This window comes from Pollutimonas subterranea, assembly GCF_002849655.1.
GTDB lineage: Bacteria > Pseudomonadota > Gammaproteobacteria > Burkholderiales > Burkholderiaceae_B > Pollutimonas > Pollutimonas subterranea.
This window is the reverse complement of record NZ_PDNW01000020.1, coordinates 1-57,671: the sequence shown is the minus strand read 5'-3', so window position 1 is coordinate 57,671 and position 57,671 is coordinate 1. Positions and strand designations below refer to the sequence as shown.

At 58.5% G+C, this 57,671-nt stretch carries 52 protein-coding genes and 2 tRNA genes (1 of these 54 running past the window's edge); 30 read left to right on the top strand and 24 right to left on the bottom strand.

The annotated features are described in order from the left end of the window. The 3 genes from clpX to tig form a co-directional block, all read right to left on the bottom strand. A protein-coding gene (clpX, locus tag CR159_RS18250) for an ATP-dependent Clp protease ATP-binding subunit ClpX (RefSeq protein ID WP_102075391.1) crosses the window boundary here: on the bottom strand, positions 1–635 show its 5' end (the start). 673 nt of this gene lie to the left of the window's left edge; only the first 635 of its 1,308 coding nucleotides appear in the window; its start codon is at positions 633–635; its stop codon lies beyond the left edge, outside the window. Positions 636–723: 88 nt separating this feature from the next. Then, positions 724–1,380 carry an ATP-dependent Clp endopeptidase proteolytic subunit ClpP gene (clpP, locus tag CR159_RS18245; protein ID WP_102075390.1) on the bottom strand — a complete coding sequence of 219 codons (657 nt, stop codon included), beginning with the start codon at positions 1,378–1,380 and terminating at the stop codon, positions 724–726. Next, the gene (gene tig, locus CR159_RS18240; RefSeq protein WP_102075389.1) at positions 1,380–2,690 is read right to left on the bottom strand and encodes a trigger factor; all 1,311 of its coding nucleotides are present in this window, start codon (positions 2,688–2,690) and stop codon (positions 1,380–1,382) included. The genes clpP and tig overlap by 1 nt, the downstream gene beginning before the upstream one ends. Positions 2,691–2,927: 237 nt before the next feature. Here tig and CR159_RS18235 point away from each other — a divergent pair, with 237 nt between their 5' ends. The 7 genes from CR159_RS18235 to CR159_RS18205 all read left to right on the top strand — a co-directional run bounded on the left by CR159_RS18235 (position 2,928) and on the right by CR159_RS18205 (position 10,157). Further along, on the top strand, positions 2,928–3,806 hold the full coding sequence (locus CR159_RS18235) for a lipid A biosynthesis lauroyl acyltransferase (protein ID WP_102075388.1): 879 nt from the start codon (positions 2,928–2,930) through the stop codon (positions 3,804–3,806). Positions 3,807–3,871: 65 nt separating this feature from the next. Then, positions 3,872–3,956: transfer RNA gene (locus CR159_RS18230), tRNA-Leu, on the top strand. A 145-nt stretch (positions 3,957–4,101) separates the two neighbouring features. After that, on the top strand, positions 4,102–5,304 hold the full coding sequence (dapC, locus tag CR159_RS18225) for a succinyldiaminopimelate transaminase (RefSeq protein ID WP_102075387.1): 1,203 nt from the start codon (positions 4,102–4,104) through the stop codon (positions 5,302–5,304). A gap of 50 nt (positions 5,305–5,354) precedes the next feature. Then, on the top strand, positions 5,355–6,176 hold the full coding sequence (gene dapD / locus CR159_RS18220; RefSeq protein WP_102075386.1) for a 2,3,4,5-tetrahydropyridine-2,6-dicarboxylate N-succinyltransferase: 822 nt from the start codon (positions 5,355–5,357) through the stop codon (positions 6,174–6,176). Further along, on the top strand, positions 6,176–7,318 hold the full coding sequence (gene dapE, locus CR159_RS18215) for a succinyl-diaminopimelate desuccinylase (protein WP_102075385.1): 1,143 nt from the start codon (positions 6,176–6,178) through the stop codon (positions 7,316–7,318). Before dapD ends, dapE begins: the two co-directional genes overlap by 1 nt. Before the next feature lie 11 nt (positions 7,319–7,329). Next, positions 7,330–8,226, top strand: a complete 897-nt coding sequence (gene prmB, locus CR159_RS18210) for a 50S ribosomal protein L3 N(5)-glutamine methyltransferase (RefSeq protein ID WP_102075384.1) — start codon at positions 7,330–7,332, stop codon at positions 8,224–8,226. After that, positions 8,223–10,157: an ABC-F family ATP-binding cassette domain-containing protein gene (locus tag CR159_RS18205; RefSeq protein ID WP_102075383.1), complete on the top strand. Its 1,935-nt coding sequence runs from the start codon at positions 8,223–8,225 to the stop codon at positions 10,155–10,157. The genes prmB and CR159_RS18205 overlap by 4 nt, the downstream gene beginning before the upstream one ends. Before the next feature lie 27 nt (positions 10,158–10,184). On the opposite strand, the gene CR159_RS18200 is transcribed toward CR159_RS18205, so the two are convergent. The 4 genes from CR159_RS18200 to purN form a co-directional block, all read right to left on the bottom strand. After that, entirely contained in the window at positions 10,185–12,455 is a 2,271-nt protein-coding gene (locus CR159_RS18200) for a UvrD-helicase domain-containing protein (protein WP_102075382.1), read from the bottom strand. Continuing rightward, positions 12,452–13,660: a DesA family fatty acid desaturase gene (locus CR159_RS18195; RefSeq protein WP_102075381.1), complete on the bottom strand. Its 1,209-nt coding sequence runs from the start codon at positions 13,658–13,660 to the stop codon at positions 12,452–12,454. Before CR159_RS18195 ends, CR159_RS18200 begins: the two co-directional genes overlap by 4 nt. Before the next feature lie 206 nt (positions 13,661–13,866). Continuing rightward, a complete protein-coding gene (locus tag CR159_RS18190) occupies positions 13,867–15,264 on the bottom strand; it encodes an RsmB/NOP family class I SAM-dependent RNA methyltransferase (RefSeq protein WP_102075411.1) in 1,398 nt (465 codons plus the stop codon). 197 nt (positions 15,265–15,461) lie between these two features. Next, positions 15,462–16,148 carry a phosphoribosylglycinamide formyltransferase gene (gene purN / locus CR159_RS18185; protein ID WP_255398951.1) on the bottom strand — a complete coding sequence of 229 codons (687 nt, stop codon included), beginning with the start codon at positions 16,146–16,148 and terminating at the stop codon, positions 15,462–15,464. A 44-nt stretch (positions 16,149–16,192) separates the two neighbouring features. Between purN and CR159_RS18180 the strand changes: the two genes are divergently transcribed. From CR159_RS18180 to dut, 6 genes are read left to right on the top strand one after another with little or no spacing between them, the layout of a single operon-like run. Then, positions 16,193–17,158: a bifunctional riboflavin kinase/FAD synthetase gene (locus CR159_RS18180; RefSeq protein WP_102075379.1), complete on the top strand. Its 966-nt coding sequence runs from the start codon at positions 16,193–16,195 to the stop codon at positions 17,156–17,158. Beyond that, positions 17,148–19,988: an isoleucine--tRNA ligase gene (gene ileS / locus CR159_RS18175; RefSeq protein ID WP_102075378.1), complete on the top strand. Its 2,841-nt coding sequence runs from the start codon at positions 17,148–17,150 to the stop codon at positions 19,986–19,988. Before CR159_RS18180 ends, ileS begins: the two co-directional genes overlap by 11 nt. Further along, positions 19,981–20,517 (top strand): signal peptidase II, encoded by a 537-nt coding sequence (lspA, locus tag CR159_RS18170; protein WP_102075377.1) that lies wholly within the window; start codon positions 19,981–19,983, stop codon positions 20,515–20,517. The genes ileS and lspA overlap by 8 nt, the downstream gene beginning before the upstream one ends. Before the next feature lie 29 nt (positions 20,518–20,546). Further along, positions 20,547–21,773, top strand: a complete 1,227-nt coding sequence (gene coaBC / locus CR159_RS18165) for a bifunctional phosphopantothenoylcysteine decarboxylase/phosphopantothenate--cysteine ligase CoaBC (protein WP_102075376.1) — start codon at positions 20,547–20,549, stop codon at positions 21,771–21,773. 5 nt (positions 21,774–21,778) lie between these two features. Continuing rightward, a complete protein-coding gene (locus tag CR159_RS18160) occupies positions 21,779–22,438 on the top strand; it encodes a DedA family protein (protein ID WP_102075375.1) in 660 nt (219 codons plus the stop codon). A 7-nt stretch (positions 22,439–22,445) separates the two neighbouring features. Next, on the top strand, positions 22,446–22,895 hold the full coding sequence (gene dut / locus CR159_RS18155; protein WP_102075374.1) for a dUTP diphosphatase: 450 nt from the start codon (positions 22,446–22,448) through the stop codon (positions 22,893–22,895). Positions 22,896–22,916: 21 nt separating this feature from the next. On the opposite strand, the gene CR159_RS18150 is transcribed toward dut, so the two are convergent. The 11 genes from CR159_RS18150 to clpS form a co-directional block, all read right to left on the bottom strand. Then, entirely contained in the window at positions 22,917–23,651 is a 735-nt protein-coding gene (locus CR159_RS18150) for an ABC transporter ATP-binding protein (protein WP_102075373.1), read from the bottom strand. Next, the gene (locus tag CR159_RS18145; RefSeq protein ID WP_199173365.1) at positions 23,648–24,502 is read right to left on the bottom strand and encodes an ABC transporter ATP-binding protein; all 855 of its coding nucleotides are present in this window, start codon (positions 24,500–24,502) and stop codon (positions 23,648–23,650) included. The genes CR159_RS18150 and CR159_RS18145 overlap by 4 nt, the downstream gene beginning before the upstream one ends. Next, positions 24,499–25,590, bottom strand: coding sequence for an ABC transporter permease subunit (locus CR159_RS18140; RefSeq protein WP_102075372.1), 1,092 nt, complete (start codon positions 25,588–25,590; stop codon positions 24,499–24,501). The genes CR159_RS18145 and CR159_RS18140 overlap by 4 nt, the downstream gene beginning before the upstream one ends. Then, positions 25,587–26,519, bottom strand: a complete 933-nt coding sequence (locus CR159_RS18135; protein WP_102075371.1) for a branched-chain amino acid ABC transporter permease — start codon at positions 26,517–26,519, stop codon at positions 25,587–25,589. Before CR159_RS18135 ends, CR159_RS18140 begins: the two co-directional genes overlap by 4 nt. Positions 26,520–26,587: 68 nt before the next feature. After that, a complete protein-coding gene (locus CR159_RS18130) occupies positions 26,588–27,748 on the bottom strand; it encodes a branched-chain amino acid ABC transporter substrate-binding protein (RefSeq protein WP_102075370.1) in 1,161 nt (386 codons plus the stop codon). A gap of 133 nt (positions 27,749–27,881) precedes the next feature. Continuing rightward, positions 27,882–31,694: a trifunctional transcriptional regulator/proline dehydrogenase/L-glutamate gamma-semialdehyde dehydrogenase gene (gene putA, locus CR159_RS18125; RefSeq protein ID WP_102075369.1), complete on the bottom strand. Its 3,813-nt coding sequence runs from the start codon at positions 31,692–31,694 to the stop codon at positions 27,882–27,884. Between the two features lie 149 nt (positions 31,695–31,843). Beyond that, on the bottom strand, positions 31,844–32,485 hold the full coding sequence (locus CR159_RS18120; RefSeq protein ID WP_102075368.1) for a PqiC family protein: 642 nt from the start codon (positions 32,483–32,485) through the stop codon (positions 31,844–31,846). Between the two features lie 7 nt (positions 32,486–32,492). Then, positions 32,493–34,205 (bottom strand): PqiB family protein, encoded by a 1,713-nt coding sequence (locus CR159_RS18115; protein WP_102075367.1) that lies wholly within the window; start codon positions 34,203–34,205, stop codon positions 32,493–32,495. A gap of 9 nt (positions 34,206–34,214) precedes the next feature. Then, on the bottom strand, positions 34,215–35,447 hold the full coding sequence (locus tag CR159_RS18110) for a paraquat-inducible protein A (RefSeq protein WP_233208394.1): 1,233 nt from the start codon (positions 35,445–35,447) through the stop codon (positions 34,215–34,217). Positions 35,448–35,521: 74 nt separating this feature from the next. Beyond that, positions 35,522–37,858 carry an ATP-dependent Clp protease ATP-binding subunit ClpA gene (clpA, locus tag CR159_RS18105; RefSeq protein ID WP_199173366.1) on the bottom strand — a complete coding sequence of 779 codons (2,337 nt, stop codon included), beginning with the start codon at positions 37,856–37,858 and terminating at the stop codon, positions 35,522–35,524. A gap of 185 nt (positions 37,859–38,043) precedes the next feature. Further along, positions 38,044–38,367: an ATP-dependent Clp protease adapter ClpS gene (gene clpS / locus CR159_RS18100; RefSeq protein WP_102075364.1), complete on the bottom strand. Its 324-nt coding sequence runs from the start codon at positions 38,365–38,367 to the stop codon at positions 38,044–38,046. Between the two features lie 163 nt (positions 38,368–38,530). Here clpS and CR159_RS18095 point away from each other — a divergent pair, with 163 nt between their 5' ends. Next, positions 38,531–38,776 carry a cold-shock protein gene (locus CR159_RS18095; protein ID WP_073104075.1) on the top strand — a complete coding sequence of 82 codons (246 nt, stop codon included), beginning with the start codon at positions 38,531–38,533 and terminating at the stop codon, positions 38,774–38,776. A 142-nt stretch (positions 38,777–38,918) separates the two neighbouring features. Beyond that, a complete protein-coding gene (locus CR159_RS18090; RefSeq protein WP_233208392.1) occupies positions 38,919–39,287 on the top strand; it encodes a DUF192 domain-containing protein in 369 nt (122 codons plus the stop codon). A gap of 55 nt (positions 39,288–39,342) precedes the next feature. On the opposite strand, the gene pcaF is transcribed toward CR159_RS18090, so the two are convergent. The 3 genes from pcaF to xseA all read right to left on the bottom strand — a co-directional run bounded on the left by pcaF (position 39,343) and on the right by xseA (position 42,873). Next, entirely contained in the window at positions 39,343–40,548 is a 1,206-nt protein-coding gene (pcaF, locus tag CR159_RS18085) for a 3-oxoadipyl-CoA thiolase (RefSeq protein WP_102075362.1), read from the bottom strand. Between the two features lie 333 nt (positions 40,549–40,881). Beyond that, entirely contained in the window at positions 40,882–41,460 is a 579-nt protein-coding gene (sodB, locus tag CR159_RS18075) for a superoxide dismutase [Fe] (RefSeq protein WP_102075360.1), read from the bottom strand. Between the two features lie 63 nt (positions 41,461–41,523). Beyond that, positions 41,524–42,873 carry an exodeoxyribonuclease VII large subunit gene (gene xseA, locus CR159_RS18070; protein ID WP_102075359.1) on the bottom strand — a complete coding sequence of 450 codons (1,350 nt, stop codon included), beginning with the start codon at positions 42,871–42,873 and terminating at the stop codon, positions 41,524–41,526. 426 nt (positions 42,874–43,299) lie between these two features. Between xseA and CR159_RS18065 the strand changes: the two genes are divergently transcribed. The 12 genes from CR159_RS18065 to CR159_RS18010 all read left to right on the top strand — a co-directional run bounded on the left by CR159_RS18065 (position 43,300) and on the right by CR159_RS18010 (position 52,983). After that, positions 43,300–43,908 carry a MotA/TolQ/ExbB proton channel family protein gene (locus CR159_RS18065; RefSeq protein ID WP_102075358.1) on the top strand — a complete coding sequence of 203 codons (609 nt, stop codon included), beginning with the start codon at positions 43,300–43,302 and terminating at the stop codon, positions 43,906–43,908. After that, positions 43,905–44,315, top strand: coding sequence for an ExbD/TolR family protein (locus CR159_RS18060; RefSeq protein WP_102075357.1), 411 nt, complete (start codon positions 43,905–43,907; stop codon positions 44,313–44,315). Before CR159_RS18065 ends, CR159_RS18060 begins: the two co-directional genes overlap by 4 nt. Next, positions 44,312–45,394 carry a tetraacyldisaccharide 4'-kinase gene (gene lpxK / locus CR159_RS18055; protein ID WP_102075356.1) on the top strand — a complete coding sequence of 361 codons (1,083 nt, stop codon included), beginning with the start codon at positions 44,312–44,314 and terminating at the stop codon, positions 45,392–45,394. The genes CR159_RS18060 and lpxK overlap by 4 nt, the downstream gene beginning before the upstream one ends. A gap of 35 nt (positions 45,395–45,429) precedes the next feature. Beyond that, on the top strand, positions 45,430–45,624 hold the full coding sequence (locus CR159_RS18050) for a Trm112 family protein (protein WP_102075355.1): 195 nt from the start codon (positions 45,430–45,432) through the stop codon (positions 45,622–45,624). Between the two features lie 5 nt (positions 45,625–45,629). Continuing rightward, the gene (gene kdsB / locus CR159_RS18045; protein ID WP_102075354.1) at positions 45,630–46,394 is read left to right on the top strand and encodes a 3-deoxy-manno-octulosonate cytidylyltransferase; all 765 of its coding nucleotides are present in this window, start codon (positions 45,630–45,632) and stop codon (positions 46,392–46,394) included. Positions 46,395–46,493: 99 nt separating this feature from the next. Continuing rightward, entirely contained in the window at positions 46,494–47,150 is a 657-nt protein-coding gene (gene adk, locus CR159_RS18040) for an adenylate kinase (protein WP_102075353.1), read from the top strand. A gap of 49 nt (positions 47,151–47,199) precedes the next feature. Then, on the top strand, positions 47,200–47,958 hold the full coding sequence (locus tag CR159_RS18035) for a 3-hydroxyacyl-CoA dehydrogenase (RefSeq protein WP_102075352.1): 759 nt from the start codon (positions 47,200–47,202) through the stop codon (positions 47,956–47,958). Positions 47,959–47,970: 12 nt separating this feature from the next. After that, on the top strand, positions 47,971–49,527 hold the full coding sequence (murJ, locus tag CR159_RS18030) for a murein biosynthesis integral membrane protein MurJ (protein ID WP_102075351.1): 1,557 nt from the start codon (positions 47,971–47,973) through the stop codon (positions 49,525–49,527). 71 nt (positions 49,528–49,598) lie between these two features. Further along, the gene (gene rpsT / locus CR159_RS18025) at positions 49,599–49,862 is read left to right on the top strand and encodes a 30S ribosomal protein S20 (RefSeq protein ID WP_102075350.1); all 264 of its coding nucleotides are present in this window, start codon (positions 49,599–49,601) and stop codon (positions 49,860–49,862) included. A gap of 145 nt (positions 49,863–50,007) precedes the next feature. Then, positions 50,008–50,967, top strand: a complete 960-nt coding sequence (locus CR159_RS18020; RefSeq protein WP_102075349.1) for a 2-hydroxyacid dehydrogenase — start codon at positions 50,008–50,010, stop codon at positions 50,965–50,967. Between the two features lie 22 nt (positions 50,968–50,989). Continuing rightward, positions 50,990–51,814, top strand: a complete 825-nt coding sequence (locus CR159_RS18015) for a motility protein A (RefSeq protein ID WP_102075348.1) — start codon at positions 50,990–50,992, stop codon at positions 51,812–51,814. Positions 51,815–51,825: 11 nt separating this feature from the next. Beyond that, on the top strand, positions 51,826–52,983 hold the full coding sequence (locus tag CR159_RS18010) for an OmpA family protein (protein WP_199173364.1): 1,158 nt from the start codon (positions 51,826–51,828) through the stop codon (positions 52,981–52,983). 12 nt (positions 52,984–52,995) lie between these two features. Here CR159_RS18010 and CR159_RS18005 read toward each other — a convergent pair whose 3' ends face one another. Further along, the gene (locus CR159_RS18005) at positions 52,996–53,295 is read right to left on the bottom strand and encodes a DUF3579 domain-containing protein (protein WP_102075408.1); all 300 of its coding nucleotides are present in this window, start codon (positions 53,293–53,295) and stop codon (positions 52,996–52,998) included. Positions 53,296–53,462: 167 nt separating this feature from the next. On the opposite strand from CR159_RS18005, the gene argF reads away from it, so the two are divergent. After that, on the top strand, positions 53,463–54,404 hold the full coding sequence (argF, locus tag CR159_RS18000) for an ornithine carbamoyltransferase (RefSeq protein WP_102075347.1): 942 nt from the start codon (positions 53,463–53,465) through the stop codon (positions 54,402–54,404). 61 nt (positions 54,405–54,465) lie between these two features. On the opposite strand, the gene argG is transcribed toward argF, so the two are convergent. After that, positions 54,466–55,803, bottom strand: a complete 1,338-nt coding sequence (gene argG, locus CR159_RS17995; protein WP_102075346.1) for an argininosuccinate synthase — start codon at positions 55,801–55,803, stop codon at positions 54,466–54,468. Between the two features lie 81 nt (positions 55,804–55,884). Then, positions 55,885–56,229 carry a hypothetical protein gene (locus tag CR159_RS17990; RefSeq protein ID WP_102075345.1) on the bottom strand — a complete coding sequence of 115 codons (345 nt, stop codon included), beginning with the start codon at positions 56,227–56,229 and terminating at the stop codon, positions 55,885–55,887. Between the two features lie 160 nt (positions 56,230–56,389). Here CR159_RS17990 and CR159_RS17985 point away from each other — a divergent pair. Then, positions 56,390–56,465: transfer RNA gene (locus CR159_RS17985), tRNA-Ala, on the top strand. A 379-nt stretch (positions 56,466–56,844) separates the two neighbouring features. Continuing rightward, positions 56,845–57,447: a hypothetical protein gene (locus CR159_RS17975; RefSeq protein WP_199173363.1), complete on the top strand. Its 603-nt coding sequence runs from the start codon at positions 56,845–56,847 to the stop codon at positions 57,445–57,447. Positions 57,448–57,671 lie beyond the last annotated feature (224 nt).

Here is a 57,671-nt window from a genome sequence, read left to right as displayed (position 1 = left end):
AGCGCCTGCTGCACACCTTCACCCGATACATCACGAGTAATGGATGGATTGTCGGCCTTGCGCGAAATTTTGTCGATTTCGTCAATATAGATGATGGCGCGCTGCGCTTTCTCAACATCGTAATTGCAATTTTGCAGCAGCTTCTGCACGATGTTTTCGACATCTTCGCCCACGTAGCCGGCTTCGGTCAGGGTAGTCGCATCGGCCATCACAAACGGAACGTCGAGCATGCGCGCCAGGGTCTGGGCCAGCAGCGTCTTGCCTGAACCGGTAGGCCCGATAAGCAGGATGTTACTTTTGGACAGCTCTACGTCGTCACCCTTGACATCGCCGTAGCGAATACGCTTGTAGTGGTTGTAGACCGCAACTGCCAGCGTGCGCTTGGGCGTATCTTGCCCAATGACGTAGCCGTCAAGAAACGTCTTGATTTCGTGAGGCGTGGGCAATTCATTACGAATAGCATCGCGGGCTGCTTCTTGTGTTTCTTCAAGAATGATATCGTTGCAGAGGTCGATACATTCATCGCAAATAAAAACCGAGGGTCCGGCGATAAGCTTGCGAACCTCGTGCTGGCTTTTATTGCAAAACGAACAATGCAATACTTTATCGTCCGCCGATCCTTTTTTTTCGGGCATAAAACTCTTCGTTCAGTTCAGTGGACAGAGCACGTGCCCTGTCGGTAATAACCGGTGGCGCGCAATGCGCCACCGACCGGCTGGCCCATTACACCTCGTCGGTGCGCGAGGCCAGTACTTTATCTACCAAACCATACGATACCGCATCTTCGGCCGACATGAAATTATCACGCTCGGTGTCTACTTCAATGCGCTCGACCGGTTGGCCAGTGCTTTCAGCCAGAATGGCGTTGAGGCGCGCACGCAGACTCAAGATCTCGCGAGCCTGAATCTGGATGTCGGAAGCCTGTCCTTGAGCACCACCGGACGGCTGGTGGATCATGATGCGCGAATTGGGCAATGTATACCGCTTGCCCTTCGCACCTGCAGCAAGCAGGAACGCGCCCATGCTGGCCGCAATACCCGTGCACAGCGTGGAGACATCGGGCTTGACGAACTGCATGGTGTCGTAGATGGCCAAGCCTGCATAGACCGAGCCGCCGGGCGAATTGATATACAGGGAAATATCTTTATCGGGGTTCTCAGATTCGAGGAATAGCAACTGCGCCACGACAAGATTGGCGGAATGATCATTGACCGGTCCGACGAAGAATATTACGCGTTCACGCAATAAACGGGAGTAGATGTCGTAGGAGCGCTCGCCGCGACCCGATTGTTCTATCACGATGGGCACGTAGCCCAACCCCGAAGGGGTCACCGAGTCACCACCATACATCGAGGCGTAAAAATCGGTAAATCGTGACATTAGTTAGTCCCCATGATTTCATCGAAAGCGACGTCTTCGTCGGAAACCTTTGCCTGGGACAATACGTGTTCGACTACGTTGTCTTCCAGGACTATGGCTTCGATTTCGGCGCGACGCTGACGATCGGAAAGGTAATAGGCTACCACTTGAGCGGGTTGCTCGTAGTTTTGCGCGAATTCCTCGATACGGGTACGGACCTGTTCCGGCTTGGCTTGCAGGTCGGCACTTTGCACGAGTTCTGATACGAGCAGCCCCAGACGCACGCGGCGTTCGGATTCGGCCGTGAAGGCTTCTGCCGGAATAGGCATGGAATCGGCGTTCGGCACACCGCGCTGCTTGAGTTCTTCGCGCGCTGCGGTTACCCGGCCTTCGGCATCGTTCTGGACCAGCGACTTGGGTACATCGAACGAGCATGCGCCGATCAGGGCATCCATAACGCTGGCTTTAGTGCGTGCCTGAGCACGCGACTTCACTTCGCGTTCAATATTGGCGCGCACATCGGCCACCAGCTTTTCGACGTCGCCCTCGGGTTGACCCAGCGACTTGGCGAATTCGGCGTTCATTTCGGGCAATACGGCTTCAGCGACTTCGGTGACCGTGATGTTGAACTCAGCGGTTTTACCGGCGACTTCCTTGCTGCCGTATTCTTCGGGGAAGGTAAGCGGGAAAGTGCTGGATTCACCTGCCTTCATGCCGCGCACAGCCGTTTCGAATTCAGGCAGCATGCGGCCCTGGCCCAGCACAAACGGAAATTTTTCGGCGGTACCGCCATCGAAGGCCACGCCGTCGATGGTGCCGACGAAGTCGAGCGTAACGCGGTCATCGTCTTGCGCGGCGCGGCCATCGCGGGCTTCGTAGGTGGCACGCTGCTTGCGCAGGATGTCGATAGTGCGTTGCACCTCGGCATCGCCGACTTCGACCCGCGCACGCTTGACTTCAAGAGCGGTGAGATCCGGCACGGCGACTTCGGGATAGACTTCAAATGTGGCCGAGAAAGCCATGGAGCCTTCGTCGACGCCTTCGGTCTTGGGCTCGAGATTGGGCGTACCAGCCACGCGCAATTTGCTTTCGCCGATGGCTTTCTCGAGCGAGCGACCCACTTCAGTATTAATTACGTCGTAGCGAATGCCAGCCCCATGACTACGCTCGATAAGGGACAGCGGAGCCTTCCCCGGGCGGAAACCTTGGACTTTGGCGGTGCGTGCGACGCGCTTCAGTTGAGCCTGGACTTCTTTTTCGACGTCGGCAACCGACACGACCAGATCAACACGGCGCTCCAGGCCGGACAATATTTCAACCACAGGCTGCATTAGAGACCTATTTAAATGAGTAATTGAACAAATGAACAGGACATTTTACCGGAAAGTACCGGCAATGATGTAACGGCTCCTGACGAGAACTATAGCCTGATTCGCGTGACAGTCACGATTCTGTCACCGAGATTCTGTTACCGGCCTAGGGCGAACGGCGTGCTAGCATGCAAGCTATAAAAGAAATATCTTTAAAATCAATCCACTAAAGGGCGCTCGCCAGGAGCGTCCGAATTAATGAAAAACAGAATACAAAATACGTTTACCTCGTCGCTGCTTCGCGGACTCTCCGCCCTGCCCTACGAACTTGTCGCCCGGACCGGTGAGGGGCTTGGGTCGCTGCTCTATCTGATACCCGGCAAACGCAAACATATACTACACACGAATTTGCGCCTCTGCTTTCCTGAACAGAACGACAGTCAGCGAGAGCAGTTGGCGCGCTCGACGTTCCGTCACGTTATCCGCAGCTACCTGGAGCGCGGGGTTCAATGGTATGGCAGCGCCAAAGTGCTGTCCAAACTGGTGACGCTGGAAAGCGCCATCGAGCTCAAGGACAATTACGAACAGCCCACCATATTTCTTGGCTTTCATTTTGCGGCCATTGAAGCCGGCTGCATGTATTACTCGACACTGCATCCTGTCGCCTCCATCTATACCCCCATGTCCGATCAAGCCACCGACACCATTTCGCGCGAGCAGCGCGGTCGCTTTGGCACCGAAATGATTCCGCGCAACGGCAGCGCCCGCGAGATACTAAAGGTACTGAAGTCGGGCAAGCCCATCATGCTCGCTGCGGACATGGATTTTGGCTTGCGTGATTCGGTCTTCGTACCTTTCTTTGGTGTACAGGCGTGTACGCTGACCGCCGTATCGCGCTTGGCGCGACTCGCTGGCGCCCGGGTTGTACCCTTCATTACCGGCGTGTCGCCCGGTTACCTGGGCTATAAGCTGAACATCTTCAAGGCTCTGGATAATTTCCCCTGCGGCGATCCTGCCGAGGACGCTTTGCGCATGAACCAATTTCTGGAAGAACAGGTAAGGCTTACACCCGAGCAATATTACTGGGTGCACCGCCGCTTCAAGCGGCGTCCTGCGGGCGAGGCGGCGGTTTACTGACCGGCTCGCGCCACACGACTTGCGCGCGCGGAAAAGCTCGGCTACACTGGCGGGCTTCCTTACATGCGAACGTGGCGGAATTGGTAGACGCACCAGATTTAGGTTCTGGCGCCGAGAGGTGTGAGAGTTCGAGTCTCTCCGTTCGCACCACCCTATTTAAGTTTGACCTTCGTGTTGCGCCGCCCGGCGCACGGCTAGCCTAGGCTTGTACGCCTGAAAAGCAGCTATCAAACACGAAGCGCTCTGCAACACAAGCCTGCTAAAATCGCCAGCTTACCATCTTGTTGCAGCAGCCATGAATCCCCGATTAAGTGCGCTCCATCCGTATCCCTTCGAGAAACTCCGGCATTTGCTGGCTCAGGCAGATACGCCTGCGACGCAGCTGGTTCCTGTGAATTTGTCCATCGGCGAGCCCAAGCACGACACGCCCGCATTCATCGTTACGGCCATGCAGGAAGCCATGGACGGCTTGTCAGCATACCCGCCCACAAAGGGCGATGCCGCCCTGCGCGGCGCCATTTCCGCCTGGATAACGCGACGTTACGGAATAGCGCCGCCTGACCCGGAGACGCAGGTATTGCCTGCCCTGGGTTCACGCGAAGCCCTGTTTGCGTTTGCCCAGACCGTCATTGATCCGAATTCGGATGCGTTGGTGGTATGTCCGAATCCTTTCTATCAAATCTACGAAGGGGCTGCGCTGCTGGCGGGCGCCCAGCCTTACTTCATCAATGCACGGGCCGACCTCAATTTCGGCTATGACTGGCAGTCCGTGCCTTCGGACGTATGGCGCAAGACCCAGCTACTGTTCGTCTGCTCGCCGGGCAATCCTGCCGGAAACATCATGTCGCTGGACGAATGGAAAACGATTTTTGCCCTCTCCGACCAATACGGCTTTGCCATCGCTTCAGATGAATGTTATTCCGAGATCTATTTTGACGAGACCAACAAGCCATTGGGCGGCATGCAGGCTGCCAGCCTGCTCGGGCGTAACGACTATCGAAACCTGGTCTGTTTTTCCAGCCTCTCCAAGCGCTCCAATGTTCCAGGCCTGCGCTCGGGTTTCGTCGCCGGAGACAGCAAGCTGATCGGCCAATTCCTGCTGTACCGCACGTATCACGGCAGCGCTATCAGCGCCGTAGTTTCACGCGCCAGTATTGCCGCCTGGAACGATGAAGCCCATGTTATCGAGAACCGCCGTCTGTATCGCGAAAAATTCGAAGCCGTCGTGCCCATACTTGCCCCCGTCCTGAATGTCGGTTGGCCCGATGCCTCTTTCTATTTGTGGGCCCAGACACCTTATGACGACGCTGACTTCGTGCGCGACCTTTATGGCGCCACGGGCGTCACAGCGCTCCCCGGCAGTTTTCTGGCACGCGAAGCCCATGGCATCAACCCTGGCCATGGCCGCATACGCATCGCCCTGGTCGCACCGATCCAGCAGTGTGTCGATGCAGCCCATCGTATCGCCGAGTTCGTGACCCGCCGCGCCGCGGCCTGAGTGCGATCACGTAATCACTTTCACTTCAATAGAGACATAAAAGAAAACCTATGACTATCGATCTGCAATCCACCATAGAACAAGCATGGGAAGCCCGTGCCGAGCTTTCTCCGACATCGGGCCACACCGCCGTTCGCGAAGCTGTACAGGAAACACTGGCGGGCCTCGATGCCGGGCGTCTCCGGGTCGCCGAGAAGATCGATGCCGACTGGGTGGTGCATCAGTGGATAAAGAAAGCGGTGCTGCTGTCCTTCCGGCTCGAAAACAATGCCGTAATGGGCCAGGGCCCCTTGCAGTTCTACGATAAGGTGCCTTCCAAGTTTGAAAGCTACGATGCCAAGGCCTTTGCCGACGGCGGCTTTCGCGTGGTTCCGCCCGCTGTCGCACGCAAAGGCTGCTTCATAGGCAAGAATGTCGTCTTGATGCCCTCATACGTGAACGTCGGCGCTTATGTCGATGAAGGCACCATGGTCGACACATGGGCCACCGTGGGGTCGTGCGCGCAAATTGGCAAGAATGTTCATCTGTCGGGCGGTGTGGGCATAGGTGGCGTGCTTGAGCCGCTGCAGGCCAACCCCACTATCATTGAAGACAATTGCTTTATCGGTGCGCGCTCGGAAGTGGTGGAAGGCGTTATCGTGGAAGAGAATTCCGTATTGGCCATGGGCGTATTCCTCTCACAGAGCACCAAAATCTACGACCGCGCCACGGGTGAAGTCACGTACGGACGCGTCCCTTCGGGTTCTGTCGTCGTGCCGGGTTCACTGCCTTCCGCCGATGGCTCGCACAGCCTGGCCTGCGCGGTCATCGTCAAGCGCGTCGATGCGCAAACCCGCTCCAAGACCAGCATCAACGATCTGCTGAGGGCCTGATGTCCGATTCCGTCGTCCTGCAACTCACCAAGGACCTGTTGGCCAGGCCGTCGGTAACTCCTTTCGATGGCGATTGCCAGCGTGTACTGGCCGGCCGGCTTGCACCGGTTGGTTTCGATTGCGAAAGCATGGTTTTCGGCGAAGTGGCGAACTTATGGGCGCGGCGCGGCACGGTGCAACCTCTTCTTGTGTTCGCCGGCCACACCGATGTCGTACCGACTGGCCCGCTGGATCGCTGGGATAGCGATCCCTTTGTTCCCACCGAGCGCGACGGAATGCTATATGCGCGCGGCGCCGCCGATATGAAGAGTTCGATTGCCGCCTTCGTCGTTGCTGTCGAAGAGTTCGTGACGGCGCATCCCGACCACAAAGGATCGATAGGCCTGCTGATCACCGCCGATGAGGAAGGTCCGTCTGTGAATGGCACCGTCAAGGTCTGCGACGAACTGAAAAAGCGGGGCGAGCAACTCGACTATTGCATCGTGGGCGAGCCCACTTCTGTGTCCGCCTTGGGCGACACCGTCAAGAACGGCAGGCGTGGATCGCTGTCCGGAAAGCTCACCATCAAGGGCAAGCAGGGGCACGTCGCCTACCCGCATCTGGCCCGCAATCCCATTCACTTGCTGGCGCCTGCGCTGCTTGAGCTGACCTCACAGCAGTGGGACTCCGGCAACGATTACTTTCCCGCCACGACCTTCCAGGTATCGAATCTGCATTCGGGCACCGGCGCAACCAACGTCGTACCCGGCACGGCGGTCGTCGATTTCAACTTTCGATTTTCCACCGAGAGCACACCGGAATCACTCAAGACCCGGGTCCAGACTATCCTGCTCGAACATCAACTGGACTATGATCTGGAGTGGACCCTGGGCGGCAAGCCCTTCCTTACACCTAAGGGCGAACTCAGCACAGCGCTGGCAATGGCCATCAAGCAGGAAACGGGTATCGATACCGAACTATCGACGACAGGCGGCACATCCGATGGTCGTTTCATTGCCCAAATGTGTCCGCAAGTCATCGAGTTCGGGCCTATCAATGCCAGTATTCATCAAGTCAATGAACACGTCAGGCTGGACACCCTCGAACCACTGAAAAACATCTATCGCCGCACTCTCGAGCAACTTCTGCTCGATAAAGCCTGAACGGAGCCCGCATGCAAGTAACCGCCCACCACGAGCTATTCACCCTGCGAGATCTGCTGCGCTACGCCGTAAGCCAGTTCAACGCTTCCAAACTGTCGTTCGGACACGGCAGCGACAATGCCTGGGACGAAGCGGCATACCTGCTGCTGCACACGCTGCATCTGCCCCTTGATACGCTGGAACCTTTCCTGGATGCGCGCGTCCTGCCTGAGGAACGCGAACGCTTCCTCACGCTGATTGCGCGCCGTATGGAAGAACGCGTACCGGCCGCTTACCTGACGGGTGAGGCGTGGCTGCAGGGTCATCGTTTTGTGGTGGACCAGCGCGTTATTGTGCCGCGTTCCCCTATTTCGGAACTGTTGTCCGACGGTTTGAGCCCATGGATACCGGACCCTGACGACGTCGAGTTCGTGCTGGACTTGTGCACCGGTTCCGGCTGCCTTGCGGTGCTTGCTGCGCTGGCATTCGAAAATGCCCAAGTGGACGCGGTGGACTTTTCCGAGCATGCACTCGAGGTGGCAGATGAAAACATCGAGCTCTCGGGTCTGGATGGCCGGATTACCACGCATCGCAGCGATTTGTTCGATCAGCTGCCGCACTGTGAATACCAGCTTATCTTGTGCAACCCGCCTTACGTCAACAACCATTCAATGGAAGCGCTCCCGCCCGAATACCGGCACGAGCCGACCATGGCACTGGCGGGCGGCGAAGACGGGATGGATCTCGTGCGCCGCTTGCTCAGCGCCGCGCCCAACTTCATGGCGCCGCAAGGCGTGCTGATACTTGAAATCGGCAACGAGTACGAAAACTTCATCGCCGCGTTTCCAACACTGGAACCGGTCTGGCTCAGCACAGCCAATACCGAAGACCAGATATTACTGCTGACCCGGGAACAATTGGCCTCGTGATCCGCGCTACAGGTTTAACATTACGCCGGGGCGCGAAAGTGCTCCTGGACAACACTGATTTCGTCATCAATCCCGGCGAACGGGTGGGTATCGTCGGCAAGAACGGTGCGGGAAAATCCACGTTGTTCTCATTGCTGCAGGGCAAGCTCGACGCCGATGCGGGCACTGTCCTGCTTCCCTCGGGCTGGCGCATAGCCAGCGTCGAGCAGGAAATCAGCCACAACAGCAATCCGGCCCGGGAATTCGTCATGGACGGCGATGTGCACCTGCGCGCCATCCAGGCCGAACGCGCCGGTACGCCGGACTCCGACGGCCATCGCATCGCGGAACTGGAATCAGCCCTGGTCGAGGCAGGCGCATGGAGCGCCCCTTCCCGGGCCGAGCAATTGCTTGCCGGCCTGGGCTTCGCGCCCGACCAGTGGCTGAGTCCGGTAAACAGCTTCTCGGGCGGCTGGCAGATGCGCCTGGCTTTGGCCCGCGCCCTGATGGCGCCCTCCGATTTGCTCTTGCTCGACGAACCCACCAACCACTTGGATTTGGACGCCATGCTTTGGCTGGAGCGGTGGCTGGGCGCGTATGAAGGTACCGTCCTGCTGATCTCGCACGATACCGAGTTCCTGGATGCGGTCGCAAGAACCATACTGCATTTTGACCAGGGCAAGCTGATACGATACAAGGGCGGCTACGAGGATTTCCTGACGCAGCGCGCCGAACGCATACGATTGGCGCATCTTGCAATCGATCGCCAGAGCCGCGAAACCGCCAGGCTGCAGAGCTTCATCGACCGTTTCAAGGCCAAGGCCACAAAGGCCAAGCAGGCACAAAGCCGCGTGAAAGCCCTGGCTCGCATGGAGGTGCTTGCGCCCCTGCAACGCGAATCAGGCATAGACATACGGATTCCGCCACCGACCAGCATGCCGGATCCCTTGCTGGTGCTCGACAAAGTATCGACCGGCTATACGGATGCCAATGGCGCCGCCCGTCCGATCCTGCGCGATGTGCAGCTCATTGTGCGCGGCGGGGACCGCATTGGCGTACTAGGGGTCAATGGCGCCGGCAAAAGCACGCTGATCAAGACCCTGGCCGAAGAGCTGCCCGTGCTCGCGGGTGAGCGCCGCGCCTCAAAAGGGCTGGAGATCGGCTACTTTGCGCAGCACCAGCTGGATATGCTGGACCTGGAGTCCACCCCGCTACAGCATCTCATGCGGCTTGCACCCCAGACACGGGAACAGGAGCTGCGCAATTATCTGGGCGGGTTCGGATTCAGCGGCGATACGGTCAACAGCAAGGTCGCTCCCATGTCGGGCGGAGAAAAAGCCCGGCTCGCGCTATCGCTGATCGTGTGGCAAAAGCCTAACCTGCTGTTGCTCGATGAGCCCAGCAATCACCTGGACGTCGATACCCGCGAGGCGTTGGCCACTGCCCTGGCCGAGTTTGCCGGGAGTGTCTTGCTGGTCTCGCACGACCGCCATCTGTTGCGTACAACCGTCGACAATTTCTGGATCGTGGCCGATGGACAGGTGCAGGAATTCGATGGCGACCTGGAAGACTACCGGGACTGGCTGACGGCTCGCGCGGCGTCGGCGCGCGCGGAAGCACGCAATGAAGCGCAAGGGGAAAATGCCGAGACGCCAAGCGTGGACCGCAAAGCGCAACGCCGCCACGAGGCCGAGGAAAGGCAGCGTATTGCACTATTGCGCAAGCCCCTGGACGGCAAGTTGAAAAAGGTCGAAGCGGACATGGAGGCAGCAAGCCGTCGCTTGAAGGAACTCGATGCCTTGATTGCCGACCCGGAGTTCTACTCAGACGCCCGCCGTGACGAACGCCTGAAGGTATTGGCCGAACACGGTGAACTGGGCAAGAAGCACGGTATGCTCGAAGAGCACTGGCTGGAACTGCAGGAAGAGCTGGAGGCGCTCGCGGCAAGCTGATCGCACGCCGCCAAAGAGCCGGCCATCTTACCCGGCGATGATGTCCAGCTTGGCTACGCCCAACGCCAGCGTCTTACTGCCGACATCGCGAAACTGGATCTGGGCCTGGGCATCCTGGCCCATTCCGCTCAAACCAATAACAGTACCTTCGCCGAATTTGGCGTGACGAACGCCGGCCCCGATGCGGAAATGCTGATCGCCCACCGTTACGCCCGTAGTCAGGCTGCGCGGCATGCGTGGTGCCACCGTGCCGCCATCGGGTCGATTATAGGCCTCTCCGCGCCGGAAGGCGCCGCTCCAGGTGTTCTCACGCACGGCGGCTCGCCCTTCCCTGGGTGTCAGCCATTTCAGGTGCTCTTCCGGAATTTCATCGAGAAAACGCGAACGCATGGCGTAACGCGTCTGGCCATGCAGCATCCGGCTTTGCGCCAGAGTCAGGTACAAGCGCTCGCGCGCCCGGGTGATGGCCACGTACATCAGGCGCCGCTCTTCTTCCACCCCCGACGCCTCGAGCAGGCTGTTTTCATGCGGAAACAGACCTTCTTCGACGCCGGTGATGAACACAGAATCGAATTCGAGGCCTTTTGCGGCATGAACCGTCATAAGCTGGACGGCATCCTGCCCAGCCTGAGCCTGATTGTCTCCGGCTTCGAGCGATGCATGGGTAAGGAAGGCTGCCAAGGGCGACATGGCCGAGCTTTCTTCCATGCCGTCGCCGACCGATACATCGCGGTCGTCGGCAATACGCCCTGCCGGCAAGTTGTCGAAATTCTCTTCCGCCACGAAGGCTGCCGCCGCATTGACCAGCTCCTGGAGATTCTCCAGCCGGTCGACGCCTTCCCGGTCGTTCTGATAGTGCGCACGCAAGCCGCTGTGGTGGACCACATGCTCCACCAGCTCCGGAAGCGTCAGGACTTGAGCCTCGTGCGCCATCTGCTGAATCAGTTCGGCAAAGCGTGCCAGATTAGTGCCACCCTTGCCCGTCATTAATGGCACGGCACGGAACAAGCTTGTATTCTGCTCGCGCGCAAGATCGGCCAACTGCTCAAGCGTGCGCGCGCCTATGCCGCGCGCCGGAAAATTAACCACCCGCAGCCACGATGTGTCGTCATGCGGATTGTCCATGAGGCGCAAATACGCCAGCGCATGCTTGACCTCCTGGCGCTCGAAAAACCGCAGTCCGCCATACACTTTGTAGGGGATAGCCGACGAAAACAAGGCGTGCTCGATGATGCGGGACTGCGCATTGCTGCGATACAAAATGGCAATTTCCCGCCGCAGGCGCCCATCGTCGATCAAGGCTTTTATTTCGTCAATGATCCATCGCGCCTCGAGCAGGTCGGATGCCTGCTCGGTCACACGTACCGGCTCGCCCTCGCCTTGCTGGGTCCACAAATTCTTGCCCAGTCTGGCGGTATTGTGGGCGATCAGCGCATTGGCGGAATCCAGTATATGGCCGTAAGAGCGGTAATTCTGCTCCAGCCGGATCACATTCCCTTGTGCGTAGTCGCGCTCGAAGTCGGCCATATTGCCCACGTTCGCGCCCCGGAATGCATAAATCGACTGATCATCGTCACCGACGGCGAATATGGACGCGCCACCACCCGCCAGCAAAGTCAGCCAGCGATACTGCAGCGTATTCGTGTCCTGGAATTCGTCGACCAGAATATGCTGAAAACGGCGCTGGTAGTGTTCGCGCACCGGCGCATTGCGCTGCAGCAGCTCAAACGCGCGCAGCAGCAATTCAGCAAAATCAACGACGCCTTCGCGTTCGCATTGATCCTGATACATCTGGTAGATTTCGACCAGCCGGCGGCGATGCGGGTCGTCGGCCGCGACATTGTGCGGCCGCAGGCCTTCTTCCTTCGCACCGTTGATGAATCGCTGCACGTCGCGTGGCGGAAACTTTTCATCGTCGATACCGGCGCCCTTGATCATGCGCTTTATGGCAGCAAGCTGGTCGGCGGTGTCGAGAATCTGGAACGTTTGAATCAGGCCCGCATCGCGATGGTGTGCGCGCAGCAAGCGATTGCACAGGCCGTGAAAAGTGCCCACCCACATGCCGCGCGTGTTGATCGGCAATAAGGCCGTCAATCGCGTGAGCATTTCGCGCGCGGATTTATTGGTGAAGGTGACAGCGAGCAGCCCAAACGGACTCGCCTGGCCGGTTTGAATCAGCCAGGCCATACGCGTGGTAAGGACTCGGGTCTTGCCGCTCCCCGCGCCCGCAAGAACCAGTGCGTGGCGGGGAGGGAGTGTTACGGCAGCTTGCTGTTCAGGGTTGAGACTGGAGATCATGCCGCGTAGCGGCGCAACCGGTTGGCAAACTGCTCGAGGCCTTCAATACCGCTTTGCTGAGCCCGTTGGCACCAGGCCTGCAAATCGGCAAGCAACTGCTCGCTGCTGGCGCTGGAGCTTTCCCAGAGCCGGGTAAGTTCGCCGCGCATTTGCACCAGGGTGGACAAAGACTGGTTCTCGGCCAGGACAGTTTCAAGCTGCGCGCGCTGCGCGGGCTCGAGGGATTCGTCGTTGCGGGCCAGCCATTTTTTGCTGCGGCTAAGCAAGGCCCAGCGGCAATCGGGACTGCCTTCCTGCCGTGCCGGCTTCAGCTTGGCGAGTTCATCGCTGGCTGCTTTTTTAAGCAAGTCGGTGTAGCGCGCAAGGATTTCATATCGGTGCGTGATGACGCCCTGCAGAGTGCTGGCATCGACGGTGCTTTTTGCTGGATCGAGCTTGAGCTTGGGAGCCACCCGGCGAACCTTGGCCAGGCCAAACGCCCGCAATATCTGGATATACGCCCAGCCCAGGTCGAACTCGTACCATTTGGCCGAAAATTTAGCCGATGTGCCATGCGCATGGTGGTTATTGTGCAGCTCTTCGCCGCCAATAATGATGCCCCAGGGCAAGACATTGGTGCTGGTATCGGGACTGGCGTAATTACGATAGCCGATGAAATGGCCCAGGCCGTTTACCACCCCTGCCGCCCAGAACGGGATCCATGCCATTTGCACTGCCCACACGGTAAGGCCAAGTACACCGAACAGCGCCAAATCGATGCCGAGCATGATAAGAATGCCCATGAGGCTGTGGCGCGTGTACACATTGCGTTCGAGCCAATCGTCGGGCGTGCCGTGGCCGAAACGCTTGATGGTGTCGGGCATGGTCGATTCCTGGCGGTACAGTTCGGCGCCGCGGAAAAATACCTTGCCTATGCCGAATACGACGGGCGAATGGGGATCGCCTTCGCGCTCGACGTAGGCGTGATGCTTGCGATGAATGGCCACCCACTCTTTCGTGACCATGCCTGTGGTGAGCCACAGCCAGAAGCGGAAGAAATGCATGACTGCTGGATGGAGATCCAGGCCGCGGTGCGTTTGATTACGATGCAGGAACAGCGTGACGCCGGCAATCGTGATGTGGGTGAGCACCAATGCGGCGATACCGACTTGCCACCATGACAACTGCAGCAATCCGGCTGATAAATATTTAAATATGTAGTCCATAAACCAGTTAAGGCCTCATGTTAAGACACTGAAAAGTGTAGCTGACTTGCCTTTCATATGACAGCAAAGTTTCAAATTAATTTTGAGGCAAATCAAGTATTAACGGAGGCTTCACCCTGTTTGCGACCGGGTTATAAGGCCTTCCGTGATGGCTGATCGGATTTCGAAGATTGATCAGGTGATGCATTGCGCATCACCTTGATCGATTAATCGTCGAGTGATGCGGAGTCTTCGGCCAGGCCCGCCTGTGGGAGGGCGCCGGGTTCATCTGTGGCGGCCTCTTTAGCCGGTGCAGGTTGGTCCACGAGCTTATCCTTGCCTTGTGGAATAGTGGATTCGACAGAAGACGTTTTGTTTCGTTCCATTACCGCGGCAAAAAATCCGTCGGTGTTATGGACATCGGGCCGCATGCTGAGATAAGGCCCTTGCAGTGTCAGATTTTTGCAACGATCCACCACAATAGTGCTGGCATCAAGAAGGCTAAATTCAGGATTGTCGGCTAAGAAGGCCTCAATTTGCTCTTCATTCTCTTCCGGCAAGACACTGCATGTTGCATAGACCAAGCGCCCACCGGGTGCCACGCAACGCGACGCCTGGCGCAGGATGCTGGCCTGCATCTCGCGAAGCTCGACCAATGAGTCGGGGTGCTGCCGCCACTTCAGGTCCGGATTGCGCCGCAATGTGCCCAAACCGCTGCAGGGTGCATCGACCAGCACGCGGTGGGCCTTGCCGCGCAGTCGCTTGACGCGCTGGTCGTTGTCGGGATTGATCACCACCGGCACGATATTGGACAACCCGCTGCGCGCGAAGCGTGGCTTGGCCCGCGCCAGCCTTGCGGCCGACACGTCGAAGGCGTACAAGCGGCCGGTGGAACGCATCAACGCGCCCAGCAGTAATGTTTTTCCGCCGGCACCCGCGCAATAATCGATAATCATTTCGCCACGCTTGGGCGCAACGAGCGCAGCCAGGATTTGACTGCCTTCGTCCTGCACTTCAATTTCGCCTTTCTCAAACATAGGCCAGCGATTAATGGGAGGACGCCCCTGCATGCGTATCCCCCAAGGCGAATACGGCGTGGCTTCGGGGCTATAACGCGCCGCTGCGCCGTTGCGCAGCAATTCGAGCATCTCCGCACGATCCGCCTTCAAGGGATTGACGCGCACATCCAGCGGCGCCGGCGCGTTGAGCGCCTGTATCAAGGCATCGGCATCATGCAGCGTGGACAAGCGCTCGTCGAGCCAGTCCGGCAAACTGTCGCGCACGGCGCGAGAAAGACTCTTTACATCGATACGCAGCACGTGCTCGAGCCAATGCTGCTCCGCTTCCGATAAGCCGGTATCCAGCACCGACCGGTCGAATACCGAGGCCAGCCCAAGGATGGCAAGGCGGCGCGCAGCCGGTCCGCTACCGCTTTCGGCGAACTGCCGGTAGCGGCGTAAATGCCGCAATACATCGAATACGGCTTCAGCCACTTCACCGCGGTCGCGCGCTCCGAGCTTGGGATTGGCACGCAGCCAGCGCGACAGCACCGCATCGGCGGGAAATTTCCATTGCAGGATCTCGCCCAGTACGATGCGCACTTGATCGATGCGCACGGCGGCCATCACGTAAGGCCGGCTGACGTAAGTACCGCCTTCGGCTTGCCGCGCTGCGGTGTTGTGGTTGCGCGCCGTAGCGGGCGCGTGACGGTCGCGGGGGCCGGAGCCCGAACCGGACCGCGCACCGCCTCGTGCGTGCTCTTGCCTTCCAGGCGCGGGGCGTTTGCCCTGAGCACGCCGAGGCTTGTCTGTACTATTCATGATTACCTTTGATATGGCTGGACGCCGTTTGGCGTCAGGACGAAGGAGCGGCTGGCAATGCCTAGCACCTGCACGCGCTGCATGGAATTGAGCGAAACGAGCCCTTCGGCCAGCCAGCGTACCACGTTCGCATATAGTTTGTGTTCTACCTGCAGTACACGGCCCGCCAAAGTTTCTGGTGTATCGTCCGATATAACGGGCACGATGCCTTGCGCGATGATGGGACCATGGTCGAGTACCGGCGTGACGAAATGAACCGTACAACCGTGCCATTGCACACCCATTGCAAGGGCCTGCTGATGCGTATGCAAGCCGGGAAACGCCGGCAGCAAGGACGGGTGGATATTGATGAGCCTGCCATTGAAATGCTCGACAAAGCCAGGCGTGAGCACACGCATGAAACCCGCCAGCAGCACGTAATCGGGCTGATAATCGTCGATGACCGCCGCCAAAGCAGTATCGAATTCCACTCGGGTGGCGTAATCGCGATGAGCCACAGCGTGTGTCGCCAGGCCACGATCCCTGGCCCATTGCAACCCGCCTGCCTCCGTTTTATTGGCGATGACCGCACAGATTTCGGCAGGCAGGGAATGATCACGCACCGTATTGACAATAGACTGCATATTCGAGCCGCGCCCGGAAATCAGCACCACGAGGCGACAAACAGAGTTGGAAAGAACAGCCGGCACAATAATTCCTGATGAAGTCCAGCCGAAATTGTAAACTCTCGGGTGTGAAAGCATCTCCCCGCATCTACCGTACCCTTCCCCGCTTCGATACGCAGCGCCCCAGCGCAGTAACGATAGGCAATTTCGACGGCGTCCATCGTGGCCACCAGGCCATCCTTGCACGCCTGCACGAATGTGCCGAGCAACGGAATCTGGCCGCCACGGTCATGACCTTCGATCCTCACCCGCGCGCCTACTTCGCCCAGCGCGGACAGCGACCCGAACTGATTCCCACCCAGATCAGCAGCCTGCGCGACAAATTGCAAGCACTGCATACACATCGGGCGGAGCAACTGATCCTGGAACGCTTCGACCAGGCGCTGGCCGATATGTCCGCCGACGACTTTATCGAACGACTGTTGGTACATGGCCTGAATACCCGATGGTTGCTGGTCGGCGAAGACTTCCGCTATGGCCACAAGCGAACGGGCGACGTCGACCTGCTCCGGCGTGCCGGGCAGCGCCATGGTTTCGACGTCGAGACCATCGCCGACATCGCTGATGAACACGGCCACCGCATATCCAGCTCAGAAGTGCGCACCGCCCTGGCCGTGGGTAACCAGCTTCGTGCAACGCATCTACTCGGTCATCGCTATCGCATCAGCGGCCATGTCATCCATGGGCAAAAGCTGGGCCGCAGCATCGGCTATCCCACCCTCAATGTAAGGGTGCCGGCACACTGCGCCGCCCGCTCAGGCGTCTATGTCGTACTCGCCCATGGTTTGACCGACCATGCGATCAAGGGTGTGGCCAGCCTCGGCGTGCGCCCGACGATCTCGCACGGAGGGCGCCTGATGCTTGAGACGCACCTGCTCGATTGCCAATTGAACGCATACGGTAAACTCACATGTATTGAGTTCCTCGAATTTCTGCGGGACGAAGAAAAATTTCCCGACCTTCCCACAATGATCGCCGCCATCGACAATGATGTGCAAAGCGCTCGCGACTATTTCGCCCTCCATGGACTATAGAAAAACCTTAAATTTGCCCGAAACTCCCTTCCCGATGCGGGGAGACCTTGCCAAACGCGAACCCGGCTGGATTGCCGAATGGGAAGAAAAAAAGGTTTACGCTGCCATACGCGACGCGAGTAAAGGCCGCCCGAAATTCATACTGCATGACGGCCCGCCCTACGCCAACGGCGACATCCATATCGGCCACGCCGTCAACAAGGTTCTGAAGGACATCATCGTCAAGAGCCGAGCTATGGCCGGCTATGACGCCGTGTACGTACCGGGCTGGGACTGCCACGGCATGCCCATCGAAATCCAGATCGAGAAAAAATACGGCAAGCACCTGCCGGTTGCCGAAGTGCAGTCCAAGGCTCGCGCCTATGCGTACGAGCAAATTGACCGGCAGCGCAAGGATTTCAAGCGGCTGGGCGTGCTGGCCGACTGGGAGCGCCCTTACCTGACGATGAATTTCAGCAATGAAGCCGACGAACTGCGTTCCTTGGCCCGCATACTTGAAAAAGGCTATGTGTTCCGAGGCCTGAAGCCGGTGAACTGGTGCTTTGACTGCGGCTCGGCATTGGCCGAAGCAGAAGTCGAGTACGCGGATCGCAAGGACCCCTCCGTCCATGTGGCCTTTAGATTCGGCGACAAGGAAAAGCTGGCGCATGCCTTCGGGCTGCCGCAGGTCGACGACGGCGCTATCGTCATCTGGACTACCACGCCCTGGACGCTGCCTGCCAACCAGGCCCTGAATGTCCATCCCGAGATCGAGTATGCGCTGGTCGAGCTCGATCAGCCGCGCAGTACAGGTTCCCTCTTGCTGCTGGCCAAAGACCTGGTCGCCTCGTGTCTTGAACACTGGAAGCTCAGCGGCCAAGTTATCGCCACAGCGAAAGGCGACGCGCTTACCAATCTTGAATTCAAGCACCCGCTGTACGACGCACATGAAGGTTACCAGCGCATGTCGCCGGTCTACCTGGGTGATTACGTCACCCTTGACTCAGGTACCGGCGTGGTGCATTCCGCGCCCGCCTACGGCATTGAAGACTTTGTATCGTGCAAGGCGCACGGCCTGACCGACGACCAGATCATTGGGCCGGTCATGGGTGATGGCCATTATGTTGAAAGCCTGCCGCTCTTCGGCGGACTGATGATCTGGAAAGCCAATCCCCTTATCGTCGAAGCGCTGCAGAACGCCGGCAGCCTGTTGCACACCGAAGCGCACGTGCACAGCTATATGCATTGCTGGCGCCACAAAACGCCTATCATCTATCGTGCAACCAGCCAATGGTTCGCGGGGATGGACCGCCAGCCCAAGTCAGGGAAATCGCTGCGGGAAACGGCCCTGGAAGGCATCGACAACACCGAGTTCTATCCCGCCTGGGGTCGTGCCCGCCTGCACGCGATGATTGCCAATCGTCCCGACTGGACACTGTCCCGGCAACGGCAATGGGGAGTTCCCATGGCTTTCTTCGTACACAAGGAAACCGGTGAACTGCACCCGCGCACCGTCGAATTGATGGAAGAAGTCGCCCTGCGCATCGAGCAGCACGGCATCGAGGCATGGCAGTCGCTCGAGCCGGCGGACCTGCTCGGCGATGAGGCCGAGCAGTACGAAAAGAACCGCGATACCCTCGACGTGTGGTTCGATTCCGGCACGACGCACGCTACGGTACTCGGGGGTCAGGACCACAGCGTCAAGGGCTCGCACGCCGATGACCTGGCGTGGCCTGCGGATCTATACCTTGAAGGGTCTGATCAGCATCGCGGCTGGTTCCACTCGTCGTTGCTGACCGGATGCATGCTGTATGGCCGGCCTCCGTACAAAGCCCTGTTGACGCACGGATTCGTGGTCGATGGCCAGGGCCGCAAGATGAGCAAGTCCGTGGGCAACGTGATCGCCCCGCAGAAAGTATCAGATTCGCTGGGCGCGGAAATTCTTCGACTCTGGACGGCCGCCACCGACTATTCCGGCGAGCTCTCGATTTCGGACGAAATTCTGAAGCGCGTCGTGGAAGGCTATCGCCGCATTCGCAATACATTGAAATTCCTCCTGGGCAACTTGCAGGACTTCAATATCGCGACAGACGGTGTCGAACTCGAGCATATGTTCGAGATCGACCGCTATGCGCTGGCCATGACTGCCGCGATGCAGGCTGAAACCCTGGCCAACTACAAGCGCTACGAATTCCATCCCATCGTGTCGCGCCTGCAGATTTTCTGCTCGGAAGACCTGGGCGCTTTCTATCTGGATGTGCTCAAGGACCGCCTCTATACCGCCGGCAAAGACAGCGTAGCGCGCCGTTCGGCGCAAACAGCGGTGCACCACATCACCCACACCCTTATCAAGCTCCTGGCGCCCATTGTGTCCTTTACGGCCGAAGAGGCCTGGAAAGACCTGCACAACAACCAGGAGGTCCCCAGCATCTTCACCGAGTTGTTCCATGCCCTGCCCGATCAGGTCGACGCCGCGCTGTTGCGCGAAAAATGGGACCGCCTTCGTGAGATACGCGCCGAAGTCATGCGCAAAATCGAAGAGGTTCGCGCTTCCGGGGAAATTGGTTCCTCGCTGGCGGCCGAACTGGACATCTACGCAGCCGCGGGCGACCACCAACTGCTCGCCAGTCTTGAAGACGACCTGCGCTTTGTATTGATCGTGTCGCGCGCCAACCTGCATCACGGCGAGGACGGCACGCTGCGTATCGTCGTCCATCCCACCAAGCACCAGAAATGCGAACGTTGCTGGCATCATCGGGAAGACGTCGGCATAGACCCGGATCATCCTGTGCTTTGCGGGCGTTGCGTAAGCAATCTGTTCAAGCTTGGCGAGTTGCGCCGGCATGCCTAGGCACGGCACGGAACCGGCCGTCCAGACCCGGAAGGCGCCGGCCTTCTGGACCTGGATCGCAGGCGCGCTGCTGATCATCGCGCTGGATCAGGTGACCAAGATCTATTTCGATAGCGCAATGCAGTATGCCGAGCGGTGGAAAGTACTGCCGTTTTTTGACTTCACCCTGCTGTACAACCCTGGCGCTGCCTTCAGTTTCCTGGCCGACGGCAGCGGCTGGCAGCGCTGGCTGTTCACGGCTATTGCGCTGGGGGCGACAGGCCTCATCGTCCACCTGCTGCGACGCAGTCCGACGCAAACGCTGTTTTGCGTCTCGCTCATGTGCATTCTGGGCGGCGCGGTCGGCAATGCGATAGACCGTGTTCAGCATGGCCACGTTATCGATTTTTTGCTGTTTTACTGGAACAACTGGTACTTTCCGGCTTTTAATGTGGCAGACGTATCCATCACCTGCGGTGCAATTCTGCTTGTGCTGGATGAACTGCTGCGGCTGCGTCGCGAAAAACGTAAAGCCGCAAGGTCGGCCTGACCCAGGCCCTTATTCAAGGCACATACCCCATGCCAGAACTCGCACAGAAACGGATTGTCCTTGGTTTGACCGGGGGTATCGCCTGCTACAAGATGGCCGAGTTCCTGCGTCGCGCGCAGGAGCAAGGTGCCACGGTCGACGTGGTGATGACTGAAGCCGCCACCCAGTTCATTACGCCGCTTACGATGCAAGCCTTGTCCGGCCGCCCGGTGTACGTGAGCACCTGGGACAATCGTGTTCCCAATAATATGGCGCACATCAATCTGACGCGTGGGGCGGACGCAATACTGATCGCGCCTGCCAGCACTGATTTCATGGCCAAGCTTGCGCATGGCTTGGCCGACGACCTGTTGTCGACCCTTTGCGTGGCCAAGGGAAATTGCCCCCTGCTGGTGGCCCCCGCCATGAATCGCGAGATGTGGCTGCACCCCGCCACCCTGCGTAATGTCATCCAGCTCAAGGCCGATGGAGTACGCATTCTTGGTCCCGGCGAAGGCGATCAAGCCTGCGGCGAGGTGGGCAGCGGGCGCATGCTCGAGGCTGAGCAACTGCTGTCCGAACTGATTGCTTTTTTCCAGCCGAAGGTGCTTGCTGGGCGGCGTGTGCTGATCACCGCCGGGCCGACCTCTGAAAAAATCGACCCCGTGCGGGTCATTACCAACCGCTCGTCGGGTAAAATGGGGTATGCAATAGCACAAGCCGCCCGCGAAGCGGGAGCCCAGGTCGTCCTGGTGTCGGGGCCCACGGCGCTTGATGCGCCCTACGGCGTAAATCGGGTCAATGTGGAAAGCGCCGCGCAGATGCAGGCCGCGGTCATGGCCGAAGCCCGCCAAGCTGATATCTTCATTGCTGTGGCCGCGGTTGCCGACTGGCATGTCGCCAATGCCAGCGACAGCAAGCTCAAAAAGAAGGCGGGCGGTCAGCCCCCCGAACTGCAGTTCTCGGCCAACCCCGATATTCTGGCGGACGTAGCGCAAATGACGCCTGGCCCCTTTTGCGTCGGATTTGCCGCTGAAACCGAAAATCTGCATGAAAACGCCGAAGCCAAACGCCAACGCAAAGGTGTGTCCTTGCTGGTCGGCAACCTGGCCCAGCAGGCCATGAACGCCGACACCACCGAACTCATTCTGTTCGACACGCAGGGCGCTCGGGCGCTGCCTGCCCTGCCCAAGCTGGACGCGGCCCGCAGGCTGATTCAGGAAATCGCCAGCCAGGCGCCGCTGACCACGGCAGACGCCACACCCAGAATGACCTGAGGAATATGGATCAATACATAAAAATCGTCAGTACCTTCATCGAAACCCACCAGGAATGGGCCGGCCTTACGCTGGGCCTGCTCGCAATGGGAGAGTCCCTGCTTATCATCGGCCTGGCCATCCCCGCCACTGCCCTGATGCTATTGGTGGGCGGGCTGGTCGGCAACGGCACGCTCGAGCCCCTTCCCATAATTGCCTGGGGCATCGCCGGCGCGGCACTGGGCGATGCCATTTCATATTTCATCGGTCGACTTCTGGGCCCGAAAATCGTGCGCAGTTGGCCCTTGAACAAACAGCGGCGCACCGTCGCCCGAGCACGCTACTTCTTCCATAAGTATGGCGTTCTATCCATTTTCGCGGGCCGCTTCCTGGGTCCGCTGCGCGCGGTGGTGCCCAGCGTGGCTGGCGTCATGAAAATGCCCCACTGGCGCTTTCAGATCGCCAACGTCCTGTCGGCGGCCCTATGGATACCCCTAATGCTCATGCCCGGCTACCTGACCGGCCGCAGCGTCGACGCCCTGGGCAGCAACAACACGAACTTCAGCGTGCTGTTCAGCGGCGTGCTGTCGGTGGTCCTGGCCGTATGGATCGCCCGCGCCATGATGCGCAAGCGCCAGATCAGTAGCGCGGATCAGCCCCGTAACAAATCCAAAACAGACCGTTGAGCCCCACGTGAGAAAAATTGCCCTCAAAATCCTGGACCCGCGCATGAACGACTACCTGCCCGCTTACGCGACAGGCGGTTCAGCCGGGCTGGACTTGCGCGCCTGCATAGAGCAGCCCCTTACCTTGCCGGCAGGCGCCACTGAGTTGATACCAACGGGCTTGTCCATACATATTGCCGACCCGGCATATGCCGCCATGATTCTTCCGCGCTCCGGCCTGGGGCACAAGCACGGTATCGTATTGGGCAATCTGGTCGGCCTGATCGACTCCGACTATCAGGGCCCGCTCATGGTTTCAGCCTGGAACCGCGGTCAGACAGACTATGTCCTGCAGCCGATGGAGCGACTGGCCCAGTTGGTCGTCGTGCCGGTCCAGCAAATCGAGTTCGACATTGTCGATGACTTTGAAGACAGCCTTCGCGGCGCCGGCGGATTCGGCAGCACCGGAAGGTCGTAAGAAAATGCGGTGCCGAGGCCCTTACACCGCTTCTTCTTCGCCCAGGTAGGCAGCCCGCACCTTGGGATCATCCAGCAACTGGCCGGAAGGCCCTTGCAGGATGATTTGCCCCGACTCCATGACGTAACCGCGATTGCTGGTCTCCAGCGCCAGCTTCGCGTTCTGCTCGATCAGCAGGATCGTGACACCTTCCGCGGCGATGGTCCGTATGACCTCGAAAATTTTCTCGACCATCAGCGGCGCGAGCCCCATGGAGGGCTCATCCAGCAGCAGCAGGCGCGGCTGGGAGATCATGGCACGGCCCATGGCAAGCATCTGCTGCTCTCCCCCCGACAGCGTGCCCGCCGATTGCCGGCGCCGCTCGGCCAGGCGCGGAAACAGATCCAGTACCCGCTCCGTGTCCCGCTGGACTCCCGCAGCGTCATTCCGGCTGTATCCGCCCATGGCAAGGTTCTCTTCTATCGTCAATTGGCCGAAGATGCCCCGGCCTTCGGGCACCATGACCAGACTTTGACGCACCAGCATGTACGAAGGCGTACCCACTATGGATTTGCCGTCGTAGAGTATCTCGCCGCCGGACACGGGAACCAGGCCGCAAATAGCGCGCAAGGTCGTGCTTTTTCCGGCGCCGTTCGCGCCAATAAGGCTGACCAGTTCGCCTCGGCCTACAGTTAAATCCATGGCCCGCACAGCTTTGATACCGCCATACGCGACGTCAAGCTGCCGGATTTCAAGCAAATTATCGGCTTGGCTCATTGCATGTCCTTTGTGGTGGCGCCGGCCGGTGCTTTCGCGGCCTCGCTGGCCGCTCCCGCGCCTAGATAAGCCTCGATAACTTTGGGATTGCGCTGCACATCGGCAGGCTTGCCTTCGGCAAGCACTTTGCCATATTCCAATACCAGCACGCGATTGCACAAACCCATGACCAGCTTCATGTCGTGTTCGATAAGCAGGACGGTAACACCGTCATCGCGTATCTTTTCGATGAGGCGGCGCAGCACTACGGTTTCTGACGCATTCATACCCGCGGCGGGCTCATCCAGGGCCAGCAAGGTGGGTTCGGTGGCAAGCGCCCGCGCAATTTCCAGCCGACGCTGATCACCGTATGGCAAAGACTGTGCAACGTCATTGGAGCGGTGTCCGATGCCCACGTAATCGAGCAACTGCTGGGCACGCTGCTCGATGGCCGCCTCTTCATCACGGGTACGCTTGTTCCGGCTGATGGCCCCCCACAAACCTGCGCGGGTACGGATATGCCGTCCTATCATCACATTCTCGATCGCGCTCAGGTTGCCGAACAACCGTATATTCTGGAAGGTCCGGGCGATGCCCACTACCGCAATCTGGTGCGGCTTCAAGCGTGTCAGTTGATGGCCCATGAAATTGCAGTTGCCGGATTCCGGCACATACAAGCTGGTCAGGACGTTGAACAACGTGGTCTTGCCGGCCCCGTTCGGACCAATAAGCCCGTAGATATCGCCCTTGCAAATAGAGAAACTGACGTCGGACAAAGCCTGCAAGCCGCCAAAGCGTTTGTTCAGCTTATTGGCCACCAGCAACAGGTCTGGCATGGAGCGGACGTCTTTATTGATAGCGGCGGGAATCATGCCTGCCCTCCTTTTGCCCCGGTAAGCTCACGACGGCGCACCGCCGAAGGCCAAAGTCCGGCCGGTCGGAATATCATTACCAGTACCAACGCAAAGCCGAACAACAGCATGCGTATGCCTTCCGGATCGACGATGACATCGCCGAAAACGGCTTGCTGTATGGGCACCACGATGGCGCGCAGGAACTCGGGGAATACCGAGAGCAGAATGGCTCCAAGGATGACACCCGGAATATTGCCCATGCCGCCCAACACCACCATGCACAAGACCATGATGGATTCGGTCAGGCTGAAGCTTTCCGGACTGACGAAACCTTGCATGGACGCGAACATGGCGCCGGCGACGCCGCCGAAGCTGGCGCCCATGGTGAATGCCAGCAACTTGATATTGCGCGTGTTGATGCCCATAGCCTTGGCGGCGATCTCGTCTTCACGCACGGCTTCCCATGCGCGGCCTATGCGCGAGTTCTGCAGCCGCGCGCATATGACGACAATGATGATCGTAAGCAGCAACAGAAGGTAGTAGTACTTCTCAGGGCCGGTGATGCGAAGGCCAAGAATCTCTTGCGAGCGGCCAAAATCGAATCCAAATATTGAAATATCATCGATGCGGTTAATGCCTTGGGGCCCGTTGGTAATGTTGATGGGCGCATCCAGGTTGTTCATGAAGATACGCACGATTTCGCCGAATCCCAGCGTGACGATGGCCAGGTAATCGCCACGCAGCTTCAGCGTGGGTGCTCCGAGCATCGCACCGAAGAAGGCCGCCAGCACCACACCGGCCGGCAGGACCATCCAGAATGGCAAGTGCAAGCCAAAATGCGGCGAGGCCAGCAAGGCCCATACGTAGGCGCCCACCGCATAAAACGCGATATAGCCCAGGTCAAGCAGGCCGGCGAAGCCGACGACGACGTTCAGGCCGAGCGCCAGCATTACGTACAACAGCGCGAAGTTCAAGGTGCGGACCCAGCTCTGGCCCGCCATGCCCAGGATGAACGGCAGGATCGCAAGGACTACGCCGAACAAGGCGATCCCCAGCCACACCTTCAGCGACACACCCGAACGGGTAGCGGCATTTTGCGTGCTCATGCGCGGTCTCCCACGCGCTCGCCGAGCAAGCCGGACGGGCGGAAAACCAGAACCAGGATGAGCACGATGAACGAAAAGACATCCTGGTAGTTGCTGCCGAAGACGCCATTGGTGAGGTTTCCGATATAGCCGGCGCCCAGGGACTCAATGATGCCCAGCAGCAAGCCGCCCAGCATCGCCCCGCCCAGGTTGCCGATGCCGCCCAACACTGCGGCGGTGAACGCCTTGAGGCCGAGCATGAAGCCCATGGTGTACTGCGCCACGCCATAATAAGTCGTGACCATGACGCCGGCCACGGCGGCCAGTGCGGACCCGATCAGGAAAGCTGCGGATATGACTGTATTGATGTTGACGCCCATGAGACCGGCGACCTCGCGGTTCTGGGCCGTCGCGCGCATGGCGGTACCCAGTCGCGTCCGGTGCACCACGAGCAACAGGCAGGCCATGATGGCGGTGGCGATCACGATAATACTGATCTGCAGCAGGCTGATGCGCGCGCCGCCTATGGGGAAGACCACGGGTTCGATGACGTGGGGAAAGCTGAGGTAGTTGCGTCCCCACACCATCATTGCGATATTCTGGATAATGATCGAGACGCCGATCGCTGTAATGAGGGCGGCCAGGCGCGGTGCGCGTCGCAAGGGACGATAGGCGTAGCGCTCGGCGAGCCAGCCCAGCGCCATGCAAACAGGAATTGAAACAAGCAGGGCAATGACGATGGCGAGCCATGCCGCCATGCTGCCCGGGTCTGCGCCGATAAGCGTTACCACCAATGTGGTCGCTACCATCGCGCCAACCATGACCACGTCGCCATGGGCGAAATTGATCAGGCCTATGATTCCATAAACCATGGTGTAGCCAAGGGCAACCAGGGCATATACGCTGCCCACAGTGATGCCATTGATCAACTGTTGTATGAGAATGTCCATGCTTTATGACTCTAGAAATGGGGCCGGCACCGCCGGCCCGAAAGGGACTGCAATAAAACAACGTCGGGTTAGTTAGCCTTGCTGACCATGGTCTTGACCATTTCCCATTTGTCGTTCTTTACCTCGTAGATGGTGACTGAAATTTCCTTGAGGTCGCCTTTTTTGTCATAGGCAATGTTCTGGCTGGTTGCGCCCGAGCGCTGCAACGATGCGAGTTTCGGCAGGTAAGCCTTTGGTTTGGCTGAACCGGCCTCTTTCATGGCCGTGATCATGTTCCACGCGCCGTCATAGGCATACGGTGCATACACGCCGGGCTCGACCTTGAAGCGTTCTTTGTAGTTGGACTGGAATTTCTCACCTGCCGCCATCTGCTTCAGCGGCACCCCGGCGAGCGACGCATACGTGCCGTTGGCGGCTTCACCAGCCAGCTTCAGGAACGTGGCGCTACGTGTCATTTCACCGGAAACCAAAGGTGCCTTGATGCCCAGCGTGACCATTTGCCGACGCATCGGACCCGACTGCGCATCCAGGCCACCAAAGAAAATGGCGGCCGGTTCCTTGGACTTGATATTGGTCAGGATGGAGGTAAAGTCATTGGCTTTATCGGTGGTGTACTCGCGTGCTATCACCTTGCCGCCGGCTGCCTCGACGGCCTTGGCAACCTGGTCGGCCAGGCCCTGGCCATACGCGGTCCGATCGTCGATCAGGGCAACCGTCTTGGCGCCCAGCTCGTTGACAATGAACTGCCCGGCTGCGGCGCCCTGCTGCGTGTCGCTGGTCATCATGCGAAAGGTGGTGTCGTAGCCCTGATCGGTATATTCGGGCGACGTGGCCATGGCTATTTGCGGCAAGCCTGCGTCGTTGTAGACGCTGGACGCGGGTATTGTGGTACCCGAATTGAAGTGCCCCAGCACGCCGTTTACTTCCTCATCCACGATTTGCTGTGCAACCTGCACGGCCATACGGGGGTCGGCCTGGTCGTCACGGGAGACCAGTTCGAATGTTGCCGGCTTGCCGTCGAGCTGGATATTCTGTTTATTGGCCTCTTCGAGTGCAAGCGTAAGACCATTTTTCATGTCCTCGCCATAGTGCGACTGAGGGCCGGTTAGCGGAGCGGCAAAGCCGAGCTTCACGACCGTATTCTCGGCCGCGTGGGCCGGGCTGAACGCAAAGCCGGCCATGACGGCGGCTGTTGCGGCTAAAAGCTTGAATCCTTTAGTGGACTGCATGTTTATCTCCGTTATTTAAGAACGCGTAGTATGCCTGCTGCGAGTAACACCACGAATTAAACCAAAAGTACAACCCATTTATAATGGGTCGTAACCCTTAAAAGAACTTCTTCCCTATTTGCAGGCTCTGCAATCAGCCCACCATCATCAAGCTGGCGTTGCCACCCGCCGCGGCGGTATTCACGCTAACCGAAACTTCACGCAGCAAACGCTCAAGGCGATACGCCGCGCCGGCTGCCAACTCGTCGCTGCTCAGGCCCTGTACGGAAACAATGGGACCTTGGCGTTGCGCGACATTCTGATTAAGCTCCCGCAACGTATCGCTGTCGCCTTCGAACAGAACCGCCTGATAATCGCCATGTTCGACCTCGTCGCTGCTTACGAGCCGGATTGATTTTTGCTGCTGCGCATTGCATGCGGCATGGAATGCGTGACCTGCCGCTGTATCGAGCAGGGACATGCGATTACCCGTGCTTGCACACGCTTCAAACTGCCTGGACGCGCCGGTCTCGGTCGCCGCGACGCACAGGACAGTGCCGCGCGGCTTGACGTAGTAAAGGTTGCTCTCGCCGGTAGGGCCATTGAGAGCGAGTGGTTTGGCGTCAATATGGTCCGGTGTGCACCATGCCGGCAGACCCTGGGGCGACCGCGCAAGCAAACGCAACAGGTACATGGGGCCGCCCGCCTTGGGACCCGTGCCCGAGAGCCCTTCACCGCCAAATGGCTGCACGCCGACGACCGCGCCGACGATATTACGATTCACGTAGATATTGCCGGCGTGTATGCGCTCGGATACACGTGCCACGGTTTCGTCCAGCCGCGTGTGCACGCCAAAAGTGAGCCCATAGCCCGTGGCGTTGATCGCGTCGATCATGGCATCGAGTCCGTCGCGCTCGTACTGCACAACATGCAGGACGGGGCCGAACACCTCTTTCTTCAAGGCCGCCACATCGCTTATTTCTATGATGGTGGGGGGAACGAAAGACCCATGCAGGCATTGGTCATCCAGCACGAGCTGGTCGACGCGATGTCCCGCATCACGCATGGCCTGAATATAGGCCTGAATATCGGCTTGCGCCTGTACGTCGATGACCGGTCCTACATCGGCAGACAGGACGTCGGTGCGGCCTACCTTCAATTCCTGCATGGCGCCACGCAACATCGTCAGCACATGCCCGGCACAGTCTTTCTGGACACACAGCACCCGCAACGCGGAGCATCGCTGCCCTGCCGAGTCAAAGGCGGAGGTCAATACATCGAACACGACCTGCTCGGCCAAGGCGGACGAGTCCACGACCATGGCATTCTGACCACCGGTTTCCGCAATCAGCGGGATAGGATGCCCCGCGTCATCCAAGCGTTGGGCGAGCGTCCTGGAGATAAGCCGGGCCACATCCGTAGAGCCGGTGAACATGACTCCCCGCACATCGGGACTGGCTACCAGCGCCGCGCCCACGGTCTCCCCCTTGCCGGGCAATAGCTGCACGGCGCCGGCTGGAACGCCGGCACGGCGTAATACGGCAACCGCTGCGGCGGCGATCAAACTGGTCTGTTCGGCGGGCTTGGCCAGCACGGGATTTCCCGCGGCAAGCGCTGCCGCCACCTGTCCGGTAAAGATTGCCAATGGAAAATTCCAGGGGCTGATGCACAAAACAGGCCCCAATGGACGATGGGTATCGTTGGAAAACGAACCTTCGATCTGGGCGGCGTAATAACGCAGGAAGTCGACGGCTTCGCGCACCTCTGCAATAGCGTTGGAAAGCGATTTACCGGCCTCGCGAACGATCAGCCCCAACAATGGCTGCATCTCGTCCTCAAGCATTTGCGCGGCTCGCACCAGACATTGTGCGCGTTCACCGACCGGGGTCGCCTGCCAGATGGGGGCCGCATGAACGGCGGCCGCCAAAGCCGCTTCCACATCGGCCTCGTTCGCTTCAATGACTTGCCCCACCACGTCCCGCCGATCCGCCGGATTGCGTACCACCTGCGCACGGGACTCGTCCCATACCGCATTGTCGTCGCCCAGCATCGGAGCAGCGCGCCAACCATGACCCGCGCTACCCAGGAGCGCTGCCGATAAGGAGCTCAACCGTTGTTCATTGGAAAGATCCATGCCCGCCGAATTCAACCGGCCATCCGCGTTTTCGAGCAGGTGCCTGGGCAGGGGAATTTTTTCGTGGGGAGCACCAAGAGGCTGGATGCGCATCGCCGATTGCACAGGATCTGCAATAAGCGAATCGACAGCCAGCGTCTCGTCACCGATCTGATTCACGAATGACGTGTTCGCCCCGTTCTCCAGAAGTCGGCGCACGAGATACGCCAGCAGCGTTTCATGCGTACCCACCGGCGCGTAGATGCGGCATGGCCGGTTCAGCTTGCCTTGGGCAAGAGGGCCGGTGACCTCGTCATAGAGCGGCTCTCCCATACCGTGCAGGCACTGGAATTCGTACTGGCCGGGATAATAGTTTTGCCCAGCCATGTAGTAGATCGCCGACATCGTGTGGGCGTTATGCGTGGCGAACTGTGGGAATACAGATTGCGGCGCGGCCAATAATTTGCGCGCGCAAGCGAGGTAAGACACATCGGTATAGAGCTTGCGCGTGTAGACGGGATATCCTTCCAGCCCATCAACTTGCGCGCGCTTGATTTCCGTATCCCAATAGGCGCCCTTGACCAGCCGCACCATAATGCGATGCCCGCTGCGCTGGGCAAGGTCGATGACATAGTCAATGACGAAAGGGGCACGCTTTTGATAGGCCTGGATGACGAAGCCGATGCCGTTCCACCCCGAAAGTTCCGGATCGAAGCACAAGGCCTCCAAAAGATCGAGCGAGATTTCCAGGCGGTCTGCCTCTTCGGCGTCGATATTCAGGCCAATGTCATAGCTGCGCGCCAGTTTGGCCAACGCTGTCATGCGCGGAAGGAGTTCCGCCATGACGCGTTCGCGCTGGGCCCGCGAATAGCGGGGGTGCAAGGCGGAGAGCTTTATGGAAATACCCGGCCCTTCATAAATACCGCGGCCTTGCGATGCCTTACCGATGGCATGTATGGCCTGCTCGTACGAGACGTAGTAGCGCTGCGCGTCATCGGCGGTAGTGGCCGCCTCGCCCAGCATGTCGTAGGAATACCGGAAGCCCTTGTCTTCAAGCTTGCGGCTATTGGCGATGGCGGCCGAAATAGTCTGCCCGGTAACGAACTGCTCGCCCATCATGCGCATGGCGATATTCACGCCTTTGCGGATGAGCGGCTCGCCGCCCTTGCCGATAAGCCGCGTCAGCGCCTTGGAAAGAGACTGCTCGCTGTTGACACTGACCAGCTTGCCCGTGAGCATCAGCCCCCATGTTGCCGCATTGACAAATAAAGATGGCGACTCGCCCATATGGGATCGCCAATCTCCGTGGCTGATCTTGTCGCGTATGAGTGCATCGCGGGTGGCACGATCGGGTATGCGAAGCAAGGCCTCGGCCAGACACATCAGCGCCACGCCTTCCTGGCTGGACAGGGAAAATTCCTGGATCAGGCCTTCGACGCCTCCGCCTTTGCGCTTGCCGCGCAGTGCCTCCACCAGGCGGCGCGCCAGGACATGGACTTCCTGAGAATGCGCGGACCGCGCCTGGTCGAGCAAGACCGGCAGGCACTCCGTTTCGGGGCGACGATAGGCGGAAGTAATAGCGGCGCGCAATACGGATTGCGGCTGCACATCCTGTGCGAACTCGTAAAAAGGCAGGACGGGTTCGGACGATGTAGTGATGTCGCCGGGCGTATCATCGTCGTTGTTTAGAAAAGCGATTTCAGCGGGCAGCTGTCCCCGCTCGATGGCATCGATATAGGCCAGAACAGCCTGCTTATGCAACCAATGTGGTGTGCATCCCAGCTTCGCGGCCGCAATCTTCAATCGCTCGCGCAGCGTTTCGTCCACTTTGACACCCAGCGTGGTTGTTGCCATAGCCTATCCCCGTATTACCTTTTTTGATCGAGCAGCGGCGCGCGTGCGGGCGCCTCTTCTGCTTCAAATTCCCGCTACAAGCGAGAAAGGAATACTAAACAGGTTGTACTCATTTTTGTACTATGGTTAACCCTTGCTACCGATTTTTTCTAAGAGGTACAACCTTTGGTATCCACACCGGCGATCTGGCGTGCATCCGCCGGCTTCATCAATTGCGCCGCAATCAACGCCGCGAGTTTCTGCAGGGCCTCTTGATGCCCCGCAATCAATGCCGACATGCCCGTCTCGACCGGTACCTGAACCTCGGCGCGACATATTATTGTTTTCTTGCCCCGTTGGTGAACGGGCGTGAGACGCCATGTCGCATCCAGTACCGCGCGCTCGTTATAGACGGAATCGAAACGCTGTACCCGCACATTGATCCGCCATATTGGCAGGGACTCAGGGGTTCCCCCGGAAGCAATATCCAGTACGCCAAGCTGGCGCGACAGCGCATTGGACAAGGCATTCCGTATCTCATCCGATAGTGGCGATGCCCATAGCGCGCTATTGAGCGGTGTAACCTGCGCGGCATTCGCATCATTGATCACAATCTGGGGGCGGTCAACCTGCTCTGGCAGTTCTACGGGCTGGACACTGATTGCAAACTTCGGCGACGCCTTGGTTTCCACGGCGGAGGAATCGGCCACCGTGGAGGCAGGCAGCAAGGTGTAGTACTGTCTTGTTGGGCTGGCGCAGGCAGCCAGCCCGGCGATCAGCAATACGGCATAAAAAATTCGGCCTGGATTCATTCTTTTCCTAAGGGCTGACGGGCACGGGATCGCGGGCGGGCCCGCGCAAGATCGCCGTAGGGTGGGTTTGCAAGTAATCAGCCAGGGCGCGCAGCGACTTCGCCGCCGCGGTAAGCTCGCGCAAGCTGCCCTCGATGTTGTCATTCATGGCCGACCCCGGGGCCAATAACTTATCAACGCGCGCTAGGGAGCTCCTGGCTGCCTTGAGCATCGCGCTGGCCTGAGGTGCAACCTTGTCGTCGAGACTCGCCATCAATTTGTTGGCGGACTTCAAGCTTGCACGCAAATCGTTGCCGATTCCCTCAAACGGAATGGTGTCGATCTTGGCGACAATACTGCTGATTTGTTGCTGCAATCGGTCGAAGTCACCCGCGATCGTTGGCAGTTCCATAGGCGAGGACTTGCGGTCAACAACGACGGGCGTGGCATCCGGGTAGAACTCGAGCGCCACATATTGTTGACCGGTCAGCAGGTTGGCGGCTCGCATTTGCGCTCGCAATCCGCGCTCGATCATGAATCGCAATAAGTTCAGGCCCGGCTCCTTGGCAGCTGGATCATGCTTGATCACATTTTGGTAGGCGGCGCCGAAGCGCAGCGGATACAGCTCGCCCTTCACCAACGCATAGAAGGACTTCTCCTTTGCATCAAATTCAAGATCGATGTCGATTACCCTTCCAAGCTCCAGCCCGCGGAACTCTATCGGCGCCCCGACTTTCAGGCCACGCACGGATTGGTTGAACTTCATCTCGATGTTCATGGGAGAACCATCGGGATCGGCCATGGCATGAACCTGCGTATCCGCAAGCGTAAACACATGGTCTGAACCAGCGCGCTCGGGAGAGGTGCCATCGTCGGGTGCTGCGAACGCCACCCCCCCGGCCATGACCGAGACGATCGAACCGGTCTGCACATTGAAACCGTCGGCACTCAAGGAAACGTTGATGCCACTGGCATTCCAGAACCGGGTGTTCTGCGTAACGAACTGGTCGTTGGGCTTGTCGACAAAAACCTGGATGGCAACCCCTTTACCGCTCTTGTCCAGGTCGTAGCCCACCACCTGGCCGACTTCGATACGCCGATAGTAAACAGGCGAGCCGATTTCAAGCGAACCGAGATCCGGGGCAAGCAAGGTAAAACGGGTCCCGGCACGCCCGCTGGCAATCTCGGGCGGCTTCTCCAGTCCGATGAATTCGTAGACGGATTCATCATCTTCATCAGCCTCGTCACCGCGGGCACCCGCATCCACGCCAATATAAGCGCCCGACAGCAAGGTACCCAGGCCCGAGACACCGCTGATTCCCAGACGTGGCCGCACGACCCAGAAGCGGGTACCCTCCTGCGTGATGTACGAAGACCCTTCACGGTTCAGTTGGGCATCGACCAACACTTTGGTACGGTCAGGCGCTACTTTGATACCGGTAACCTCACCGATGACTACGTCTTTATAGCGAACCTTCGTTTGACCTACCTCCAGACCATCGGCGGATTCAAAGCTGATTGTGATGGTGGGCCCGGTATGCATCCAGTCGCGCACCAGCAACGACACACCCACCAATGCCGCAACCAGCGGCACCAGCCATATCCATGAAAAGCGAGCCTCGCGCGGCGGCTTGATATCGGGCTTGGGCAAGCCCGTCGCAGTACGCGTCGGGTCGCTGGTGCCGGCCGGTTCGCTGGATGGAGGTGTAGGCGAGTCAGGTGGCGTTTGATGATCTGTCATACGATTCTTTTAAGACTGCGTTGTGCCAGGCGCTGCCTGCCGAGAGGAGCCACGACGCAAATGCATCGTGCGAAAAGGGTGCATTTCCGCTTGTCGATCCCAGCCTCGACGCGGATCATAGCTCATTGCCGCCAACATGGTAAGGATGACCACCAAGCCAAAACTGGCCGCGCCAGGCCCTGCGATGACTTGCGATATGCCGGGGAAATTGGCCATGGCCGACATAAGCACCACGACAAAGACATCCAGCATGGACCACTGTCCAATAAACTCGACGAGCTCATAAAGCCGGGTGCGCTGGCGTTGAATTCGCGGCCCGCGCCATCGGCGGTTGAACAAGAGCACCATCAGGGCGAGTATCTTCGTCATGGGAACGACAACGCTGGCCACAAAAACAATCAGGGCAAGATCCCAGGAGCCCAGGTACCAGAGCTCCAGTACGCCGCCCAATATTGTGTGGGCGCTCTCGCCCGTAGGCGTGCGCACATGCATGACAGGCAGAACGTTGGCGGGTATATAAACAATGCCTGCCGCAATGACCAGCGCCCAAGCGCGCGATGAAGCATTGGGCCTACGCGCGTGAATCCGGGCATCGCATCGGGCACAGGTACACGAATCGTGTTCCGGCGGCAGATTCTGTACATAGCCGCAAGCGCTACACGATGCGACCGATCTGTCCTCGGCGATATCGGGCTTCGACGCGAGTACCAGCTTGGAATCCTCGGCATAGCGCCACAAGCGCTCGGCCGTAACACGGCTCAACCCGGTAAGCAAAAAGGCAAGGATCGCAAAGGCCCACAAGCCCGGCCCCGGAGCCAGGGTGGCAAGGCCTGCGAACTTGACCATCGCGACGAGCATGCCGAGCATCATCACGGGAATCATGTTGCTCCATGGCGCCAACATGTGAAGGAAACGCATGCCATGCCGGAAATCCGCCGGCAGTCGCCCGGAACGGACGGACATCAAGGCCCAAAGCAGGATCGTCAGTTGGGTGAACGGCAGCCAGAAACCGAACAGGCCCGTCATGATGGCCAGTACTTCGTGGCCTTGAACCCACGTGAGCCACAAGGCTCCGGGAAACGACGCCCTTACCGTCTGGCCCTGGATGTTCAAGATGGCGACAGGAAAGTAATTGGCAATGGCGAAGATCGGCAGCGCGCCTGTGACCAACGCCAGCCAACCTGAAATCGGCACTGCGCTACGTCGATACAAGACGTACCCGCAACGCGTGCACTTAGCCATTGCGCCCGGTTCGATGGGCGTGCGTTCGTGCAGCGTTGCGCAGTGATGGCAAGCAACTACTGGGCCTTCACCCATCAATCGACGAGCTCAGGTTCCGGATGCGATGGCGATGCATGGTTGGACTTGCTCGGTTTTTCTGGCTTGTCGGAAAAGACCAGCTGGACTTTGCCGTCTTGGTCGAGACGCACCTCGACGTGACCGCCATCGGCCAGGCGACCAAAGAGCAGCTCGTCGGCCAAGGCACGACGTATGGTGTCCTGAATGAGCCTTTGCATCGGACGTGCACCCATGGCAGGATCGAAACCTTCCTTGGCGAGGTGTTCGCGCAGCTCTTGCGAGAACACGACATCGACCCGCTTCTCGTGCAACTGATCTTCGAGCTGCATGAGGAACTTGTCGACCACGCGCATGATGATCTCCCGCGACAGCGGTGTGAAGCCAATGATGGCGTCGAGCCGGTTACGGAATTCGGGCGTGAACAGGCGCTTGATATCGGCCATTTCGTCGCCCGTGCGGGCAGGCGCGGCGAAACCGATGGTGCTGCGATTAAGCGCTTCGGCGCCGGCATTCGTGGTCATGACCAGAATCACATTGCGGAAGTCTGATTTGCGGCCATTGTTGTCGGTAAGCGTACCGTGATCCATGACCTGCAAAAGGATGTTGTACACATCCGGATGGGCCTTTTCGATTTCGTCCAGCAGCAGCACGCAATGCGGCTGCTTGCTGACGGCTTCGGTCAGCAGACCGCCCTGGTCGAACCCGACGTATCCGGGAGGCGCACCAATGAGACGCGACACGGTATGGCGCTCCATGTATTCCGACATGTCGAAGCGCAGGAGTTCAATACCCAGCACAAACGCCAATTGCCGCGCGACCTCGGTTTTGCCCACGCCGGTAGGCCCGGAGAACAGGAAGGAACCAATAGGCTTGTCGGGACGCCCCAACCCGGACCGCGCCATTTTTATGGCGGCGGACAAGGCTTCGATGGCCGAGTCCTGACCGAAGACCACGGTCTTGAGATCGCGTTCCAGGGTGGCAAGCTTGTTGCGATCATCGTTGGAGACGCTTTGCGGTGGAATGCGGGCAATCTTGGCGACGGTAGCCTGCACCTCGGCCTTGCCGATGACCTTCTTTTGACGGGAGCGCGGCAATAGCCTTTGCGCGGCGCCCGCCTCGTCGATGACATCAATGGCTTTATCAGGCAGGAAGCGATCATTGATATGGCGAGCGGCCAGTTCAGCCGCGGCGGTAATGGCGGCCGCCGAATAGCGCACGCCGTGGTGCGCTTCGAAGTGCCCTTTCAGGCCGCGAAGAATCTGGATCGTTTGCTGGACGGTGGGTTCGGCCACGTCGATTTTCTGGAAGCGGCGCGACAAAGCGTGGTCTTTTTCGAAGATTCCGCGGTACTCGTTATATGTCGTGGCGCCCATGCATTTGAGCTGGCCCGAGGACAGGGCCGGCTTGAGCAAGTTTGAAGCGTCGAGCGTACCGCCCGATGCGGATCCCGCGCCAATCAGCGTGTGGATTTCATCGATGAAGAGAATGGCGTGGCTATTATCTTTGAGCGATTTGAGCACGCCCTTGAGACGCTGTTCGAAATCACCCCGATACTTGGTGCCAGCGAGCAATGCGCCCATATCCAGGGCGTAGACTTCTGCGTTGGCCAGGATTTCGGGCACATCGCCTTGGGTAATACGCCATGCCAGACCTTCGGCAATGGCTGTCTTGCCTACGCCGGCTTCACCCACCAGCAAGGGATTGTTCTTGCGACGGCGGCACAGCACCTGGATGACACGTTCGACTTCGTGCTCGCGCCCGATCAGGGGGTCGATACGGCCTTGGCGCGCTTCCGCATTCAGGTCGGTCGCGTAGAGCTCGAGCGGTGATTTCTGCTGGTCGGACTTGGCCTCGGCCTCGATGGCTTGCGACTTGGCAGGCTCGGGCGCAGGCTCTTCGTTGACCTTGGTGATGCCATGCGACAGGAAGTTGACCACATCCAGGCGAGTAATGCCCTGCTGTTGCAGGAAATAGACGGCGTGGGAGTCTTTTTCGCCATACATGGCGACCAGCACGTTGGCGCCCGTGACGGTGTTCTTGTTGGAATTGCCCGACGAGACGTGCATGATGGCGCGTTGAATAACACGCTGAAAACCTAAAGTAGGCTGCGTGTCGACCTCGTCTTCGCCCGGAAACACCGGCGTATTTTCATTGATGAACTTGCGAAGTTCTTGACGCAAGACGTCAATATCGGCCGAGCAGGCGCGTAGCACCTCGGCAGCGGCGGCGTTGTCGAGCAGGGAGAGCAGCAAGTGCTCTACGGTAATAAATTCATGTCGCGCTGTGCGGGCCTCGACAAAGGCCATGTGCAGGCTGACTTCAAGTTCTTCGGAAATCACGCTTCCTCCATACATATCGGAGCGGACAAACAATTCGATAAATCTTATTCTATGACTAAATCGACCTTGCGTATCAACATTAACAAAAGAGTTATCTTACTGTGACCGGACGGCACCAAAAGCGCCGCCGATAACCTTACTATACCTGTACTTGTTGCCCGTTGCGCGGTCCCCTGCGGGCGGGCGTATCTGGCATGACGCTAAGCTTCAGGTGCGGGCTCCATCACGCATTGCAAGGGGTGTTGGCGCGCATGTGCCAACTGACGAACCATTTCCACGCGTGTAGCAGCAATATCGCGGGGGTATACACCGCAAACCCCGCGGCCTTCGTGATGAACCTTCAGCATGATGCGTGCCGCCTCGTCTTCGGTCTTTCCAAAAATGCGTTGCAACACGACGACGACGAAGTCCATCGGCGTGTAATCATCGTTCAGGAGCACCACCTGATACATGGGCGGCGGCGCAAGCTTGGCCGCTTGACGATCCAGAACCGTATCGTGTTGGTTTTCGGTTTGAGTAGCCATGACAATACTAGTGGTTTCCATAGTTGACGGAATTAGCGGAAATTGCGCATGATCTCGTTATTCTGACTGCTGAGAGGAGTATTGGCATGCCAGAATCAAGCAGGCTTAAGCTAACCCTTGTAGTCAAGTTTTAACCCTATACTATAGTCGAGAGGCAGTCCGTATGTCTGATACAACCGCAACCTCTGCACCAGGGGACACCCAGAAGCTGACAGGAACCGTCAAATGGTTCAATGATGCCAAGGGTTTCGGCTTTATTACCCCTGACAACGGGGGCGAAGACCTTTTCGCACATTTTTCATCCATCCAGATGAACGGCTTCAAGACCCTGAAAGAAGGTCAAAAAGTCGCTTTTGAAATTGCCCAAGGGCCGAAAGGCAAACAAGCACTTAATATTACGGCTGCCTGATCTCACTCAATAACCGGGTTTGCTTCTAATAACAATGCATAAATTTTATCTGTTAACAGGGCTTTCGGGCCCTGTTTTTTTTCGCACCCTCATCGCTTTGATCCTGACCGGGCTGGCATTGGTGCCGGCTATGACACGAGCCATGTTGCTGCCCACTGCGCAGTTGATGGTGGATACGCATTCCATAAGCGCGGAAATCGCCGCCACGGACGAAAGCCGTTCCCGGGGATTGATGCAGCGGCAAAGCCTGCCCCCTGACCACGGCATGCTATTTGTCTTTCAGGAAGTCGGCAAGCCGTGCTTCTGGATGAAAAACACCCCGTTGCCGTTATCAATTGCGTTTATCGATGCGCAAGGCGTCATCGTCAATATCGCCGACATGCAGGCGCATAGCCTGGACTCGCATTGCCCCGCAGGGCCTGTCATCTATGCGCTTGAAATGGAACAGGGCTGGTTCCGGCAGCACCAGGTAAAAGCCGGGGCGTCAGTCAAGAACCTGCCCCGGCCGTAATAGGCCGCCTCGAGCCGGACCTGGCAGCGCAGCCACACGCCGCCAGCCCGATGCCTTATACGCGTTCCAGAATTACGGCAATGCCCTGACCTACCCCTATGCACATGGTGCATAGGGCATAGCGTCCGCCCGTGCGATGCAACTGATTGACCGCGGTAATGGCGAGGCGAGCGCCGCTGGCGCCCAGGGGATGGCCCAGGGCAATCGCACCACCATTGGGATTGACCCGCGGATCATTGTCATCCAGCCCGAGCAAGCGCGTTACCGCCAAGCCTTGCGCCGCGAAGGCTTCGTTCAGTTCAATGACGTCCATCTGGTCAATGGTTAGACCGGCGAGGGCCAGGACTTTCTGTGATGCGGGCGCCGGCCCGATACCCATGATGCGAGGTTCGACGCCGGCTGTCGCCATGGCCACGATGCGCGCACGGGGCACAAGGCCTTGTTCGCGGGCCATGGCTTCGGAAGCCACCAGCAGGCCGCAAGCGCCATCATTTACGCCTGACGCATTGCCCGCGGTAACGGTGCCGTCGGGCCGCACCACCGGCTTGAGGCGCGCAAGGCTTTCAAGCGTGGTTTGGCGTGGATGCTCGTCGGTATCGACCACGATAGGGTCGCCTTTTTTCTGCGCAATCAGCACAGGGACGATTTCGGATTTGAATACGCCGGCAGACTGCGCCGCCGCGGTCTTGGTTTGGCTGGCCAGGGCGAAAAGGTCTTGGTCGGCGCGCGAAACCTTGAACTGGTCAGCGACGTTCTCGGCCGTTTCGGGCATGGAGTCAACACCATACTGCGCTTTCATCAATTTGTTGACGAAACGCCAGCCTATGGTGGTGTCGTAGATCGATGCGCTGCGGGAAAATGCGGTTTCGGCCTTGCCCATGACGAATGGAGCACGACTCATGCTTTCCACACCGCCGGCAATGACAAACTGGGCATCGCCCGAACGGATGGCACGCGCTGCGGAACCGATGGCATCGAGGCCCGATCCGCACAAACGATTGATGGTGGCGCCAGCCACTTCAATGGGCAAGCCGGCCAGCAAGGTCGCCATGTGAGCCACGTTGCGATTGTCTTCACCCGCCTGATTGGCGCAACCGAACAAGGTGTCATCAACGCGCGCCCAATCCACATCGGGATTGCGCTGCATCAAGGCCTTAAGCGGAACAGCGGCGAGATCATCGGCGCGAACCGAGGCAAGTGCGCCGCCGTAGCGGCCAAAAGGTGTGCGAACAGCATCGCAAATGAAAGCTTGAGTTGTCATGGTTAAACCCGGAATCAAGAAAAGAGAAGTGCTGGAATAGATAGGCCCGAAGGCGGCGGCAGGATGGTGCCGCCGCGGTCTGACTTATGTTAGCGCATTCGTCGGGCCTGCTTCGAGATCCCGGACCGGCCGTCCACGAGACGGTCGATTGACGAGCCGGTAGTGTGCTGCTTGGTTAGTTCGGGCGTTCAAATTCGGATGCATGGGCTGGTCAGGCAAGGCGCAAACCGCAGCGATAGCGTTTGCTATCGCGAGGATTTGCAACGCAGGATGGCCAGTCCAGGCGCCGAAGTTGAATATTCGAATTAGCCAAACAGCACACTAAATGCGGAATCAGGCGAGGTTGGATGTGGCGAATTCCCAGTTCACGAGATTCCAGAAGTTTTCCAGGTACTTGGGGCGCGCATTGCGGTAGTCGATGTAATAGGCGTGCTCCCAGACGTCACAGGTAAGCAGCGGTATGTCGGACGTTGTGATGGGCGTTGCTGCATTGCTGGTATTGACAATATCCACCGAGCCATCGGGCTTCTTGACAAGCCATGTCCATCCCGAACCGAAGTTGCCCGCTGCCGACTTGTTGAAGGCTTCTTTGAAAGCATCCACACTGCCCCACTTGGCATTGATGGCCGCCAGCAGGTCGCCGGTTGGCTGTCCGCCGCCATTGGGCGAGAGGCTGTTCCAGTAGAAAGTGTGGTTCCAGACCTGGGCCGCATTGTTGAACACGCCGCCCGACGACTTCTTGACGATTTCTTCCAGGGAAGACGATTCGAACTCAGTGCCTGCAATGAGGTTGTTCAGATTGGTGACGTATGTCTGGTGGTGCTTGCCATAGTGGAACTCAAGCGTTTCCTTGGAGATATGGGGAGCCAGAGCGTCGAGTGCATAAGGGAGCGGGGGTAGCGTAAAAGCCATGTCTAAAATTCCTTAAAAATAACCAATCGGAGCACAGTACCGTGCCTGGCAAAGATTCGGCGCTTAAAGCAAAGCGTGGACCTGTATCACATCGACGTTCAAGCGGCCTTGACCAAGCTCAACGCCAAGCTGTTCGCCAACGCTCAAGTCTAACGCATTTTTAATGATTTTCCCCTCTTCGTTACGGACGATGGCATAGCCGCGCCCGAGTATCTGATGCGGACTGAGTGCCTGTAGTGTCTGCGTGGCGGCCGCGAGCTTTTGACGCTGCTGCTCCAGCCGGCGCAAGGCCGCATCGGAGAGCCGTTGCGCCTGCCGGTCGACATGTAGACGTAGCTCGGCGAGACGCGGCTGCGCGTGGGCGAGCCTGGCTTTTGCCAGCGCCAGGCGGGCTGTCTGGCGCTCGCGGGGAGCGGAAGCCGCAAGCGCCAGCCGATTTTTCAAAGCATGCAGGCGCTCGTTCTGGTGTTGCAGGCGCTGTTGGGGAGAAACTAATCCAGCCACTGCCCGATCCAGCCGCAAGGCGGCCCGCTCAAGCAAACGATGATGCCTGAGGGTCAGTGCGCTGAACGCCGCGTCCACTTGCGCCAGGCAGGAGTCCCGGGTGCGGCAGCATAACTCGGCGGCGGCGGTGGGAGTGGGTGCGCGCAAGTCTGCAACAAAGTCCGCGATGGTGAAGTCAGTTTCGTGCCCGACTCCGCAAATGACCGGTATCGGGCTGGCGGCGATGGCGCGTGCCAGCGACTCGTCGTTGAAACTCCACAAGTCTTCCAGGCTGCCACCACCGCGCACCAGCAACAAGGTGTCGACTTCATTCCGGGCGATTGCCTGTTGGAGCGCCTGCACCAGCTTGCCCGCTGCGTCGGCGCCCTGCACGGGTGCCGGATAGATGATCACGGAGATATGCGGCGCTCTGCGAGCCAGCGCAGTCAACACATCGCGCAGTGCGGCGGCGGCCATGGATGTAACGACCCCCACGGCCACGGGCATGGTTTTGATCGGACGTTTTCGTACTGGGTCAAACAGACCTTCGGCCGACAGCTTTTCCTTCAGCACCATGAACGCTTCGTGCAAGTCGCCCCGGCCGGCGCGTCGCATGCTTTCAACCTGCAGCTGATAGTCGCCGCGTGGCTCGTAAAGCGTCACATTGACACGAAACTCAAAACGCTCACCCGGCTTGGGTACGAATCCAACGGCCACGGCACGGCCGCGAAACATGACAGCCTTGACAGCGGCCCCCTCGTCCTTAATGGAAAAGTACCAATGACCGGAGGCCGCCTGGGTGAAATTTGAGATCTCGCCTTTTACCCAAATTCGAGAAAAGTTGCCTTCCAGAAGCTGGGCGACGCGGCGATTGAGCTGACTTATCGTCCAAACGCCATCATCTGCAGGGGTTGTACCGCTTGTATACATAGAAAAATCCGATTGAAAACAACTTCTGTCCACAGATATCTGCGTTTTGTCAAATGAATGAAATATCAAGCCGATTAGGCGTACAGATAAAAAAGTGGTTTAGAACAAACATGTATATGATTGATCTATAAGGATAATTAAATAATGTGAAAAGTGAGCGCTAATTGCCCATTGAACCTTGAAGCCCACGAACTAGCGGATGTCGGGAGGGTTATGCACAGAATTATCCACAGTTTCTGTGGATACCCTCGGGAGAGCCCCAATCCACGCCATTTGTCCTATATCTTTCCAGGTTTTGCGGTCGTTTAGAGGACATCGGAGTCGCATATCCAAGTCAAACCGCCAGACCGGGCCGGAATACGCAGCAACACGAGCACGCCTTCAACTGTAAAATGCCCTACTTGAAATTCACGTACGGAGATAATCTTGCTGGAAATCATTCATGCGGCAGGCTGGCCCATATGGCTGCTGATAGCAACCTCCGTTCTTGGCCTCGCCTTAATCATCGAGCGAGTCCTGTCGCTGCGCACGGGCCTTATCCTGCCACGGCGCCTTCCCGGACAAGCGCTGGATCTGCTGCGTCAAAAGAATAATAACCCCGAAGCGGTCTTGCGCATGGCCGGCACTTCGCCCCTGGGCCGGGTACTGGCCGAGGTGCTGGTCAACCAGAATGAACCGTCCATTGTCCGGCAGTCGGCTATCGAAGATGTGGGCAAAGACGTGGCCCACAGGTTGAACCGGTATCTGCCTGCCTTGGCAACCATCGCCGTCGTCGCGCCGCTGATGGGGCTATTTGGAACCGTAGTGGGCATGATCGAAATCTTCGGCTCGTATACACCCGCTGGAGGTGATCCTGCGCAACTCGCGCGCGGCATCTCCATCGCCTTGTACAACACGGGATTCGGCATCATGATTGCGATTCCCGCCCTGATTTTCCATCGTTACTTCCGTTCGCGCGTCGATCACTTTCTGCATCAGATGGAACGCGAAGCCAGTGTGCTGGACCGGCTGGTCAGCCGCGGAGCGGGTCAATGAACTTTCGGCGGCGGCAACCTGATGACGAGCCTGAAATCAACCTGATTCCGCTGATCGACGTATTGCTGGTCATCCTGATCTTTCTTGCTGCGACCACGTCGTTCACTCGCTTTAACCAGATAAAGGTCGCACTGCCCGAAGCCCATGCCGATGCCGCCGAATCCGATGCCCTCAGCATCGCGGTCAGCCAGGAAGGGCTGTATGCCCTGAACGGGCAGCTTCTGTCCGACAATACCGTGCAGGATCTTGCGCAAGCCCTGCGCGCCGGCGCTGGCGCCAAAGAAGAAGCCGTGCTGGTCATTAACGCCGACGCCCAAGCCAGCCATGAATCGGTCGTGCGGGTCATGGAAGCGGCCCGGATTGCCGGAATTTCGCGCGTGAATTTCGCCGCCCAGAGTCCTCCTTGAAGACGCCCACCTTCCTAAGTCGCGCACTGCATGCCGCCTGGCAACGTAAAGGCCTGTTGAGTGCCGCACTTTTGCCCTTATCCCTCCCGGTGCTGGCGGCGACCGCCTACAAGCATCGGCGTTATCTGCGCCGCCCGGACTTGGTGTATCACAGCCGCTTGCCCGTGGTCGTGGTCGGCAATATCTATGTGGGTGGCACCGGAAAAACCCCGGTCGTCATGGCGCTGATACAGGCTCTTCAGGAACGGGGCTGGCGCCCCGGCGTCATCAGCCGCGGCTACGGCGCCAAGGTGGGTGACCATGCGCGGGCAGGCACGGGAAAACTGGATCCTTCGGAATTTGGTGACGAACCGGCATTGATCGCGCGTACCACCATGGTCCCGGTTTCCGTGCATCCCAGTCGGGTACTCGCCATCAAGAAGCTTCAGAAAAACTACCCCGAAGTCAATATCGTGATTGCCGACGATGGCCTGCAACACCTGGCGCTTGGCCGCGATATTGAAATCGTCGTCCAGGATGCCCGCGGGATAGGCAACGGCCGCGTCATACCCGCCGGCCCTCTGCGCGAACCGGCCTCACGCTTGCAGTCGGTGGATTACCTGATCAGCAACCTCCACGGTGACATGGCAGCGCCCGCGAACATCGCGAGCATGGCTCGCCAGCTAAGCATGCGGTTAACTCCCGCCACTGTCACGAATCTGGTCACCGGAGCATCTCTGGACTGGTCTTCATGGCGGACGCAGCACGGCACCGACTCGATCAGCGCCGTAGCCGCTATCGGACAACCTGAGCGCTTTTTCTCGATGTTGCGGGCCGCCGGGATCACTCTGGATCGTACCTGCGGGCTTCCCGACCACGACCCCTATGACGCATCTCCATTCACGGATTTGGCATCCTCCCATATCCTGATCACGGCGAAAGACGCGGTAAAGTGCGAACGTTTCAACGATGCGCGCCTGTGGGTGGTGCACCCGACCCCGGTATTTTCCGACCCGGACTGGCTGGACCTGATCGACCAGATGCTGCGGTTCATCGCCACCCGGAAAGAGACGATGGCTGCACAGCGCCGCAAGCATTAAACTCTGTCTTTTAATCCATTGATTATGGAGCCCTAATGGAATCCCGCCTGCTTGAAATACTGGTCTGCCCACTCTGCAAAGGGCCCTTGCACCACGACCGCGAACAGCAGGAACTCGTTTGCCGGGCCGACAAGCTCGCCTTCCCCATTAAAGACGGAATTCCGGTCATGCTGGAAAGCGAAGCGCGCGAACTGCCGGGCGACACACCAACTACCAGCGACGCGACTTGAGCGGCATGAGCTTCATCGTCGTCATTCCAGCGCGCGCTGCCTCCACCCGCCTGCCCGACAAGCCCCTGCTCGATATCGCCGGGAAGCCCATGGTGGTCCGAACCGCCGAGCAAGCCGCCTTGTCCGGCGCCAGCCGCGTGGTAGTCGCCACCGACGATGCACGTATCGAGCTTGCCGTGCGGCAATACGGCTTCGAGGCGCTGTTGACCCGCGCCGATCATGCCACGGGTACAGATCGCCTGGCCGAAGTTGCCGGACAATTGGCGCTGGAGCCCGACGCCATCGTGGTGAATGTGCAAGGTGATGAGCCCCTGATCGATCCGGCGCTCATCGACCAGGTGGCCCAGTTGCTTGCGGTGCAGCCGGACGCGGCCATTGCAACCTGTGCCACGCCCATTCTCGACGCCAGCTCCCTCTTCAATCCCAACATCGTGAAAGTCGTATGCACCAGGGCCCAGCGCGCTTTATATTTCTCGCGCGCTCCCGTTCCTTGGGCCCGCGATGCATTGGCCGACGGCGAACGGCGGCTGGCGCCCGGCATCCCCGCCCTGCACCATATCGGTCTGTACGCCTATCGCGTTGACTTCCTGAAACAGTTCTCGTCCATGCCGGCCGGACCGCTGGAGACCTACGAATCACTCGAGCAATTGCGAGCGCTCGAGAACGGATATTCGATCGCGGTTCATATTACCGGCGCCCATCCTGCAGCGGGCGTGGACACGGCAGAAGATCTGGCAAGAGTGCGTCAAAACTTTATAAATCGGTTATAAATCGACTTCAAATCGCTGACCGGCACTCTCGCACTGCAAAAATTGCTGCATTGCGGCATAATCGGAAAAAGCCAGAAAAACCAAACTCAGGAGGAATTCATGCGACTGATTCTGCTCGGTCCACCCGGTGCCGGTAAAGGCACCCAGGCAGCATTCATCACCGAAAAATTTGGCATCCCCCAGATTTCCACCGGCGATATGCTGCGTGCGGCCGTCAAGGCCCAGACACCCCTTGGCCTTGAAGCCAAAAAAATTATGGATACCGGCGGCTTGGTGTCGGATGACATCATCATCGGATTGGTGCGCGATCGGCTGCAGCAGCCGGACTGCAAGGACGGCTATCTGTTTGATGGTTTCCCGCGCACTATTCCCCAGGCTGACGCGCTCAAGAACGCCCGCGTTGCGCTCGATTACGTGGTCGAGATCGTGGTCGCCGAAGAAAACATCATTGAACGCATGAGCGGACGCCGGGTGCACCCTGCCAGCGGCCGCAGCTACCACACCAAGTTCAACCCGCCGAAGACTCCGGACATTGACGACATCACCGGCGACCCGCTGGTGCAGCGCGACGACGACCTCGAAGAGACCGTGCGCCACCGCTTGTCGGTATACCGTGAGCAAACGCGTCCCCTGGTCGATTATTACTCCTCGTGGGCGCAGTCGGGCGACGCCGACGCCCCGGCCTACCGGCAGCTTTCAGGCCTCGGTACCGTCGAGGAAATCCGGGAGCGGGTCCTTCAGGCCTTGAAACCTTAAGCACCCTGCCTTGCAACGCGTTATCGACATATAGACATAGAGACATAGAATGGACATCAAAAACAAGGTATTCATCATTACCGGTGGCGCATCGGGCCTGGGAGCAGGCACCGCGCGCATGCTGGTGGCCGAAGGCGCTTCCGTCGTGCTGGCCGATGTGCAGGACGAAGCCGGCGAGCAACTGGCCGCTGAACTGGGCCAGACTTATGTGCACTGCGATGTCACACAGGAAGCCGACGGCCAGGCGGCAGTCGCCGCCGCCCTTAATGTGGGAAAACTTTTTGGCCTGGTGAATTGTGCCGGCGTTGCGCCGGCCTCCCGCATCGTCGGCAAGAACGGCCCGCACGCGCTGGATCTGTTCCAGAAAGTGGTCATGATCAACCTGGTGGGCACCTTCAACATGTCGCGGCTCGCCGCGGCGGCCATGAGCGAAAATACCCCTGAATCCACCGGCGAGCGCGGTGTGTTGATCAACACGGCATCGGTTGCGGCGTATGACGGCCAGATCGGACAGGCTGCCTACGCGGCCTCCAAGGCAGGCGTAGTAGGCATGACCTTGCCCGTGGCCCGCGACTTGTCCAAAGTCGGCATCCGTTGCGTAACGATTGCCCCGGGCATTTTTGGCACGCCCATGATCTTCGGCATGCCCCAGGAAGTGCAGGATTCGCTGGCAGCCAGCATTCCGTTCCCGACTCGCCTGGGACGGCCCGAAGACTACGCCAAGCTGGTCAACAGCATCATCACGAACGAGATGATCAATGGCGAGACGATACGCCTTGACGGCGCCATCCGCATGGCACCGAAATAATCCACGGCGTACATGAGTCTGCTTCGGTCGGCCGCCACGGTCAGCAGTTTTACCCTGTTTTCACGCATTACCGGCCTGATACGCGACATACTGATCGCCAGTACCTTTGGCGCAGGGCCGCTGACCGATGCTTTCTGGGTCGCATTCCGCATCCCTAACCTGCTGCGCCGCCTGTTTGCCGAAGGTGCATTTTCCCAGGCCTTCGTTCCCATCCTGGGGCAGGTTCGCGCCACTAGATCACAGGAAGAAGTCCGGATCCTGCTTGACCGGGTGGCTCTCCTGCTGACGTTTGCCCTCATGGTGGTCACGGTGGCGGGCATCGTGGCCACGCCCTGGGTAGTCAGCGCCATGGCCAGCGGCATGCGCGCTGCCGCCAGGCAAGCCGAATTCAATGCTGCCATATCGATGACGCGCATGATGTTCCCCTACATCATCTGCATGTCGCTGGTTGCGTTTGCATCGGGCGTGCTCAATACCTGGAGCCGCTACGCCGTCCCGGCGTTCACGCCGGTACTGCTGAATATTGCCATGATAGGTGCCAGCCTTTTCCTGACGCCTTACTTCGAGACACCTATATACGCACTTGCCGCCGGAGTCATGCTGGGCGGTGTGGCTCAGTTGCTGGTTCAATGGATCGCGCTGGCCAAGCTGGGCCTGTTGCCTCGCTTTTCGCCGCGCCTGCGCCAAGCCTGGAACGATCCTGTCGTACGGCGCGTCATGCGTCAGATGCTGCCCGCCATCCTGGGCGTATCGGTCGCTCAGATCTCGCTCTTGATCAATACCAATATTGCCACATGGCTCACGCCAGGCAGCGTTACTTGGTTGTCGTTTGCCGACCGCCTGATGGAATTTCCGACCGCACTGCTGGGGGTCGCGCTGGGCACCGTGCTGCTTCCCAGCCTGTCCGCCGCCCACTCGCGCGAGGATCACGGCGCCTACAGCGCACTGCTGGACTGGGGGCTGCGCCTGGTATTCCTGCTGGGCCTGCCCGCGGCACTGGGACTTGCCCTGTTGTCGGACGGGCTTGTCGCGACCCTGTTCAATTATGGCGCTTTCAGCGGACACGACGTCATGCAGACGCGGCTGGCCGTGATGGCGTATTCAGCAGGCCTCATTGGCCTGCTTGCCATCAAGATCCTGGCGCCGGGTTTCTATGCCAAGCAAGACATACGCACACCGGTGAAGATCGCGATATTCGTCCTGATCCTTACCCAGGCGTTGAATGTAGTGCTGGTGCCGCGATTCGCACATGCCGGCCTCGCTCTGTCGATAGGTTTGGGCGCAAGCGTCAATGCCCTTTTGCTGGTCGTCTTATTACGCCGCCATAAACTCTATCGACCCGGCCCGGGCTGGATTCGTTTCGGGTTTCGCATCCTGCCTGCCCTGGTGGCCATGTCTGCGGTACTGTGGCTGGCTGACCAGAGGCTGGATTGGGTAGCATTGGGTACGAGCCCCGGGCTACGCGTGCTGTGGCTGGGCGGCGTGATGCTGGCCAGCGCCCTTACCTATTTTGTGGCGCTGTTCGCTTTTGGGTTTAGGCCTATTGACTTTACACGACGGGCCAAGTGATATAGAATAGCCGTCTTTGCCAAATAAACCTAGCAGATCAGTCAGATCTAATAAAACGGATACGCACCACTATGGCCAATACCGCCCAAGCTCGTAAACGTGCTCGTCAATCGATTGAGCGCAACAAACACAACGCCAGCCTGCGTTCAATGCTTCGCACGTCCATCAAGCGCGTGCGTCAAGCTATCGATGCTGGCGACAAAGCAACCGCTGCCGAAGTCTTCCAGAAAACGACAAGCATCATCGATCGCGTTGCCGACAAGAACATCATTCATAAAAACAAGGCCGCTCGCCACAAGAGCCGTCTTGCTGCTGCGGTCAAGGCATTAGCCTGATTGCTGTAATGGTTTAACTGGCAAAGCAGGACTCGAGCCAGGGCTCGGTTATGACGGGACGCATCAGCGTCCCGTTTTTCTTTGTGGTCGCCTGCGGTATAGTTCGGCATAGCAAAAATTCAATAAACCGACGCACGAGGCATTAATGACGACCGCTACACCTGTTTTGCTGCAATTGTTCGCCCTTCCCTTTCCCGAAGCCCAGCAGCGGCTGGCGCAACACTTCGACCTCATCGAGTTGTGGAAAGCGCAAGACCCTGATGCCGTCATCGCGGCACGCCGGAATGAAGTCGTTGCGCTCGTTACCAGCGCCATGACGCCCACCTCGGCCGCGCTCATCGACAAGCTGCCCAATTTACGCGCCATCTGCAGCCACGGCGTCGGCTACGACGCCATCGACGTCAAGCATGCGCAACAGAAAAGCATACAGGTCAGCAACACGCCCGAGGTCCTGAACGACTGCGTGGCAGACCTTGCATTGGGCTTGCTGCTTGCCACCGCCCGGAAGCTCGGCCACGCGGAACGTTATGTGCGAGGCAACCTATGGGGCACCGAGGCCAAGTTTCCACTGGCCGTTAAAGTCAGCCACAAAAAAATCGGTATTGTCGGCCTGGGCCGCATCGGCATGGCCATTGCCCAGCGCGCGAAAGGCTTCGACATGGAGATCCGCTACCATAACCGTCGCCAGCGCGCCGACGTCGGCCTGGCCTACGAGCCCTCTCTGGTGCAATTGGCCGCCTGGGCGGATTTTCTTGTCATTGCCACAGTAGGTGGTCCGGAAACGCGGCACCTGGTCAACGAAGAGGTCATCAAGGCGTTGGGGCCCGATGGCATCCTCATCAACATTGCGCGCGGTACCGTGGTTGACGAAACAGCCATGGTCAACGCCCTGGTCAGCGGCGAACTGGGCGGCGCCGGCCTGGATGTCTACGAATCAGAGCCCACCGTACCCGATGCGTTGAAGTCCCTGGACAACGTGGTCATTGTGCCTCATGTCGCAAGCGCCACGAACGAAACGCGCAAAGCCATGTCCGACCTTGTAGCGGACAACGCGGAAGCGTTCGCAAAAACCGGCGAAGTCATTACGCCCATACCGCCGCTGTAATTACGCATAGAATCCCTGCCCCATGAATCCCTCCACCCTAATAGGCATCGTCGCCAGCGTTCTACTGCTTGGCGTCGTACTGTTCTTTTCTGCGGAAGACCCGGCCCTGTTTCTAGACGTCCCCAGCCTGGCAATTGTGCTGGTTGGGACAATGGCCGCCACCTTCATCAGCTATCCATTGCGCGAAGTGGTGCGTATCTTTGGCCTGATACGCACGGTACTTCGCAATGAGCGCCTGTATACGGCACACGATATCGAAGACCTAGTGGCCATCTCGCGGATCTGGATGACGGGAAACATCCGGGCAGTGGAAGAGGCGCTTGAGTCGGTATCGAATCCGTTCCTGAAAACAGGCGTCCAGCTTGTTATCGACATGACGCCGGAAGAAGACATTCTGGATCTGCTGCAATGGCGAATTTCACGACTGCGCGCCAAGGAACACGCCGAAGCGCAGCTGTTTCGCGTGATGGCCAATTACTCGCCCGCCTTCGGCATGATCGGCACGCTCATCGGCCTGGTCAATCTGCTGTTCCTGCTGGGCGATGGCGACATAACGTCCATAGGCCAGCATATGGCGCTGGCCCTCATGACGACGTTTTACGGCGTGCTGCTTGCCAACCTCTTGTTCAAGCCAGTAGCGGTAAAGCTAGAGCGGCGTACTGAACAACGCGTGGAAGTCATGAACATGGTGCTGCAAGGCATCTCAATGATGTGCCAGAAGCGCAGTCCCAACCTTATGCGGGAAACGCTCAACTCCTTCATGATCGATTACCAGGACGAGATCAATGATGGCAGCAGCCGCCGCCCGCAAGCCGGCGCCGAGGCTGAGGCTGAGGCTGAGGCCTGACAGGCAGTTTTATGGCAAACATTAGGAACGCCATGTCTTCCATGCGCGACGGCGGCAGCCCACCAACCCGGGCCGGCAACCCCTTGGCGCAGCTGGCCGCGCGCCAGCGAGAGCTGGAATCCGAACTCGCGGCGGCGCGCAAGGCCAATGCTCAGGCACGCAAAAAGGCAAGCAGCAAACAGTGGCACATCAAGCCCACCCACATTCAAGAGGATGAGGGCTGGTACACCACCTATCTGGATGTGATGACCCTGCTGCTGGTGCTTCTGGTGGTAATGCTGTCGTTCGCCGGCAAGAGTGCGCTGGACGGCTTCAGGGAAGCGACAGGCGGCAGTACCGTTCCCGTGTCACGGGTTGCTGCAGCACCTGCCCTGGACGGCTTGCCGGAGATCGACCTCGGCCCCTTGCGGTCGGGTATAGGGCTTTTACCCGCAAACAACGGCTTGCTGCCTGAAGTAGGCCTGCACCATCACCACGAGCCCAGTGCTTACTTGGCATTGCCAAGCAACGATATCGACGAACGCGTGGTGAACTCCCCTACCGCCGATACAGCTACCGTCGATACCGGACCAACCAAACCGTCTTCAGTCGATCCAGCGGCCATTGAGCCTACTCGGATCGACCCTACTCCGGGCGACCCTGCTCCGATTGATCCGACGCCGAACGCGCCGACGCGAACTGAACCTGCCCCGGCTCTTCCCGCGCCTGCGGCTCCAGCGCCAGCCACTTCCAGGCAGGACATGTTGGCGGGCCTGCCAGTGGGCGAGCTGGGCGATGACATAGACATCATCGTCAATGAGCGATCCGTGAGTTTTCGCATCAATAGCGAAATACTGTTCGGTTCAGGTGAAGCGGACCTTAGCGTGCCGGGACTTGCCGTTCTAAAGCGCCTGATACCCGTATTCAATAGCGTCGATCATAGGCTCACCGTGGCGGGCCACACCGACTCAGTGCCCATGCTGCGCAATCGCCGCTATCCGTCAAATTGGGAACTGTCTGGTGCGCGCGCCGGCAGCGTGGTGCGCTACCTCGAAGCAAATGGCGTGGCCAGCACCCGCCTGCGCGCTGTCGGCAACGCGGACACGGAGCCGCTGGCGGACAACGCCACCCCCGAGGGACGTGCAAGCAACCGCCGCGTAGAACTGATCATGGAACGAAAAGAAGAGTAAGCGTAGCTGCGATCAGGGCGTCTGCACGTCCTGCTCGGATATCTTCAGGTTGTTGTCCTTGGCGAAATCGCAAACGAATTTCCATGCCAGCGGCTCAAGATCGCGCAGACGCTTGTCGACCACGACGCAGCGAATACCGTCGAGCACTATGGGCACGACATAGGGTGAATAAGTATTGGGTCCACCATAAGACCCGGCCGGACGAAACTGCGACATGACGCCGGCAAGACGCTCTGCCCAGTCGCTGGGGCGAAACCGCTGGCCGTCGAGAGTGAGGCCGTGAATAAACATTTGCTGCACAAGATGTGTCATAGACTTCCGCGGACAAATCGTACCCATTTCAGGTGTACCAAATTTTCCCTGCGCCGCGAATTGTATATGATAGCCGCCTGGAAGATATTCTGGCCACTGCGTGGCCAAACCGTTTTTGCTGTCGGCCATCTTGCAAGGTAAGATGGCTCTTTTAAAGAAGGCTTATTATGTCTGGCGCCATACCGCAAACAGGTCCACTTCGGCATTTTCTGCAATTTCGCGACCTATCTAGAACCGAGATCCAGTATGTGCTGGACCGCGCCCGTTTAATTAAAAACAAATTCAAGCGCTACGAGCCACACCACACGCTTCACGATCGCAACCTGGCCATGGTGTTCGAAAAGGCCAGCACGCGCACACGCGTATCGTTCGAAGCAGGCATGTATCAACTCGGCGGTTCAGTCATACATCTTACCACTGGCGACTCCCAGCTCGGCCGTGCCGAACCCATCGAGGACACCGCGCGCGTCATCTCGCGCATGGTCGATGTCGTCATGATCCGCACGTTCGAACAGACACGCATCGAACGCTTCGCGGCTCACTCCAGGGTACCGGTCATCAATGGGCTTACCAACGAGTTCCACCCCTGCCAGATCCTGGCCGATATTTTCACGTTTATCGAGCACCAGGGGCCCATAGAGGGCAAAACAGTGGCATGGATAGGCGATGGCAACAACATGGCCTACACGTGGCTCCAGGCGGCCGAAATCCTTGGTTTCAACCTCCATGTCTCGGCACCCGCCGGCTATCAGCTCGATGCCCAGCGTATTGGTAGCCCCGCCCCATCCGTATTGCAGGAATTTGCAGACCCCATGGAAGCGTGCCGCGGCGCGCACCTGGTTACCACCGACGTCTGGACCAGCATGGGCTACGAGGCCGAAAATGAAGAACGCCGCGAAGCGTTTGCCGACTGGTGCGTCGATGCCGAGATGATGGCCGTGGCTGATCCGTCCGCCATTTTCATGCACTGCCTGCCGGCCCACCGCGGCGAAGAAGTCACGGGCGAGGTCATCGACGGGCCCCAGAGCGTCGTCTGGGACGAAGCCGAGAACCGCCTGCACGTACAGAAAGCCCTGATGGAATTCCTGTTGCTGGGCCAGATCGCGTAATTGGTCTTAAAAAAAAGGCACCGCCAGCAAGCAGTGCCTTTTTCTTTCGCGCCCTGAAGCGTTACTTCTCGCCCTTGCCCTTTAACTGAGGCAGAGGACCCGTGCCGGCAGAGGTCAGCAAGCCGGCCTTGGCATACGTGAACAGCTTGTCACGGGTATCCACGATATCAAGGTTGCGCATGGTCAGCTGGCCGATACGGTCGCGCGGCGAGAACATGGATTCGCCCTTCTCCATCGTCAAGCGCTCGGGCTGATACGTAAGGTTGGCCGACTGCGTATTCAAGATCGAATAATCATTCCCGCGACGCAGCTCGATGGTGACTTCGCCCGTAATGGCGCGAGCCACCCAGCGCTGCGCCGTTTCGCGCAGCATGATGGACTGCGGATCAAACCAGCGGCCCTGATACAGCAGACGACCCAGCTTGAGCCCGTTCACGCGGTATTGCTCTATGGTATCTTCGTTGTGTATACCCGTCACCAGGCGCTCGTAGGCAATATAAAGCAGGGCAAGTCCAGGTGCCTCGTAGATGCCCCGGCTTTTCGCTTCGATGATCCGGTTCTCGATCTGGTCGCTCATGCCCAAGCCGTGGCGCCCGCCTATGCGATTCGCCTCGAGCAGCAGCTCGACGCTATCACTGAATTCAATACCATTCAACGCAACCGGCTGCCCCTCTTCGAAGCGAACCGTTACCTCTTCGGCCTTGACCTCGACATCGTCGCGCCAGAACGCGACACCCATGATGGGCTGCACGATCTTGATGCCGGAAGTCAGGTGTTCGAGGTCTTTCGCTTCGTGCGTCGCACCCAGCATGTTCGAATCGGTCGAATAGGCTTTTTCCGACGACATCTTGTAGTCGAAACCGGCCTGGCGCATGTATTCGGACATTTCCGAACGGCCACCCAGCTCGTCGATAAAGGCCTGGTCGAGCCAGGGCTTATAGATTTTCAGATCAGGATTGGTAAGCAGGCCGTAGCGATAGAATCGTTCAATGTCGTTACCCTTGAACGTGCTTCCGTCGCCCCAGATATTGACGTCGTCGTCCTTCATGGCGGCAACCAGCATCGTTCCGGTCACCGCGCGACCGATAGGCGTAGTATTGAAATACGTGATGCCGGCCGTAGAAATATGGAAGGCGCCGCATTGCAAGGCGGCAATCCCCTCGGTCACCAATTGGGCACGACAATCAACCAGACGGGCTTCCTTGGCCCCATACTGCATGGCCTTGCGCGGAATCTCGTCGTAATCGGGCTCATCGGGCTGGCCTAGATTGGCCGTATATGCGTAAGGAATAGCGCCTTTGTTGCGCATCCAGAGCAAAGCGGCACTGGTATCGAGTCCGCCGGAAAATGCAATACCGACCTTCTGGCCGGTAGGGACGTCTTCAAGAATGGTTGTCATTGTTGATCTAAGGCCTTGGAAATGAATTCAGCTAACCAGGCATTATATCCTTGATGCCTATTGGGACTGCATGACCAAAGGCTAGTCGTCGGGCGGCAGCTTGCGCGGCGCATCGGCATCATTAAGGGGATAGGCGTCCGCCACATAGGCCGGACCTTTCATCAGCTTCACAATGAAAGCGCCTACGGTTACCAGGACGCAAGCGGGCCAAAAAAAGGAAAACGCGCTATACGCATAGACATCTATGGTCGTGACGAGAGTAGGCGACTGCTCTATGCCCAGCCAATGAAACAGCCTGACGACCAGCGATGGCATTCCAATAATCAGCGTGCCCACCAGAAAAACAAGCGGCATACGACGCAAGATGACACGCTCGCGTCCAGGGGGGGTTCTAGCGTAACCGGGAAGAATATTGAAAATACCCATATGCGTCTCCGATAGCCGGTGGGCCCTGCCCGTGTTGATGTATTTTGCTGCGTCCAGTAAGCTTCCAGCAGGTCTTGTTCCCGCAGCACGACTCCGTATGAAATGGGGAAAGTACGTACCCAACAATCAGGACACAATGCTAAAATTCCTGTGCAGTATCGGGGGAGTAGCTCAGCTGGGAGAGCGCTGCGTTCGCAATGCAGAGGTCGGGAGTTCGATCCTCCTCTTCTCCACCAAGATTCAAATCCTAACCGCTATCGGTTGGGATTTTTTTTGCTCGGAGCGCCCGGGCTGGCGGGGCTCGCCGGCCCAGACTTTCAGCCATTAATCGGTAAATGTCGCTCTCTGTTCTCTGTAGGTGTCGCGAGCGTTCTCGACATTACTTCTAGAATTTATGCGGGTTTGCGGGCGTCGGGTTTCGTTTTTGAGCTGCTATAGAAGCGGCGACCAAGAAAAACATCAAGGCCCGAAACGGCGAAAGCCTTTCTACTTTCTATTAAGTTCATTTGCCGGAGCAGTGGCTATTCCGAAGGGACAAAGTGAATATCCTAACCTTGTGCGCGTCCTGCTACAAAAAGTATACGAAGAGCCAGCATTCATTGACGCGGTGAAAAAATGACGATTCAAGGAACTCTACTTAGGCTACCCCGGATGGTCGTAGCTCTTGGCTTGACTGCCCTATTGGTTGCCTGCGCTCATCCAATCGTAATCAGTCCTCTCGAGACGCCCTCCCGCGTTAATGACGCTATCCAACCGAAACAAGTCGCTTATGTGATGACGGACGCGGACCGAAACAAGCAAGTTACTACTGAGGGGGGAGGCGGTGATAAGGTCAGCTACTTCCCTTATCGTGACCTTGAAAAGGTCATCCGTGATGCTCTCCGAGCTGTGTATGCGGACGTTTCCGTAATCAAGTCTCCCTCGGATGTAATGACTATTAAAGAAAACGACATTTCTTTAGTGTTCGCTCCCGAAATTACGACCTCATCTAACTCTCAATCGATTTCTACGTGGCCACCAACGCAGTTCACTATTGAACTTGCCTTGAACGTCACGGACGCAGTTGGCAATATCATTTCACGTATTAGAGTTATAAGCAGTGGTGCGGCGGAGTTCTCGGAATTTAAGGTTGATTTTGGCCTTGCAGGAAGACGTGCAGCTACCGAACTTTCAGAAAAATTAAAACAGGAAGTCAATGCCAATCCGCGTCTACGCTGATAATTTTATTATCGGCCCTTCGGGACTGCGTAATGTCCGATGACCATATCGTAATAATCGCACGTTCCCCGCACCACTCCTAGCGTTGGCACAGATTTGAAGCGCCCCGGCTTTCGTGGAGGCCGGTTGGTTTAAGTCAGACCTCGACAGCGACCTTTTCAGTCAGTTGCCGATAATAATTTTCTTCAGCTTCTGCCGGTGGAATATACCCGATAGGAGCCAAC

Bases quoted from the DNA above. Each gene is read 5' to 3' on its own strand.
- clpP (WP_102075390.1), bottom strand. From the start codon at position 1,380: ATGTCACGATTTACCGATTTTTACGCCTCGATGTATGGTGGTGACTCG.
- tig (WP_102075389.1), bottom strand. From the start codon at position 2,690: ATGCAGCCTGTGGTTGAAATATTGTCCGGCCTGGAGCGCCGTGTTGAT.
- CR159_RS18235 (WP_102075388.1), top strand. From the start codon at position 2,928: ATGAAAAACAGAATACAAAATACGTTTACCTCGTCGCTGCTTCGCGGA.
- dapC (WP_102075387.1), top strand. From the start codon at position 4,102: ATGAATCCCCGATTAAGTGCGCTCCATCCGTATCCCTTCGAGAAACTC.
- dapD (WP_102075386.1), top strand. From the start codon at position 5,355: ATGACTATCGATCTGCAATCCACCATAGAACAAGCATGGGAAGCCCGT.
- dapE (WP_102075385.1), top strand. From the start codon at position 6,176: ATGTCCGATTCCGTCGTCCTGCAACTCACCAAGGACCTGTTGGCCAGG.
- prmB (WP_102075384.1), top strand. From the start codon at position 7,330: ATGCAAGTAACCGCCCACCACGAGCTATTCACCCTGCGAGATCTGCTG.
- CR159_RS18200 (WP_102075382.1), bottom strand. From the start codon at position 12,455: ATGATCTCCAGTCTCAACCCTGAACAGCAAGCTGCCGTAACACTCCCT.
- CR159_RS18195 (WP_102075381.1), bottom strand. From the start codon at position 13,660: ATGGACTACATATTTAAATATTTATCAGCCGGATTGCTGCAGTTGTCA.
- CR159_RS18190 (WP_102075411.1), bottom strand. From the start codon at position 15,264: ATGGCCGCCGTGCGCATCGATCAAGTGCGCATCGTACTGGGCGAGATC.
- ileS (WP_102075378.1), top strand. From the start codon at position 17,148: ATGGACTATAGAAAAACCTTAAATTTGCCCGAAACTCCCTTCCCGATG.
- lspA (WP_102075377.1), top strand. From the start codon at position 19,981: ATGCCTAGGCACGGCACGGAACCGGCCGTCCAGACCCGGAAGGCGCCG.
- coaBC (WP_102075376.1), top strand. From the start codon at position 20,547: ATGCCAGAACTCGCACAGAAACGGATTGTCCTTGGTTTGACCGGGGGT.
- CR159_RS18160 (WP_102075375.1), top strand. From the start codon at position 21,779: ATGGATCAATACATAAAAATCGTCAGTACCTTCATCGAAACCCACCAG.
- CR159_RS18150 (WP_102075373.1), bottom strand. From the start codon at position 23,651: ATGAGCCAAGCCGATAATTTGCTTGAAATCCGGCAGCTTGACGTCGCG.
- CR159_RS18145 (WP_199173365.1), bottom strand. From the start codon at position 24,502: ATGATTCCCGCCGCTATCAATAAAGACGTCCGCTCCATGCCAGACCTG.
- CR159_RS18140 (WP_102075372.1), bottom strand. From the start codon at position 25,590: ATGAGCACGCAAAATGCCGCTACCCGTTCGGGTGTGTCGCTGAAGGTG.
- CR159_RS18135 (WP_102075371.1), bottom strand. From the start codon at position 26,519: ATGGACATTCTCATACAACAGTTGATCAATGGCATCACTGTGGGCAGC.
- CR159_RS18130 (WP_102075370.1), bottom strand. From the start codon at position 27,748: ATGCAGTCCACTAAAGGATTCAAGCTTTTAGCCGCAACAGCCGCCGTC.
- putA (WP_102075369.1), bottom strand. From the start codon at position 31,694: ATGGCAACAACCACGCTGGGTGTCAAAGTGGACGAAACGCTGCGCGAG.
- CR159_RS18120 (WP_102075368.1), bottom strand. From the start codon at position 32,485: ATGAATCCAGGCCGAATTTTTTATGCCGTATTGCTGATCGCCGGGCTG.
- CR159_RS18115 (WP_102075367.1), bottom strand. From the start codon at position 34,205: ATGACAGATCATCAAACGCCACCTGACTCGCCTACACCTCCATCCAGC.
- CR159_RS18110 (WP_233208394.1), bottom strand. From the start codon at position 35,447: ATGGCTAAGTGCACGCGTTGCGGGTACGTCTTGTATCGACGTAGCGCA.
- clpA (WP_199173366.1), bottom strand. From the start codon at position 37,858: ATGTATGGAGGAAGCGTGATTTCCGAAGAACTTGAAGTCAGCCTGCAC.
- clpS (WP_102075364.1), bottom strand. From the start codon at position 38,367: ATGGCTACTCAAACCGAAAACCAACACGATACGGTTCTGGATCGTCAA.
- CR159_RS18095 (WP_073104075.1), top strand. From the start codon at position 38,531: ATGTCTGATACAACCGCAACCTCTGCACCAGGGGACACCCAGAAGCTG.
- CR159_RS18090 (WP_233208392.1), top strand. From the start codon at position 38,919: ATGTTGCTGCCCACTGCGCAGTTGATGGTGGATACGCATTCCATAAGC.
- pcaF (WP_102075362.1), bottom strand. From the start codon at position 40,548: ATGACAACTCAAGCTTTCATTTGCGATGCTGTTCGCACACCTTTTGGC.
- sodB (WP_102075360.1), bottom strand. From the start codon at position 41,460: ATGGCTTTTACGCTACCCCCGCTCCCTTATGCACTCGACGCTCTGGCT.
- xseA (WP_102075359.1), bottom strand. From the start codon at position 42,873: ATGTATACAAGCGGTACAACCCCTGCAGATGATGGCGTTTGGACGATA.
- CR159_RS18060 (WP_102075357.1), top strand. From the start codon at position 43,905: ATGAACTTTCGGCGGCGGCAACCTGATGACGAGCCTGAAATCAACCTG.
- CR159_RS18050 (WP_102075355.1), top strand. From the start codon at position 45,430: ATGGAATCCCGCCTGCTTGAAATACTGGTCTGCCCACTCTGCAAAGGG.
- kdsB (WP_102075354.1), top strand. From the start codon at position 45,630: ATGAGCTTCATCGTCGTCATTCCAGCGCGCGCTGCCTCCACCCGCCTG.
- adk (WP_102075353.1), top strand. From the start codon at position 46,494: ATGCGACTGATTCTGCTCGGTCCACCCGGTGCCGGTAAAGGCACCCAG.
- CR159_RS18035 (WP_102075352.1), top strand. From the start codon at position 47,200: ATGGACATCAAAAACAAGGTATTCATCATTACCGGTGGCGCATCGGGC.
- murJ (WP_102075351.1), top strand. From the start codon at position 47,971: ATGAGTCTGCTTCGGTCGGCCGCCACGGTCAGCAGTTTTACCCTGTTT.
- rpsT (WP_102075350.1), top strand. From the start codon at position 49,599: ATGGCCAATACCGCCCAAGCTCGTAAACGTGCTCGTCAATCGATTGAG.
- CR159_RS18020 (WP_102075349.1), top strand. From the start codon at position 50,008: ATGACGACCGCTACACCTGTTTTGCTGCAATTGTTCGCCCTTCCCTTT.
- CR159_RS18015 (WP_102075348.1), top strand. From the start codon at position 50,990: ATGAATCCCTCCACCCTAATAGGCATCGTCGCCAGCGTTCTACTGCTT.
- CR159_RS18010 (WP_199173364.1), top strand. From the start codon at position 51,826: ATGGCAAACATTAGGAACGCCATGTCTTCCATGCGCGACGGCGGCAGC.
- CR159_RS18005 (WP_102075408.1), bottom strand. From the start codon at position 53,295: ATGACACATCTTGTGCAGCAAATGTTTATTCACGGCCTCACTCTCGAC.
- argF (WP_102075347.1), top strand. From the start codon at position 53,463: ATGTCTGGCGCCATACCGCAAACAGGTCCACTTCGGCATTTTCTGCAA.
- argG (WP_102075346.1), bottom strand. From the start codon at position 55,803: ATGACAACCATTCTTGAAGACGTCCCTACCGGCCAGAAGGTCGGTATT.
- CR159_RS17990 (WP_102075345.1), bottom strand. From the start codon at position 56,229: ATGGGTATTTTCAATATTCTTCCCGGTTACGCTAGAACCCCCCCTGGA.
- CR159_RS17975 (WP_199173363.1), top strand. From the start codon at position 56,845: ATGACGATTCAAGGAACTCTACTTAGGCTACCCCGGATGGTCGTAGCT.